Consider the following 55,587-nt stretch of genomic DNA (forward strand, 5'->3'; position numbering starts at 1 on the left):
CAGCTGGTCACCGGACGCCACCGCATGTTGGCCAAACAGGCGCAGCGTCAGGTCTTCTGCGCCCACATGGCCCACCACATTGGTGTCACCGCCCAGCTGTTCAACATGGTGCACATCCACCGCCAGCGGCCCATTGGGATCCAGTACCAGATCTTCGGGGCGGATGCCCACGGTCATATCCTGGCTGCCCGACAGCAGCGGCGCGGGCAGGAAATTCATCGAGGGCGATCCAAGAAACCCTGCCACAAACTGATTGGCCGGGTTGTTATACAGCTCCATCGGGCTGCCCACCTGTTCCACCCGGCCATCGCGCAGCACCACGATCTTGTCGGCCAGCGTCATCGCCTCGGTCTGATCATGGGTCACATAGATCATCGAGGCCGCCAGCTGCGCATGCAGATTGGCAATCTCAATCCGGGTGTTCATCCGCAGCGCCGCATCCAGATTGGACAGCGGCTCGTCAAACAAAAACAGCTTCGGATGACGCACAATCGCCCGGCCAATCGCCACCCGCTGACGCTGCCCGCCCGACAGTTCCGATGGGTAGCGGTCCAGATAATTTTCGAGGTTCAGCATGCGGCTGGCTTCCGCCACACGCTCTTCGATCACTGCTTTGCTCTGCTTTTCCTGCTTCAGCGCCAGCGACATATTCTTGCGCACATTGAGATGCGGATAAAGCGCATAGCTTTGAAACACCATGGCAATGCCACGTTTGGACGGGGGCGCCAGGTTCACATTTTCATCGCCAATGGTGATGTCGCCAGATGTGGCATCCTCCAGCCCGGCAATCACCCGCAAAAGGGTGGATTTGCCACAGCCCGATGGGCCAACAAAGACAACAAACTCGCCGTCTTCCACTTCGATATTGATATCTTTCAGCACATGAACCTTGCCAAAAGACTTGTTCACATTGGTCAGACGCAGGGCGGTCATTTGGGTATCTCCTTTGCGGCTGCTCCTGTGCGGCCAGCCATTCATGGGGCCTGCAGCAAAAGCACATCATTGGGATGCGGCCACGCGCGTGGCCGCGAAGGGGGGTGGCTTATTTCACGGCGCCTGAGGTCAGGCCCCGAATGAGCTGGCGTGAGAAAATCACATACAGAACCAGCACCGGCAGGATCGCCATCGACAGCGCCGACAGAACCGCGTTCCAATCGGTGACAAACTGGCCGATGAACACCTGGCTGCCCAGCGTCAGCGTCTTGGTCTCTTCGGCCGGGGCCAGGATCAGCGGGAACCACAGATCGTTCCAGATCGGGATCATATTGAACACCGCAACCGTGGCCATTGCCGGGCGCACCAGTGGCAACACCAGTTTGAAAAAGATGGTGTATTCCGACAGCCCATCAATACGGCCCGCGTTTTTCAGATCATCCGACACCTGACGCATGAACTCGGTCAGGATGAACACGGCGAGCGGCAGGCCCTGCGCGGTATAGACAAGGATCAGCGCCCAAAGCGTGTTCACCAGCCCGCTCGCCACCATCATATCAAGGATGGCAACCGTGCCGATACGGATCGGGATCATGATCCCCAGCGCCATATAAAGCCCCAGAATGGTATTGCCCTTAAAGCGGTATTCGCTCAGCGCGAAGGCGGCCATAGCGCCAAACAGCAGCACAAAAAACAACGAGGCCACGGTGACAATGAAGGAGTTCTGAAAGTAGAGAAAGAAATCCCCCTGTTTCATCACCGTCTGATAGCCCACCATCGAAAAACTCTCCGCATCCGGCAGCGCCAGAGGTTCGCGAAAGATCGATTTGCGGGTTTTGAAACTGTTGATCAGGATCACAAAAACCGGAAACAGCGCAATCAGCGTATAGAGGATCAGCCCTCCATGCATCGCAGCGGTATTAAACGGGTTGGTACGTGCTTTATTCACGGTCCTGGCTCCTTACAGCTGGTAGCGACGCATGCGGGATTGCACGCCAAAGAGGTAAAGGCAGACGCCCACCAAGATGATGGCAAACATCGCACCGGCAATAGCAGACCCCATATGCGGATCGCCAAGCTGCAGCTGAAAGCCAAAGAAGGTGCGATACATGAAGGTGCCTAAGATATCGGTTGAAAAATCCGGCCCCGCCAGCGCGCCCTGTGCTGCATAAATCAGATCAAACGCGTTGAAATTGCCCACAAATGTCAGGATTGATATAATCCCGATCGACGGCAGGATCAGCGGCAGTTTGATCTTCCAAAAGGCCGACATGCCGGTGATGCCATCGATTTCGCCCGCCTCCAGCACCTCTTCGGGCACCGACAAAAGCGCGGCATAGATCAGCATCATCGGAATGCCGACAAACTGCCAGACCGAAATCAGCGCCAGCGTGGTCAGCGCATATTCTTCTTTGCCCAGCCACGGCGCAAACAGCGATTTCAGACCCACCGCATCCAGCATCGATGGCGCAATGCCCCAGATCGGTGACAGGATCAGCTTCCAGGCAAAGCCCACAATCACAAAGCTCAGGATTGTGGGGATAAAAATCGCCGATCGGTACAGCGCGGCAAACCGCAGCCGGGGATGGCTAAGCAGGGCTGCCAGCGCAATACCAATCGGGTTCTGAACCAACATATGGATCAGGAAAAACCAGAAATTATTTCCCAGTGCATTCCAGAATTGCTCTGACCAGATCGGATCTCCGAACAGGGTTTTGAAATTCTGCAGCCCAACATAGACGCGGGTCTGATCAACCTCGCTGAACAGCGACAGGCGCAACGTATTGACCAGTGGAAAGATCATCACAGCTGTGTAAATCAAGGCCGCAGGGGCAAGAAACACAAGGATGTGCCAGCGGATGCGGGGCTTTTGCATGGGTATTCTCCGGCTCATTCTGGCAGATCGTTACTTCTGCGGCGCATACCAGCTGGCAAGACCATCTTGCAGCTTCTGGCTTACGGCTTCGGGGCTTTCGGTGCCTTTGATGGCAGCAACAGACGCACCCCAGGTGTCGTTTTCAAGGTTCGGCGTACCCCGCGACAGGATCTGATAGGTGGAACGGATGGTGCTTTCACACTCATTGCGCCAGCCCACAAACTCCCGCGCCAGCGGATCTTCCAGCTCAACAGGGGCGTTTGACAACGGGAAAAACCCCGGCAGCGCATTGCCAAAGATCGATGCAAACTCTGCGCTTGCCACCCAGCCAAGGAAGGTCTTTGCCGCCTCGGGATGTGCTGTCTTGGCGTTCATGCCAATGCCAATATCGGTGTGATCCGAGATATAGCAGGTGTCACCTGCGGCCTGCACCGGCGGCTTGAACGCGCCCATCTCAAATTCAGCCAAAGCGTTGAAACCACTGATTTCCCACGACCCCGCCGGATAAATCGCAGCGCGCCCCAGGGTGAACAGGTTCTGGCTGTCCGGATAGGTCTGCGCCTCATAGCCCGCACCCAGATAGGGGGCCCATTTCGCCAACGTCTCATAAGGCGCAACCCATTGCGCATCGGTCAGCTTTTGTTCGCCATTGATCAGCGCCAGACGGCCTTCTTCACCTTTCCAGTAGTTCGGACCAATGTTGTTATAACCCATTGTGGCGGCTTCCCACTGGTCATTGGTGCCCATCGCCATTGGGATATAGCTGCCGTCCTCGTTGATCTTATCCAGCGCGGCAAAGAACTCATCTTCGGTGGTTGGAACCGCAATCCCCAGCTCTTCGAACGCGTCTTTATTGTAGATGAAACCGTGGATTACAGATGCCATCGGCACGCAGAAACTGGTGGCACCATCATCGGTCTGCCAGGCGGATTTCGCCACATCGGAAAAGCTCGACATCGCGTCAAGATCATTCAATGACGCCAGATGCCCAGCCTCATACAGCGCAAGTGACGCATCAAACGGGCGGCAGGTGATCAGATCCCCGGCCGATCCCGCATCCAGTTTGGAATTCAGCACCGCATTATATTCCGGCGGCGAGGACGGGGTGAATTTCACCTTAATACCCGGATGTTCGGCTTCAAACGCCGGAATGATCTTCTCTTGCCACAACGTCAGGTCGTCATTGCGCCAGCTTTCGATTGTCAATGTCACATCTTCCGCATAGGCGGAGGTCGCAACCAGCGCAGAGCTGGCCAGCATCATCAATTTGCGTTTCATTTTTACATCCCTGTGAACTGATGGTTAAAGATCCCGCAGGCGGTCCAGCGCCGGGCGCAGATGCCCTTTGCTTTCTTCCAGCAGGGTATTGGCCGCGGTGATATTTTTTGCACCTGCGGCAATGAGAATGGCGGGTTTGACCTGGCCCTGGGCGGCATCCAGCGCCTGTTTGGCCCGGTCTGCATCCACCGCTGCCACATCCGCCACAATGTTTTGGGCGCGGGCAAGCAGTTTGATATTGTCAGCGGTAAGGTTGACCATCATGCCGTCATGCACATGGCCCAGCTCTACCGCCATCAGGGTCGACAGCATATTCAGCGCAATCTTTTGCGCGGTGCCAGCCCCCATCCGGGTGGAGCCGGATAAAACCTCCGGCGGGGTCTCCAGCGCGATGGCGTGATCGCTCATCTGCAACAGCGCAGAGCTGGCAGTATTGGCAATTCCGATGATGGTTGCGCCAATTTTTCGCGCAATTTCAGCTGCTTCAATCGTAAACGGGGTGCTGCCACTGGCGGAAACTGCAATCACCGTGTCCGCCGCGCTCAGATCCGCAAGGTCGCGTTTGATCTGCCCGGTGTCATCTTCGGTGCCGCCGGGCATTTCGGCGCTTGTGGGCAGGCCGCCGGCCATGTGAATGCGGATCTGGTGAGGTGGGATCGAAAACGTGCCGCCCAGCTCCATCGCATCGGCAGCTGCCATCAACCCGGATGACCCCGCCGCCACATAATGCAGACGCGCCCCCGCCGCGATGCTCTGCGCCATCGCCGATCCGCCGCGCGCAATAACATCATGGGCCGGGGCAGGGGCGGCGGCTGCCGCATGCTGCGCTTCCGCCAGAATCTGCGCAATCTCCGCCAACGGACGCTGTTCCAGCCCCCGTGCAGCAGCATGCAATTGTTCTGTGATGCGTTTTGGCATGCGAATCTCCCCCTGGTGGTGATTAGAATACCTTTTAGATACCATTTGTCCACGACTTTCTGAATTGGTGGGTAATTCCTTTCTGAAAGCCCGTAAATTTTGGATTTGGTTCTATTTCAGGGTTTCAAAACCATTAAAGGTATTATAAAGGTATCTACATGACAGTTGATCCACGCCACAGCACCACAGCTCAATTCATTGCCATCGACGGCGGCGGCACCCGCTGCCGGGTGGCGCTGCGCCATCAGGGGCGCGACATCACCGCCGAAGTGGGCTCTGCCAATGTCACCAGCGACTTTGATGCGGCGTTGCAGCAGATTTCGCTGGGTCTCACGCAGGTGTCTGAACAGGCCGGGCTTGCAGATCTCAGCGCGGTGCCTGCCTATCTGGGGCTCGCAGGTGTGGCCGGTCCCGCGATGGCAGACCGGGTGCGCGCCGCGTTGCCGTTTAAATTCGCCCGCGTCGAAGATGACCGCCGCGCTGCCCTACGGGGGGCGCTCGGGCGGCAGGATGGGGCGATTGCCCATTGCGGGACGGGGTCGTTTTTTGCCACGCAAATCAAAGGGCTATCACGTTTTTCTGGCGGCTGGGGCCCGGTTCTGGGGGATGAGGCTTCGGCGCAATGGGTGGGGCGCCGCGCCCTGACAGTGACCTTGGCCAGCGTCGATGGGCTTGCCCCGGAAACGGGGCTTGCGCGCCATTGCCTTGAAACCTACGGCGGCGCGGCGGGGATTGTGGCCTTTGCTGCAACTGCAAAACAGGTGGAGTTCGGCCATATCGCCCCGGCCGTCACCCAGCACGCCGCACAAGACGATGCGCTTGCGTGCCAGATCCTGCAGGAGGCCGCGGATGTGCTGGCACAGACCCTGCCAGACCTGGGTTGGCGCAGCGATATGACCCTATGTCTGACCGGCGGAATTTCCCGGTTCTATGCGCCGTATCTGCCTGAAAACATGAAACTTATGATCCGTGATCCCGCCGGTGAGCCGCTCTCGGGCGCGCTGAGCTTGGCACAAGATTTCTACCACGAACTTGCCAATGGAGAGGTGCACCCATGAGCGTTGCTGATTTTCTCGACCCTGCAGACTGGCTTGGCCAGCGCTCCGGTCCCCGCTATGTGCAACTGCGCCGCCGTCTGGAAGAGGCCATCGAATGTGGCATCCTGCCGCCCGACAGCTCTTTGCCGCCCGAACGTGAAATCGCCGAACTCACCGACCTGTCGCGCGTTACTGTGCGCAAGGCCATTCAGGAGCTGGTGAAATCGGGAATTGTTGAACAACGTCAAGGCTCTGGCTCCTTTGTGCGTGCGCCGGTTGCGCGGGTGGAGCAGTCGCTGTCGCATCTCACATCCTTTACCGAAGACATGCAGCGGCGCGGCCTTGAAACCACCTCGAAATGGTTGGAGCGCGGTGTGTTCATGCCCGCCCCAGAAGAGGTCGAAGTGCTGGGTCTTGGCGCGGATGATTCAGTTGCGCGCATCTACCGGCTGCGCGAAGCCGGCGGTCAGCCGATGGCGTTGGAATGTGCAGCGCTGCCCATGGATCTGTTGCCCAATCCCATTCAGGTCACCACCTCGCTTTATAAGGTGCTGGCCGAAAGCGGACATCGACCGGTGCGGGCGCTGCAAAAAATCTCCGCAATCAACCTTGAGCCCAAAGACGCCGCACTGCTCGGCGTCGCCGAGGGCACCGCAGGGCTGCGCATCCAGCGTATCTCTTATCTCGACAGCGGGCGCGTGGCTGAACTGACCCGCTCGATCTATCGTGGTGACGCCTATGACTTTGTTGCTGAACTGCGCCTATCTAACTGATTTTTATACAAAAGGGCTGCTGCTATGACCCGTTACACCTCCACGCGTATGCGACGTGAAATCAATGAAATTCCTGCCGCGGTAGAACGGCTGCTCAGCGCCGGACAAGAGGGCGTTTCCGCCGCCGCCGCTGAAATTCGCCAGCAGGATCCACGGTTTTTGCTCTCGGTTGCGCGCGGCTCGTCCGATCATGCGGCCACCTATCTGAAATACGCAAGCGAGCTGCTGCTGGGCCTGCCTATGGCCTCGGTTGGGCCTTCGGTGAAATCGATCTACGGCGTTGATATGTCAGCAAAAGGCGCGCTGTGCATCTCGGTTTCGCAGTCGGGCCAAAGCCCCGATATTGTCAGCCTCAGCCGCTCATTCGCTGAATCTGGCGCCTATACGGTGGCGATTACCAATGACGCATCCTCGCCGCTTGCAAAGGCCAGCAGCGCCACCTTGCCAATCCACGCGGGCCCCGAGCTGAGCGTCGCGGCCACCAAAACATTTGTCACCTCACTTGTTGCAGGTCTGTGGCTGTTGGCTGAAGTCAAAGGCGATGCTGATCTGCTAGCCGCCATCCGCGCGTTGCCTGAACAGCTAAATCGCGCCACCGGCTGTGATTGGTCCGCCGCCGTTGAGGCAGTAGATGGCAGCTCGCTTTTCACGTTGGGGCGCGGGCCAAGCTGGGCGATTTCAAATGAAGCCGCGCTCAAGTTTAAAGAGACCTGCCAGATCCACGCCGAAAGCTATTCCTCTGCCGAAGTGCTGCACGGCCCGGTGTCCATCGTAGAAGCAGGCTTTCCGGTGATTGGTTTTGCCGCTGCTGACGCGGCTGAAGACAGTCTGGCCGAGGTTGCAGATACAATCGCCGATAAGGGCGCGGTGGTCTTTGCCACCTCTGATCGGGTCAAAAAAGCAAAACCGCTGGAGCATGTGCGCACAAACCACTGGATCACCGATCCCATTGCCTCCATCGTGTCGTTTTATGGCATGGTTGAAACCGTGGCGGCCCGGCGCGGCATCAACCCCGATACCCCGCGCCATCTGAAGAAAGTGACACAAACCCTATGAGCCAAGACAGTGTTACCTATTGCGGTGGTTTGATCTTTGACGGCACATCCCTCCACAGCGGCTGGGCGGCGCAGTTTGAGGGTGGCATCTTGCAGGCGCTTGGCCCCAAAGGTGAGATCGATCTTTCCGGTCAAGTCATTGACCTTAATGACGATATTCTATCGCCGGGCTATGTGGATCTGCAGCTTAACGGCGGCGACGGGCTTATGCTCAATGATGATCCTTCTGTTGCGACGCTCAAACGTATGGCCAAAGCCCACCTTGGGTTGGGCTGTCGTCGCATTCTGCCAACCCTGATCACCGACACATATGACAAAACCCGCCGGGCGATTGATGCTAGCGTTGCGGCCCAGGGGGTGCCTGGTATCGCGGGGCTGCATCTGGAAGGGCCGCATCTGGCGGTTGCGCGCAAAGGGGCCCATGATGCGGATCTGATCCGGGTGATGGAGGATCGCGATCTGGAAATGCTGCTGCAGGCGGCAGCTGATCTGCCTGCGCTTATGCTGACATTTGCGCCAGAAAGCGTGACAATTGAACAGGTTAAGCTGCTCGCAGAGGCAGGCGTGGTGCTGTCGCTGGGGCACACGGATGCGGATTTTGACACGGCGCTTTCCTATGTTGAGGCCGGGGTTGGTTGCGCCACGCATCTGTTTAACGCCATGAGCCAGATGGGCAATCGCGCGCCGGGAGTTGTGGGCGCGGTGCTGGCGTCGGGGCAGATCTCGGCGGGGTTGATTGCCGATGGCATTCATGTGCATCCGCAGGTGATGGCGGCGGCGCTTCGGGCAAAAACCGGCCCGGCTGAGATTTTCCTTGTCAGTGATGCGATGGCGGTTGCGGGCACCGAGGATGCGGGGTTTGCGTTGGAAGGCCGCCAGATCCTGCGCCAAAACGGCCGACTGACGCTGGAAGATGGCACATTGGCGGGGGCGGATCTGGATCTGACCCGCGCGCTGCAGGTGTTGGTGGCGGATGTGGGTGTCTTGCCAGAGCGGGTGTTGCGGATGGCGACGACGGTGCCTGCGCGGCTGATTGGGCTGGATATGACGCTTAGGCCGGGCATGGCGCGCGCGGATGTGATCCGTATTTCCAACGGGTTTGGCGCGGCTACTGCCGCGTGATCCACACTTGCTGTGTGCCTTTGTGCTGTTGAATGCCTGTAGGTGAGGCAGATAAAGGTGGCGGCCGCCAATGGGCCGGGGCGGGAGGGTCCCGCAATTGCGCAATGCCACACACGTCTTTCTGCACCTTGGAGGATGCCATCCCTCCGCATCGGTGGTCTGAGAAGCGCGCATGCACCCCGTGGTTTATCTGGCCCGCGTGGGGCCGGTTGTGTCCGAACGGGATGAGTGTCGCGCGCAGCTGTTAACAGGGCCTAAGCGGGGCGCGCGCTGGGGGCGCAACGGGCAGGGGCCGCGCGCGCTGGCACCTGTTGTAAGTGTTTGGTTTTTGAGTATTTATAAAAAGGTGAAGGGGCAGGGCGCGCGCCACAGGGGTGTTGCGTTGTGGGGGCTGGTCGCGCAGTTTTGGCGCTTGCGGACCCCTTTTGCATCAAGGTGAGAGGTTTGCAGGTGTGCGCCTTTGGGACGTGGTGCGTAGCAGCACGGCCCGCGCCTGACCTTCCCGTCATGCCGCAGGCATGCTTTCAGCATGATGAAGGCGCTTCACGCCTCCCCAAGGTCAGGTGCGGGCCTTGTGTTGGGGGGGGGAGCGCCTTGGGCTTCGCCCATGGGAAGGCACGGTCATTGCGGTCTAAATTTATCTATCAGATAAAGTGAAATTTCCGTACTTAGAGCGGTGTTGGCTGTGTGAGGCTATTTACCGATCATGTTCCTTAAGGGCCTCGTCAAAACCTTTTAAGATTCTTTCGCTTGTTTTAAATCGACTTTCTAAAAAAGAGCGAAGGCTAGTGAAGTCAGAGGTTGCCATTGCAGCAGATGCGATTTCAGAACGGTCCATGGAAGCGGGTAATTGCGAAAAATTGAAATTATCGGAGTTTAATTTGAAGTTGTTTTTGGATAAAATTTCGGACCTTTTTGCATCATAGAGACTCTTCTTTTGCCGGAGAAACGCAAATTCGGTAGAGGCATCAAAATTACGATCTCGCCGTAATACTTCTAAGTATGTTGTGCCATTGCTGTTTGTAGCATTTAACGGAATACATACTCTTCGGAGCATGAATGACAAAATATCAAACTTCACCAGATCGAGTGGAAGGAAACGGAGAGGCACCTGCCGGTATCGAGTATCTGTTGAACCGTGTATATTCAGTCTTTGTAGGTAGTTTTCGACGGTTTCGTTTGGCCCGTCTTGCGATACGAGATGAACTTCACGAAATCTCTCTGAAATGATTTCCTCAGGGATGTTGAATGATTCCGGAATTAGATCATGCGTATGTTCTCTAAGGCGTGATACCAGATCTTTTACATCGTGAGTGAATGAAATTTTAGCATTGGAATTTATAAGTAAAGAACACTTGCTGTATTTTTCTATTGTTTGGCAGGCATTCCAAGCAAAGTGACGGAATAGACCAAGTTCTAGCATCGCCCGTGCTGCGAGATAGTCGTCATCGGCAGCACGAACAAAGATCTTTTGAGCTATGGCAGTTTCTTCACTGACCCTCAAACATCCAACTCCTCCACGAACTTCGCGTTTTCCTGAATATACTGGAAGCGCAGCTCGGGTTTTTTGCCCATCAGACGTTCCACCAGATCGCCGGTCTCGCCCGGTTCGTCCTCATCAATGGTGACCCGGATCAATTTGCGGGTGTTGGGATCCATTGTGGTTTCTTTCAGATCCTTGGCGTCCATTTCACCAAGACCCTTGAAGCGGGAGACCTCGATTTTGCCTTTGCCGCCAAGACCTTTTTCCAGCCACATGTCGCGCTCTGCCTCGTCCAGACAATAGACCCGGCGCGCGCCCTGGGTCAGGCGGAACAGCGGCGGGCAGGCCAGATACAGATGGCCCGCATCAATCAACGGCCGCATCTGGGTGAAGAAAAACGTCATCAACAGCGAGGCGATATGCGCCCCGTCCACATCCGCATCGGTCATGATGATGATCTTGTCATAGCGCAGATCATCGAGGTTGAATTTGGTGCCCAAACCCACACCGAGCGCTTCGCAGAGGTCGCGGATTTCGGCGTTGGAGCCCAGTTTCGATGAGGCCGCGCCCAGCACGTTGAGGATCTTACCCTTGAGCGGCAGCAGCGCCTGGGTTTCACGGTTGCGCGCGCCTTTGCCGGAGCCACCCGCAGAGTCACCCTCAACAATAAAGAGTTCGGTGTTGGAGCGGTTTTTGGCGGTACAATCGGTGAGTTTGCCGGGCAGGCGCAGTTTCTTGGTGGCGGATTTGCGCTGGGTCTCTTTTTCCTGACGGCGGCGCAGGCGTTCTTCGGCGCGCAGGATGAGGAAATCGAGAATGGCCCCGGCGGATTTGGTATCGGCGGCCAGCCAGTTGTCAAAATGGTCGCGCACGGATTGTTCGACCATTTTGGCGGCGGATTCTGTGCTGAGCCGGTCTTTGGTCTGGCCCACAAATGCGGGATCCGCGATGAAGCAGGAGACCAGCGCGCAGCCACCCGCCATCAGATCATCGCGGGTGATTTGCGCGGCTTTTTTGTTATGGACCAATTCGCCGTAGGCTTTGATGCCTTTTAAGATCGCGGCCCAGAAGCCGGTGACATGGGTGCCGCCTTCGGGGGTGGGGACGGTGTTACAGTAGCTTTGGGTGAAACCGTCGCGCGAAGGGGTCCAGTTGATCGCCCATTCCACATAGCCGGGTTCGCCGAATTTCTCGCCAAACTCTACCTTGCCGCCAAAGGGCGCGTCGGAATAGGTGGTGGTTTTGCCCAGCACTTCGTTCAGATAATCGCGCAGGCCGCCGGGGAAGTGGAAGGTGGCTTCGGTTGGGGTTTCGCCGTCGTCGATGTGGCTTTTCCAGCGGATTTCAACGCCGGAAAACAGATAGGCCTTGGAGCGCACCAGGGTGAACAGGCGTTTGGGTTTGAACCGATGCGAGCCAAAGATCATCTCATCGGCGTGGAAGGTCACGGTGGTGCCGCGCCGATTGGGGGCGGATCCGATCTTTTCAACGCCGCCCAGGGGCAGGCCGCGGGAAAATTTCTGTTCAAACAGTTCTTTGTTTTTCGCGACTTGCACCACCAGACTGTCGGAAAGCGCGTTCACGACTGACGAGCCAACCCCATGCAGGCCGCCTGAGGTTTGATAGGCCTTGCCAGAGAATTTACCACCGGCGTGCAGCGTACAGAGGATCACCTCAAGCGCGGATTTATCCGGGAATTTGGGGTGCGGATCAATGGGGATACCGCGGCCATTGTCGCGCACGGTGAGCGAGTAGTCGGCATGCAGCTCTACCTCGATCCGATTGGCATGGCCTGCAACCGCTTCGTCCATGGAGTTGTCGAGGATCTCCGCCACCATATGGTGCAGCGCCCGTTCATCGGTGCCGCCGATATACATGCCGGGGCGCTGGCGCACGGGCTCCAGTCCTTCGAGGACTTCGATGGAGGATGCGTCATAGGTCTCGGCCTGGGGCGTGGAAAGAAGATCGTCTGCCATGTGTTGGGGCTGCTCTCAACTGGATGTGATTTGATGTTGTTTGCGCTCCATTATGGCAGCAGATGCGCGCAGGCGAAAGGGGGGCTGCGGGCGCTGTGGATAAGAGGGGGTGGGGGATGTCTTGTGGGTCAGGTGGTGGCGCGCTTGGGGAGTGGCGCAGTTGCCGGTTGGGCCGCATTGCGGACGAAGCTGCCGTTGGCTACATCTCGGCGAGGTCGGCTTTGCTGCTTCGTGGACAGTTGCATGTACTTTCATTGAGACTAATGTGCGGTCTCAATGGCAATTTCAATGTCTAGCTGTAGCCAAGAGGGAACAAGAAAATATGGGAACTTGGGGCTACAAAGTTGGAGAGGATGACGTTTTCCGCGACGTCTACGATTTCTTTTTCGATACTTACAATCAAGGAGCCTCTCCTGAAGAGGCAAGTGAGCGAGTGCTAGAAGAAATGTCGGGGTGTTTTTCTGACGATGATGACCAATATGAAGCTTATCTTGCTCTCGCTTTTGCCCAGTGGGAAACACAGTATAAAGACGTCGGGACTATTGAGGAGGTCGAGAGATTCATCTCGACAGGCGAAAGCCTAAGAAACTGGTCTGGAAGAGGCGGCGATGAGACGTTGTTAAAGAGACGTCGTCGAGCGTTGAACTCATTTTTACGCAAGATCAAAAAACCAAGGCGTTCTAAGAAGAGACGTGTTCATATAGTTCCTGAGTTCCAAGAGGCTATTCTAGTTGACTTGATTGCCCCAGACAATCGCAAGGCTCTAACTATCCAAGAGATCTACATGGATGGGAGGTTTATTCACACGTCGGCGATGGTTATGTGGAGTGAAGGCGGAGGCAGCATATTTCACAGCGACCGTTCGGGTCTAGAAATTTGCGCCGAATGGCTGGGCTCCCAAAATTTGCAGATATGCTTTCTAAACGCAGGTGAAGAAGACTTGAGCTTTGGCATCGGAAATCCAAATGAGGCTTTCTTCTGCGGAGATCGCGTGAAACTTGTCTATAAGTTCTCAGACTGACCACACCTGTTTCTGCAGTCTATTCGATCACCAACTACGTTTCGGTTCGGTCTATCGCCTGAGAGCGTGTAAACGGACATTCATGCATTGCGCATCATCGGCGTTGGGCACAGTCTAGCCACTGGCCGCGATGTTCACGAATGACAGCTTTGGGCTCAAAACAGGCTTTCGCTGAGTTTGGGTGATTTCGACTTTCTGGACCGCACAAACACATAGATTGCCCCCGGCGGACGTGCATGTGGTGCTGCGTTGAAAGTATCCACTGATGGCCCTGTGGTGGAGCTGTTTCGTTTTTTGGGGCAGGGAATACTTTCTCGCCAGCTGGGCAACTGTGGCAATGAATGTACCGGTAGCCGCCTGGGCTTTCTCGGCTGGCGCGATCTTGGTAACCAATTGTGCGCGTTGTTGGACAGCATCGTTTTGAGGCGCGTCCAACCGGTCTCTGGCGGGTGCTCGAATTTAGCGCGACGGGCTGCGATCCGCTGTGTTCCCACGGATGTGTGATTTGAACTTCCAGGGCATCCAATCTAACGACTGACCTATCAAAAACCCGCACTCGGAAAAGCGTTATGCTCGCACCTCAGGCTGCTTTCCTTCGAACGTCATTTCTGTGGCTGGCAACGTTTTTCTTGCTTGTTGTTGGGGCTTTACAAGTGTCGGAAGTGCCGTTGCTGGAGGGTGTTTCCCAAGAGGTTTCAAGCGGTGAGCAAAGTATTGAGCCCGGTGACGCATCGCCTTGCGGGGAGCGGTGTTCGACGGATGGTATTTCGTGCACTGGCAACTATGGCACATTGATACACGCCAGCTGCACTTTCGTTGTTTTTGGTCAACCGCGCGCCGTGGTGCCCCATAACGTTTTGCCGCTTTGGGGGCGGTCTGTGGGGGTTGATCCCGAGCCTCCGAAATGACGGTCGAATAAACCTGGCAGCGCTCGCGCTGCTGATCTTTTATTCCTGTCAAATCGGAGTGTCCCAATGACACAATCAACATTGCCCAACTCGGGCGCACATCAGCTGTGGACTGCAGCGATCTCTTCGGGTGCTGACCGTCTGTCAGCGCAAAACCTTACCTTTATCGCGCTTATTTTGCGGCTTGGCATCGGGGCGGTATTTTTGGTCGGCGGCTGGTGGAAGCTGTCACGTGCAATCGACCCAACCCGCGCCGACGCATTGGTCAGCCGCTATATGGCGCCAAACGGCTATATCAACGAGTTCTTTCAGACCTATCTTTTTTCGGGGGATCTGCTGACGCCCTGGATGTTCATGACCGCACTTTCAGCATTTGAACTGGCGGCCGGGATCGCCCTGATCCTTGGCCTTTTGGTGCGGCCGCTTGCCATTATCTTTGGCTTGCTGATGTGGTCCTTTGTGGCCGCGCTTCCGGTTGTCACCACGCCAGGTCTTGCGCCAACGGATGCAACCTTTCTCACACCAGCGCTGATTGTTCAGATCCGCGATATTGCTCTTTCGGGGTTCTGTTTTGCTTTGGCCGCTGTGGGCTCGGGTGCTGTTAGTCTGGATGCCAAGCTTTTGGGGCGCGGGGAACCAATGGGCATGGTCGGCTGGGCCAATATCGGGCTTTTGATCCGCTTGTCGGTTGCTGTAACCTTTCTTGTTGGCGGCGCGTTTTATGGTTTGGACCACGTTAAATCCTGGATTGCGGTCCCGCTTGTTTCCATCGCAATCGCGGTCATTTTGCTGTCCGGTCACGGTGTGCGCCTGGCGGCGATAGCCGCGCTTGCGGTTTTGCTGTTCTATTGCGGTGGAAAACTGGATAGCGCCAAACCGCTGTGGGACAACCTAAATGCGATTAAACGCGAATTTGCGTTTCTGGCAGCGTCCGGCCTGTTGCTGGTTTTTTCTGGTGGCAAAGCCTTTCAGCTTGGCGCGCTGATCCACGATCCTAAAACTGCGTTGTTTGGGCCAGGGCAACACCAGGCCCAATAACAAACAGCTAAATGTCCCAACGGCTTTATCAAGCTGTTGGGGCAAATTGGGGTTTTGCATGATCTAAGGGCGGGCGCTTGGTGGTGGTCCAGCCCTTTTGTTCTGGCGTGGCTACTGCGCTTCCAGCAGGTCTTTGCGTTTGACCGCGTGGCCCCAGAAGCGGATGAACAGCATGATCGCAACGGCGCTGAGGCCTGAAGCCATGCCGATCCAGACGCCAAAGCCGCCGAAACCCAGCACAAAGCCCAGCACATAGCCCGCAGGGATGCCCACCACCCAATAGCCAAACACCGCAATCACCATCGGTACATTGGTGTCTTGCAGACCGCGCAACAGACCCAGCGCCACCGCCTGCATACCATCGGCCAGCTGAAACAGCGCCGCCACCGCCAGCAGGGCCACTGCGGCGATAAGGATATCTGCGCGGGCGGGATCATCGGGTGACAGGAAGAACCAGATCAGCGTTTCCGGCATCAGCAGGAAGGCCGCAATTGAGGCTATGGCAAAGGTGAATGACATGGTGATCAGCACTTTGGCTCCGCGTTTCATATGCGGCAGATCGCGGCGTCCCAGCGCATTGCCGGCACGGATGGTGGCCACGTTTGACAGGCCCAGATGCACCATGAAGGTAAGGCCAGAGAGGCCAACTGCGATCCCATGCGCCGCCAGTGTGATCGGGCCAAGCCAGCCCATCATCAGCGCTGAGGCGGTGAACAGCGATACTTCGGCCAGGGTGGTGAACCCGATGGGCACGCCAAGGCGCAGCACCTGGCTGAACATCTCCCAGTCGGGGTTGTGCAGGTTTTGAAACAGCGCCTGTTCGGGCAGGGCGCGCTGGCAGTAGATCACCAGAAACAGCAGCGAGGCCAGCTGGGTTGCCAGAGAGGCAATTGCAGCGCCAGCAAGCCCCAGTTCAGGGGCGCCAAAATTGCCAAAGATCAGCACGTAGTTGACCGCGCCATTGACCACAGCCGCGGTGAGCGTCATCGCCAGCACCACCTGGGTGCGTTCGCCCGCGGCAAGGGTGGATTTCAGCACCATCACCCCCAGTGCGGGAAAGATGCCCCAGCCCATAATACGCAGGTATTGCGCCGCATCGCGGGCCACGTCGGGGTCTTGTCCGAGCAGGGCAAAGATCTCTTTGGACCACCAAAACAGCGGCATCGCTAGCGCACCATAGAGCATCGACAGCCACAGCCCCATGCGATTGGCGCGTCGTTCGGTGGTGGTATCACCTGCGCCCTGGGCTTCGGCGACCAGTGGCAGCACTGCAAAGGCAAAGCCTGAGCCAAACAGGAAAATCGCAAAGAAATAAGACCCTGCAAGCGTAATGGCTGCAAGCGCGGGGACGCTGTACCAGCCGAGCATGGCGGTGTCGGTCAGGCCAATTGCAAATTGCGCCACATGGCCGCCGATCAGCGGCAGGCCAAGAACGGCGATGGCGCGGGCGTGGCCCTGGCTGCTCATCTGGGTGGGGGTGGTGTGTTGGGTCATGAATCGTCATTAGGCCCGCGTTTGCGTTGGCGCAAGAGAGATTGTGATTGGTCGTGAATGTGACTTTAGGTTGAACCGTCAGAGCAGGCGCAGGGTGATCTGGCTTGCAAGCAGGAAGATCAGCAGCCCGCCGCAGAGTTCCAGCAGGGCGGTGACGCGGCGCGTGTCTGGCAGGCGCGCCAATGTGCCCTGGCGCAGGGAGACGGCGGCAATGGCCACCGCGACGGTGACAGAGCCGGTGCCAAGCCCCATCGCCAGCGTGCCCAGCACCCCGGCCAGCATCAGATCAAGCCGCCATGTGAGCAGCAGCAAAAACAGCGCGCCGGTGCAGGGACGGATGGCGACCGATGCAATGATCGCCAGCGCATCGCGCAGGGAGTGGGCGGCGGCGACCTCATTCAGGGTGGGGCCGTGTTTGTGGCCACAGTCCGCGCAGATGCCATCATCACGGTGGTGATGATGGTGGTCATGCGTGTGGTGATGCGCGTGGTGATCGTGATGATGGTGATGCGCCTGGGGTTTGGGCGCGCGCAGTTTGCGCAGCCCGCGCCAGACCAGCCAGAGGCCAAGGGCGGCGATCAGCGCGTAAGATAGCGGTGCAAGGATCTCTTCGGTGATGCTGGTCAGCTCGACCCGGCCCCAGTTCAGCAGGGTGAGGCCGCCAACAACCAGCGCAATCGCCGTGAGCGACTGCGCCAGCGACGAGGCAAGCGCCAGGGAGATAAGGCGCATCATTGGCACTTTTTGTCCCATGCCATAGCCGCCGATCACCAGTTTGCCGTGGCCCGGCCCTGCGGCGTGAAAGAAGCCATAGGCAAAACACAGCCCCAAAAGCGACATCAATGCGCCGGGTTGGTTGGTTTTCAGGGCGCGCAGACCACGGGCAAGCGCGTTTTGCACTTGCTGTTGTTCCGCAGCCGCCCAACGGCTGATCTGGTCAGCGCTGCCCATGAGTATCAGCGCCAAAACAACAAGCGCAGCCCCCATCAGCAGGGTTGGAAGGGAAAGGCGTTTCATCAAAGGGCTCGGTCCAAAATGGGCGCAGGCAAATGCTGTTTCTGGCGGTGGTCAGTTTACCGGCTGCGGGCAGCTGATATGGATTTTGTCGGCAAATGAACGGCCGATGCGGGGAAAATTCTCTTCGGCGTCGCGGGCGGACATGGCGTAAAGCGTCTCTTCGACCAATGTGTAGGCCTGATCGAGATTGGGCGGGGTCACATGCGCCTGGCAGGGCGCGGGCGTTGTCACCCGCATGTCGACGGTATAGGCGATGAAATAGCTGGGATCATAGGCCTCGATCAGCAGCCCATCGGCGGGGGCGGGATGCAGCAGCGGGCGAAAGTGGCGCGTCGTGATGCGGCCAAGGCTGACATTGGTTTCCAGATGTTCGGGCGCGCCAAGCGGCAGGGCGATATCATCGTAGCTGACATAGGTGTCGCCTTCGAAATCCTCGCTGAGCTGCAGATCAAAGCCTGCAAGCGTTGCAAGTTCAGGCGCGGTGAGTTCGCCGTCGGCATCATTGTCCAGTTCAAGATCTGTCAGCACCAGAAATGAGTAATAATCATCATAGCTCCAGCTGACTTCGACCCCCAATAGCTGCCCCGCCGCATCAATGCGCAGCGCAATTTCGGTATCCACAAACACATGGGGATGGGCCTGCACCGCAGGGGCGCTGAGGGGGCTGGCAAGGGCTGCAAGGAGAAAGGCTGTGATCCGCATATCCCAGAGGTAGCGATGGGTGCGCCATGGGGCAAGAGGCGGCTGGCATTTCTGCACAATTGGCAATGGATGGCTGAGGCGGCGGGGCGATCGGCACCGGTTCCGCAATAAGAGAGCAGGCCAGGCCGATGTGCTCCTGTTGTGCATTGTTTTGCCAAACTTTTGTCTTATTCCGGGTGTCTTTACGAGGTGATTTCAACCTGTGGATTCATATCAATGAGACTTATTCTTGCTATTGGAGCGGTGCTGGGGCTTGCGGCCTGTGAGGTGCCAGAAACAGCGCGCCCGGCGCATAGCGCCTTTGCCGCGCCACAGTTGGATGGGGTGCAGCTGAAAAATCTAAGGGGCGGCTATACCGTTCCGCTGTCCAGTGGCGCTTTTGTCAGCTACAGCTTTGGGGTGACAGATACGACCAGAGGCAGCTACGGCCGTGCTGGAACGGGGCGCGCCTTGCCGGTGCGTGTTTCGATCTACGGTATTGCTAAGGATACAGGCCAGAAACCGCGTCTGATCGATCCGCTGCCGTCGATTTCATCCCGCGTGGTTGCCAAGACCGCCACCGCATCGGAGGCGGTGCAGTATGCCAAGGCGCTGGCGCAGCGCAGTTTCTGCAATGGGGGTACGGTGTCGGAAAACAATAGCGTGCCGGGGACGATCACAAACCCGGCTCATATCAGACGCATATTGGTGGAGACGAAAGGCGATCTTTTGGATCCCAATTACCGGGTGCCTGCGGACATCAGAGCAGGCAATGCGCCGGTGGCTGAAGAATTGCCGGGTCGTCCAGGCTATTGGCGCGTGCAGCTGCGTTGCTCATTGTGGCGCGAACACTAGGCCCAAAAGCAGAAACGCCCGCCTTGGGGCGCGCGTTTCCTTGGCTTGGTCGGTGGTTTGTTTGACCTGCGGCGGATCAGGCTTTTTTGCGGCGGCGCATCAGGCCCATACCGCCAAGCGCGCCTGCAAGCAGAAAACCTGCTGCGGGCAGGGGAACCGGTGCGGGCAGCTGATCTTCGGTGATGCCTGCATAGCGCACCTGTGACTGGGAATAGTTGTAAAAGCCAAAAGCACCATCGCCAAAGGAGCCTGCGAAGCTCAGCTCTTTTTGGTCATCCACAAAGACTTCGATCAGGTTGGCGGTGAAAGTCAGCTTGAAATTGTAAGACTGATTGTCGTTCCAACCGGTAGAGCCGAGGGTTGTGGCGCGCTGCACCTCATTCACAACGCCGGTGTGTTGCCAGAAATCCAATTCATCCGCCGCACCAACATTGCCGGTAACATGGCTGAGCGACATGCCAGCGAATGAGGTTCCAAGGCCTGGAAAGGATTGATCAGCCTGTTTCCAGTCAATCAGCCAGAAATCGGAGGTAGAGCCATCAAATTCGCCGGTATCATAGCCCAGAACAAATCCGATGAAATCATCATCCGAGGTGGTTTCAACCCGGATCTCACCTTCAAGCGAGGTGCCCCGATCCAATGCGCCGCTGTCGAAAAACACAGATGGGCGAGAGTTTTGCGTCTGGAACACACTGTCATTTCCAGCGCCCTGAACGTTCCAGTTGGAACCGCGCTCGCCGTTGGCTTCTTCGGAAATCCAGCCGCTGAGATCAACAGATGCAGCCTGTGCGGTGATTGGTAGAAATGCGGCCAAAACGGCCAATTTAACAATTTTCATAACTTCCCCCTAGGGACTAATTAACAACGCGGGCAAAATCCAAATCTCTGGGATTTCCTTCAAGGTTCCCATTTTAATAAAAATTACCCTTTACCTGTGGCCATATTCAGAAAATCAAAGGCGGCGACAGGCATGAGGGATTCTACTTATAGAGGAGTTTCTCCCCGGCGCTGGGTTGCTGTCTCATCCACGCCGTCAGAACATCGCAAAACGCTTTTGATTTCCGCTGGCCCCGTCATGAAACCGTCGGAGATCGGGATTAATCTCTGGCTTTGAGGGCGGTAGTGGCGGAATGTGGCCGTACTACTGTTTTGCACAGGAGGATGCGATGAAGCAGGTGCGCAAAGAAACCACCGACGAGGCGCTTATTCAGGAGTTTCTGAACAAGGGGGGCACGGTCAAGAAAGGCAAGACCAAGCCACCCAAACCAGAGCTTGGGCTGAGCAACAATCTTTGGAACAACAAATGGACTAAGGAAGAAAAAGCCGCGCGTGAGGAAAAACCGTCGGAGTGAGCGCTGGGCGCGATTGAGGGCGCTTAGATCGCGGTCGGCCCCATCGTGGCGGTTGCATATCTACCGGATCCTGCGGCTGGCCTAGTCTTTGCTCAGCCGGTCGGCCTTTTTACGCACCAAAACCGTGCGCAGATCATGCATCGCCAAGAGCAGGCGCTCGGTCACATCCTCAAGCTGGGCGTCATCGGCCTTGGATTGGGCCCATTGGGTGGTGAGGTTGAGGTGATCAATGGTGCGGTGAATGTCATCGAGGTCGCGCGCGGCCAGGGTGGCACGGCGTTCGGTTTTCCAGGTTTCGATCGCCTCAAGATCCGCGTCGCTCAGCTGACGCTCCCCCTGGGGGCGGATTTCACCGTTGCGGATATTGACCACGGCGATCTGATCCATCTCGATGCGGCGATGGCGGTTTTCGGTATCCACCCGAAACACGGCCGCCCCGTTTTCCCGGATGCGAAAATAGTAATCAGGCAGGGGCAAGCTCATCTTCGGCCTCGTGGTTTGGTTGCGGCGAGACTAACGGGAAGATGCAGGCACGGCCAGTGGTTTAGCGTGGGTGGGGGGGAATGGAGACAAGTTCAGATACGTCCAAAAACTGCTTGAGCTACGAAAGCGACGAATGAAACCGGTGGTGATGGAAAAAACGAAAAGTTCTTTGAGGGAATTTTTTAATGAATGAAAATAAATATCTATACCGTGTTTTTTGGAGTAAGTGCACACGGATGTTTGTATGTGTGGATCTTAACTGATCGTCTTTATGGATGTTAGTACGGAAGTTGGTTTGAGCGCGTTTGTATAATGTGCTGAGTTTGTTTGGTGTTTTTTATAGTGATGATTTTGTTTTGGCGCTTTGCTCCACTTGAGGAGAACGGAAACAATTGCAGTATTTTTTGCTAATTGTTTCGAGGGATTGATTGTGGGTTGTGGTGGTGTTTGTAGAGGTTGACTTTATATTTATTTCGCAACTAAATAAAAATGTTTTTATTGACGTGTGGTGGTAATAATGAAAGCCAAATTTCTTTCTCTCTCTAGCGTGGTTCTACTGCTGTCCTCGACACTTCCTGGCGTGGCTGCGACTTATAGTTTCGGTGGCGTAGAAGGTTGTGGGACGCCTGATAATGGATCGCACCAAAGAAGCTTCGGTGACCACAGCGGTGAGATTTCGGATGGTGGATTCGAGTATACAGCAACAAATAGCGGCTACGGCTCTTGTACGTCGCAGGTTGCGACGCGAATTGGCGCGGGATATGTTGGTGCCTCTGGAGCGGTATTGGGCTATAGCGGCTTTGTACAATCGACCTCTACAGCCAATTATCAAGTAGATATAGAAAGTGATCCTGGAAGCGGCGATCGTCTGATTCCGGTGGCGCTTACTTTTGATGCTACAGGTTCACTGTATCATCGTGTAACAGTTGATCCTGAGGTGACTGTCTTTAGCCCCAACTTCACATCTCGCTTGGAATTCCGAGTAAATGCCTACTACGCCGATGATGACACAAGGGTAATCGCGAATGCTGGTACGATTGCTAGTATTCGGAGGAATGACAATAGGGTTTACAATCTCACTACTGAGATGGAGAGTGTTGCTGAGCAACTCGAACTACGCATAGATGCTTTTGATACTTCGAGAGACCTATTGCTGGAGTTCATGATCGCCGGACGGACAACTGGTCCATACCAAGCGTCCTACAATAATTTTCCGATCGCGGATTATGTTACCGGAACAGCAAGCTTTGATGCAATGAATACGCTGAGTTTTGCGAAGACTGGCCAAGCCATTTCTCTTCCAGATGGGTTCTCGGCCAATTCTATTGGAGCAGGAGTTGTCAACGGATATTGGTCTGATCCACGTATTGCTATTGCTCCGATACCTGTGCCTGCGGCAGGCTTTTTACTTTTGAGCGCAGTCTGTGGTTTGCGTATAATACGCCGCCGCAAATCGTGAGTTCATATCTTTTATTTAGAACTCAAACAATTCTCAGGTCAGAGGCGCAGCATTTGGGCGCGCCTCTGACAAACACCGTCTTATGTAAGTGACGCGCAGAAGGTCTGGATGCGGGTGCAGGCCTCGCGCAGGGCTTCGTCTGATGTTGCGTATGACACGCGGAAGTTCGGCGACAGGCCAAAGGCTGCGCCAAAGACCACCGCGACGCCGCTGTCTTCGAGCAACTCGCTGGCGAAGATCTCGTCGTTTTCGATCACCACGCCGGAGGGGGTGGTTTTGCCAATGAGGCCCGCAATCGACGGGTAGACGTAGAACGCGCCTTCGGGCGTTGGGCAGGTGATGCCGTCGATCGCGCTCAGCATCTCAACCACCAGATTGCGGCGGCGGGTGAAGATCTCGTTGTTGGTGGCGAGATAGTCCTGCGGGCCATTCAGCGCCTCAAGCGCGGCGTACTGGCTGACCGAGCAGGGGTTGGAGGTGGATTGCGACTGCACCTTGCGCATGGCGGCAATCAGTTTTTCCGGGCCTGCGGCATAGCCGATGCGCCAGCCTGTCATTGCATGGGCCTTGGACACCCCGTTGCAGGTGAGGGTGCGTGCGTAAAGCGCGGGTTCAATTTCCGCCGGGGTTGCGAATTTGAAATCATCATAGGCGAGATGTTCATACATATCGTCGGACATCACCCAGACATGCGGGTGACGCATCAACACATCTGTCAGCGCCTTCAGCTCATCCGCGGTATAGCCCGCGCCGGTCGGGTTGGAGGGTGAGTTGAAAATCAACCATTTGGTTTTGGGGGTGATGGCGGCTTCGAGCTGGTCGGCAGTCAGTTTGAAATTGTTTTCAAGCGTTGCCTCAATCGCGACCGGCGTCCCACCTGCGAGCAGTACCATATCGGGATAAGACACCCAGTAAGGCGCGGGGATGATCACCTCATCGCCTTGGTTCAGCGTTGCCACCAGCGCATTATAGAGCGTGTGTTTGCCGCCGGAGTTCACGGTGACCTGTGCGGGCGTGTAGTCCAGTTTGTTGTCGCGTTTGAATTTGTCGCAGATCGCCTGTTTCAGTTCCGGGATGCCATCCACGGCGGTGTATTTGGTTTTACCTTCCGCAATGGCGCGGGTGGCGGCGTCTTTGATGTTTTGCGGCGTGTCAAAATCGGGCTCACCTGCACCAAGGCCAATGACATCGCGTCCTGCGGCCTTGAGCTCACGCGCTTTGTTCGTCACGGCAATCGTCGGCGAGGGTTTGACGCGGGACAGGGTGGCGGAGAGGAAATCTGCGGGCAGGTCGGACATTATACGCCTCGATTTGAAAGTTGAACGCGTCTGTCATAGGGTGCCCCTTATGGGCGATCAAGCGAGATCGCGTATTGATACAGGAGTGGACGATGGACAACCCAGAACTGAGCGGTGCCAATATGGGCGAGGCAGGGATTGCAGAGGTTGATTGGTACGGGCCGGATATGGCCACTCTGGGTGATCGCATTGCCGCCGCGCGGGAAGCCGCCGGGATGACACAGGCACAGCTGGCGCGCCGTCTTGGGGTGAAGAAAGCTTCGCTGTCGGGCTGGGAACAGGATCTGTCAGAGCCACGCACCAACCGCATGTCGATGATGGCAGGATTGCTGAATGTATCGCTTATGTGGCTGATGACCGGTGAGGGCGAAGGCACAGATGCGCCCGGAGTCGACCATGTTCCTCAAAATATGCGTGACCTTTTAAACGAATTGCGTCAAATGCGCATGGATATGCGCGAGGCCAGTGAACGGGCGGCGCGTCTGGAAAAACGTCTGAAATCCATCATCGAGGAGATGAACGCGTGACTGACCCCCTACGCCAAGCTGGCCTTGAGTTAAAAGAGCTGCGCCCGGCGGATGAAAGCCGCGAAAACCGACTTAAGCGCTTGTATATGCGCTCTATTCGTCGGGGTATCAAAGAAATGGATATCCTGCTCAAAGGGTTTGCTGACGAAAATCTGGCCCAGATGGACGATGAAACCCTGGAGATTTACGAGGCGATTTTGAACGAAAACGACCAGGATCTTTATCAATGGGTGACCGGCCAGGCGGCGGCGCCAGAACCGCTGGCGGGATTGATAAAAACCATATCGCAAACGTATCAAAAATAATGTGATTTCGCCTTAACTCAATTTTCGGGAATTTAGCGCAATCTGTTCTCAGCAAATTCGAGTCGGAGATGCGCATGAGTATGGAAATGCCAATAAGCCAGTCTGATACCAAAGGTTTCATGACTGGCTACCTTGAAGCGCTCGCGCTAGTCGAGCGTCTGCATCGTCTGCTGCTAGACGTGATCAAGGATGAATTTGAACGTGTAGGCGTTCTTGAAATCAATGCGGTTCAGGCTCTTCTGCTGTTCAACATTGGAGACAATGAGGTGACCGCGGGGGAGCTTAAATCCCGCGGCTACTATCAGGGGAGTAACGTCAGTTACAACCTCAAGAAGCTGGTCGAGATGGGCTATATGCACCATCAGCGTTGTGAAATCGACCGGCGCTCCGTTCGCGTCCGCCTGACGGCAAAAGGACGTGAGATTCGCGATATCGTATCCGAGCTGTTTCTGCGTCATGCAGAAGGTTTGGAAAATCGCGATGTGATCAGCGCCGAAGGGATCGCAGATATCACCATGTCGCTAAAGCGCGTGGAGCGGTACTGGTCAGACCAGATCCGCTATATCTACTAAAAGGTAGATACGTAGGAGAAATTCCACGCCTTGTCAGAGCGGCCAGAATGGCCCGGACGACTGGCAAGGGGTACGTTGTAGAATGCAACGGTGAAACAGTAATTCCAGAAACGGCCATCCGCAACGGGTGGCCGTTTTTGGTGTTTTGGGCCAAGGGGGCAGGGGCCCAAATCTGTGCTGACCGGCTGTGTTTTGCTGGCGCTTGTACTGCGTGATAGCGCGCTGACAGGCAACGTGGCGATGGGCAACGGGCGGATGGCAACAGGCCGAGGTACACATTCGGAGAGCGATGAGCGCTGCGAATTGCTGGGTAAGGTAATGCGCGTATGAGCTAGCGCTTTAGCAATCAAGATGCGCGCGGTGCTGTTTGGGCGATTTTGTGCCTGCCTGGGTATGGAGAGCAATTACATTTATGCGGTCGCTCAAGTGTTTTGGCCTAGTGCTGGTTAAAAGGCTGGCGTCTCGTCTCCGCGGACCGCATGTTCCGAGATAAAACTAGTTCTTGCTCAGTCAGCCCAACCTTGGATCGGTCGAAACTTCAGCAAGGCAAAGTGTAATCGGCCCGCCGTTGAATGGTTTAACAGCTACCTATTTGCAGCTCCAGGTAGCTCTGGAGCATCCGTTTCTGGCAAATCCAGAGCCATTGCCAATACGCGGCCCAAGGCACTTAAATCCTGTAAAATAACTTCCGACAGTTGGTGGTCGGGGGTGTCCAACAGTGAGTTCACCCATTCAAAAGACCACTGAAGTTCATGTTTGTTGAGCGCGGTAAGCGGCCTGACGACCCAACCTTCCTTATATTTGGAACTATAGCGCGTTGGCCAAGGTCGGTTGACTGTGGGGATTGGTATCTGTGCTGGATCCAAGGTGAAATCAGAGCAAATTGATCGGAAGAACTTCGCAAAATAGCCGGTGTTTTCCAGATCATCACGGCCATTGGTGATTGCATGAAGCACCAACGGCAACAGCATTCGATAGTGCTGAGGGCTAAGGAATGTCGTCGATTCATTCGCCAGTTCCAGAGTTTCAGGCGTCAGTTCTTCGTACAGGATCGGGATGGAAACGATGCCCTGCTTATAGGGCTCCTCGGCCAGAGGCTCTCCCAAAACCTCCTGACACAATCGGGTCGCAAAGTCAGGTTTCATTGATTTCCCAATCTCTTTTACCAATGGGCTCGACGATAAAGGCGGCTCAAGTATCTACTGCATACGCCGCGCTTTTAGCTGCTTTCGTGTGATCTGTCGGCCCGGTATGGTCGGCACAACAAGTCGCGGCTAATGTGGCTTGGGCGCATGTCTATAGTATCAGTTGTTTTGCAAATATTACATGCATGGGGTGCTGCGGTTTCGTGTGAAAAATATCGGCAGAAATTGGCTACACAATCTCTGGATATTTAGCATGCAACTTTTGTTGCAGCAGTGCGAATTGCGCCGCTCTTTAGGGAACTGGATGCGTTGAAGCGCGCATGCCGTCATCTTTGGCAAATGATAGAGCCGGTCGTTTGCACCGGCGTCTTATGTTTTAAACTTTATATGTGTCAGGATTTGCGCCGGGGTTTGCGTGCTACTGCCGCAAGCCCCGCAAGCAGCAGCAGGCCGGACGCGGGCAGCGGGATCGGCGCCACAGCCACCGCCGGTGAGCCGATCAGCTCAATCTCCCACCAGGCGACCCAGCTTGGTGTCTGGGTGGTTTCGATGCGTACAATCTGCGCGTTGACCGGGGTGTCAAAATCATATGTGAGTTTGGTCCGGTTTGAAGTCCGCTGGTTCCAGCTGAAGCTGAGAACACCATCAAGATAGACATTGTGATTGGTCACGCCGGATGGAGCCTGCAAGGCATGCGCATTGATCGAGGCGAGGCTGATGGTTTCACCCAGGTCAATTTCAATATGTTGGGGCGGGCCATTGCGTAAAACGCCACCCCCGGCATTCCAAAAGGTTCCGAGATCGCCGTCAATTGCAGCAGAGGGCAAGGCACCAGAAACCTGGCGCCCTGATGCCGTTGCTGTGGCACCAAGCGCATAGTTGATTGTTGCGGCCCGCGCTCCTGTTGCGGAGAGAGCTGCGCAAAGCAGAAGGCTTCCAATGGCGGTTTTCATTGCTGTCATGTGCCCGTGCTGATCGGTAATGGTCTTTGAAAGAGGTGTCCCACAAAAGAGTTGGCGCGGCGTTAATTTTTGCCGAATTGATCCGTAACAGCGAAAAAAAGCCCCCGACATTTCGGAGGCTTTGCCAGGGCCGGGCAACCCGTACCAGTGACCGCTTACCAGTGGCCGGTGTTTTCCATGCTGGCCCAGGGCTCTGCTGGTTCCAGGCGGTCGCCGTTTTGCAGCAGTTCCACCGATACATTATCGGGCGAGCGGATAAAGGCCATGTGGCCGTCGCGTGGGGGACGGTTGATGGTGACGCCATTGTCCATCAGATGCTGGCAGACCTCATAGATATTGTCGACGCCGTATGCGAGATGGCCGAAATGGCGGCTGTCATCGGGCAGCGCGTCATCGCCGTCCCAGTTATAGGTGAGTTCAAGCGGGGTGTCTTCCTGGCCCGGTGCGGCCATGAAAATCAGCGAGAAACGGCCTTTTTCGCTGTCCATGCGGCGGGTTTCTTTCAGACCCAGAAGTTCATAAAACGCCATGGATTTTTCCAGATCTTTGACCCGGACCATCGTGTGCAAATATTTAAGCGGCATATTTTTCTCCAGAATGGGAGTTATGTTGGCGCTAAACATCTAGGCTCCGCTCCCCGATAAAGCCAGAGGGGAAGGGATTTTTTAGCGCGCCACCGCTCTGGCCATTTTGCGGCATGCGTGGCACAAAAGGCGCAACAACAGATGTGTCTTTGGGGGCAGCCATGCAGCAGTATCTTGAGGCCTTGCGCCTTGTGCGTGATCAGGGGGTGCGCTCCAGCGATCGCACCGGCACCGGCACGATTTCACATTTTGGCCTGCAGTGCCGTTATCCGCTCTCTGATGGGTTTCCGCTGGTCACCACCAAGAAACTGCATCTGAAATCGATCATCCATGAGCTTTTGTGGTTTCTCGCAGGGGCCACCAATATCGGCTATCTGAAAGAAAACGGTGTCAGCATCTGGGATGAATGGGCCGATGAAAACGGCGATCTCGGCCCGGTTTATGGCCATCAGTGGCGCCGCTTTCCACGTTTGGAACTGGTCGAGGGCACCACAGGGGATGAGCCGTTGTATCGCGCGGGCACGGTGGATCAGATCGCTGATTTGGTGGAGCTCATTCAAAAAAGCCCCGACAGCCGCCGCATGGTGGTTTCGGCCTGGAACCCGGCAGATGTGCCCAATATGGCGCTGCCGCCGTGCCATACCCTGTGGCAGGTGCGCATTGCGGGTGGCAAGATGCATTTGCAGCTGTATCAACGGTCTGCCGATATGTTCCTGGGGGTTCCGTTTAATATCGCGTCTTATGCGCTTTTGCTGAAAATGCTTGCCCATGTCACCGGATATGAGGCGGGGGATTTCATCCATACGATGGGGGATGCGCATATCTACTCCAACCATCTGGAGCAGGTAGAGCTGCAATTGAGCCGTAGTCCCAAACCGCTGCCGCAGATCAATATTGTGCGCGATGTTAAATCAATCTTTGATTTTAAATACGATGACTTTGAGGTGGTGGGCTATGATCCGGACCCAACCATCAAAGCGCCGGTCGCGGTGTAGGAGAGCAGCGAATGATTACATTGATTGTGGCGCGTGATCGCAATGGGGCGATTGGCAAGGACAATACCATTCCATGGCGCGCGCCCGAGGATCTGAAGGCGTTTCAGCGCGAAACGCTGGGCGGAGCCATCATTATGGGGCGTAACACCTGGGATAGCCTGCCGGTGAAACCGCTGAAGAACCGTCTGAATATCGTGGTGTCTTCTGATCCCAATTGCGCCGATCTGGTGGTGCCAAACCTTGAGGCGGCGGTGTTTGAGGCGCGGGCGCAGGGCTATATGCGCATCTACGGCATTGGTGGCGCGCGGATCTATCAGGGCATGATGGAGATGGCTGATCGGTTGCTGATCACCGAGGTTGAGCTTGAGGTTGAGGGCGCAGACACCCATTTCCCCGAGGTGGATGACGCGCGTTGGCAGGTGGCGGCGCATAACCCGCTGCGCCGGGAAAATCCGGCCTGTGTGATGGTGGAATATCTGCGCAAAGCGTGATTGCCAGGCTAAGAACGCCTGAGCAGACACACCACGACAAGGATCCCAGAGCCGCGGCGGGCTTTGGGCAGCGCTCGGTCAAAAAGAGCGAAAAACCAACTACACCCCAAAACACGCGTGGCCTTTTGGGGAAACCAAAATCTGCTGCGCCCCGCGAGGGCGCAGCGGATGGTCTAAATCTTAAAGCGGCTTCAGTTCGCCGGCCATCTGGCGGCCATCGCGTCCTTCGGTCAGCTCATAGTCCACTTTCATATTGTCTTGCAGCCCCGTCAGCCCGGAACGTTCGACCTGGGAGATGTGCACAAACACATCTTTCCCACCTTCTTCCGGTTCGATGAAACCATATCCTTTTGTGGTGTTGAACCACTTCACGGTGCCGGTTGGCATATCCCGTGTCTCCTTCTACCTTTCACATTCACACAAGGCCGCCCTCATGCGTTTGGCCAAAACGCCCCTTGCCTTGATGAGGTATTTCGCGATTAACAAGGCAGGTGATACGCGATGGACCTAGGTAAACTTTTGCATGCGGATTGCAAAAATCAAGCAAAACACATCGTCACTACCATAAATTGTGTTGGCGTTGCCGAACTAGGAAGGAATTTTGATGAGACTTTATGGCCTAAAGACCTGCGACACCTGCCGAAAAGCGTTAAAAGCCCTCAAAAACGCCGAATTGGTGGATGTGCGCGCTGACGGGGTGCCTGAGGCGGTTTTGACGGCAGCATTTGCGCAATTTGAAGGCAAGCTGCTCAACACGCGCTCTACAACCTGGAGGCAACTGGATGAGGCAGAACGCGCCCGTGCGCCGCTGGAGCTGATCAAGGAACATCCAACCTTGATGAAACGTCCGCTGATCGAGGTGGATGGCGCATTGTATCTGGGTTGGGATAAATCGGTGCAGGCGGCATTGATTGAATAAAAAAACGCTCTGCCGCGGAAAGCCGGGGCAGAGCGTTCGATTTTAAGCGGGCGGAAGATCAGTAGGGATCGTTACCCGCAAGTTTTTTACGCAACAGCGCATCCAGCGACAGCGCGCCGCCGCCTTTGATCACGAGCACCAGCAGCACGAACACCCAGAACAGGCGCTGATCCAGGATCACCGCATCGGGGAAGCGGTCAAACACCATGCCAAGGGTTTTCATGTCGGTGGCATTGTGGCCAAAGACATCGGTGAGCGACTGCACCACCACAAAGCCGATCATGCCAAGCGCGGCCACGCGGGTGAGCAGGCCCAGCACGATCAGTGCAGGTAGGATGAATTCCGCCACGGTGCCCGCGATGACCACGGTGTTTTCAAAGGCACCAAATTGCGACACGTCATAGCCTGCCGCTTCGAGCTTTTTGGGGAAGATCTGGCTGTAGGCACCGATCGAGGGGGAGAACAGGCCAAAGAGCCCTTCGCCCAGTTTGGTCATGCCGGATTTCCAGAAATAGAGCACCAGCGTCGAGGCAAAAATAAGACGGGCTAGAATGGGAGAAATCAGATCGCCGATTTTTTCAACGCGCGCAGTGATCCCATCGTGGAGTGTGAGGAGCGTGTTCATGTTAATTATTCCGATCCAGGTCAGTGAGAGCGCCGCCCTGAAGCAACAGCGCAAGAGTGGAGCTGAGGTCAAATTCTTCTGTGTCCTGGCAGGCGACCTCATAGGCCTCACCAAGTGTCTTGCCCGCCATCACGGCGGTGATCCAGGCCGCGCCCCCCTGTGGAAGGAGCGCAAGTTCGGGATCAAATTCCGGGCGCAGGATCAAAACGTCCTGGGCGCTGGCAGTTGGAGCGGGGGTGCCCTCAACCATGTTAAACCGCCAGATGTCATAGATCGGCCAGGGCGAGCGGATCAGTTTGATCGCAGGCGCAAGCGTCAGGCGCGCCTGCATCAGCTGATCAGGTTGCAGCGTCCCGAGTAGATTGGCATCCATCGCCACCGCATCTGCGGCGTGGTAGCTTTCGCGCATTGCCTGTTCGAGCCGGGCCACATCGGGCAGGTAGCCGAGGTGAGAGAGCTGATCGAGCCCTGCGATAAAGCGCGGAAATTCATCGCCGTAGTGCATCATCAGCGGCGATTTCGGCGGGTGTGCGCGCAGAAAGATCCCCGAAAGCCCTTTCATATTGTCCTCACCCAGCAGTTTGGTGATGACTGGAAAGGCCTGCATCATCGCTTCGGTCAAAGAGACCGCCACATTGTTACGATAGACGTTGAAACGACGCCCGGCAGGACGGTTCAGACTGTCGCGCAGACCAAAGGGAATATCGCGGCGCGCATCCATCATCGCATGGGTGAACTCTGCCTGAGAAACGGCAGCGGCGGGGCTGGGATCACGGCTCATATCAGGAGACCTCGTCTGTGACCTTGGCCGCGACTTTGGCAAGGGCTTGGGCGGCGCGCTGCGCCTCGGCCTCAAGCGTGGGCCAATTGGGCACGTCGGTGTCCCATTCGATCAGCGTGGGGGCAGGGCCCATCTGGGCCAATGTGTAATCCAGCAGCGCCCAGACCGGATCAACCACCTCGCGCCCGTGGCTGTCGATCAAGAGCGGCTTGCCGTGGTCGTCTTCGTCCTCATCGTGGCCGCCAAGATGGATTTCCCCAACCAGTTCGGTGGGGTAGGCGTCGATATAGCCCTGGGGGCTGAAATCGAGATTGGTGGCTGAGACAAAGACGTTGTTTACATCCAAAAGCAGGCCACAGCCGCTGCGGCACGCCACTTCTTTCAGGAACTCGGGTTCTGACCAGGTGCTTTCCGAGAAGGCGAGGTAGCTGGAGGGGTTTTCCAACAGCATCTTGCGTCCAAGCGTGGATTGCACGTGATCAATGTGATCGCAGACCCGCTGCAGCGTCGCGTCGGTGTAGGGCAATGGCAGCAGATCATTGTAAAAGCCGCTGTCATGGGTCGACCAGGCGAGATGTTCGGAGAAAGACGCAGGTTGCAGCCACGCCACCAGATGTTTCAGCCGGGTCAGATGATCGGGGTCAAGCGCGCCTTCGCCGCCAATAGACAGGCCAACACCGTGAACGGAAATCGGGAAATCTTCGGCGAGATGGCGCAGCTGCGCCAGCGGGCGGCCGCCATCACCCATGTAGTTTTCGGCGTGAATTTCCAGCCAGCCGACAGAACCGGCGTTTGCGACAATATCGTGGAAATGTTGTGGCTTGTAGCCAACACCCGGCGTGTGGGGCAGATGGGTGAATGTGGGTTTGTCCAGCATTGTATCCTACTTTCTGCGCGGTTCCGGGAGCCTTTCTTGAGGGGAAGGGGGCAAAGGCAAGCTCTGCCCCCTAATTGATATATTATTCAAATATATCAGAGATCTGTGACAGCTTATGCTGGCAGGTCACGATCCTGTGCTTTCAGCGAGCCTTTGCGCTCGGTGCCGTCTGCCATTGCAGGCAGTTCGATGGAGGCGCAGGAGCCTGCGTCAACCAAGGTCCATGCGTTGCCTTGGTAGTCAACGGTGGAGGTGCCGGCGCAGGTGGTGCCTGGGCCTGCGGCGCAGTCGTTTTCGCCCGCCAGGGAAATGCCGTAGCACTTCTCTTTGGATTGAGCGGATGCTGCACCGGTCAGAACGGTGGTCATAGCTGCGGCTACGGCGCCAGCAACGGCAAAGGTTTTTGCGGTGTTCGACATCTCATTATTCCTTTCGGTTACACATGCGGTGTCGTCGTGATGACATGAAAACACTAACCCGGAGTATAGGGCGGGTGAAGTCACGAGGCCGTTAGTAACAGTCGCGTCAGCCCGTGTTACGAATTTGTGCCAGGTATCCGGGAAAATCCAGCTTTGGGGTAGCGCAAACAGAAAAAACGGCCCGCGAGGGGCCGTTTTCACAACAGTTTTTGTAACAAATTACAGCAGGTCGGGCGGGGTTGCGGCGCGCTTCAGCTCATTTGTAACATTTTCAAGGCTTTCGACCGAGGTGCGTTTCTCACCCAGGCGGCGAACCGAGACGCTGCGCTCTTCCACTTCGCGGTGACCTACCGCAAGAATGACGGGCACTTTGCTCAGGGAATGTTCGCGGACCTTGTAGTTGATCTTTTCATTGCGAATGTCGGCCTCGGCCTGAACACCAGCGGCGCGCAGGGTCTGAACCACTTCATTTACATAGTCATCGGCATCGGATGTGATCGAGGCCACAACCACCTGACGTGGCGCCAGCCAGAACGGCAGTTTGCCTTCCCAGTTCTCAATCAGGATGCCGGTGAAGCGTTCGAGCGAGCCAAAGAGCGCGCGGTGCAGCATGACCGGAGCCTGCTTTTCGCCCGACTGGGTCACATAGGTGGAGCCAAAGCGTTCCGGCAGGTTGTAATCCACCTGCAGGGTGCCGCACTGCCAGTCCCGGCCAATGGCGTCACGCAGAACGTACTCGAGCTTGGGACCGTAAAACGCGCCTTCACCTTCAAAGATGGTGTATTCCATGCCCGCCCGTTCCAGCGCGGTTTTCAACGCGCCTTCCGACAGATCCCAGCTTTCGTCGCTACCGATGCGGTTTTCAGGCCGGGTCGAGAGTTTGACGTGGACGTTTTCAAAGCCGAAGTCTTTGTAGATCGACAGGATCAGATCGTTGACCTTAAGGCATTCATCGGTCAGCTGCTCAGGGGTGCAATAGATATGCGCATCATCCTGGGTAAAGCTGCGTACCCGCATCAGCCCGTGCAGCGCCCCGGATGGTTCATAACGGTGCACCTTGCCAAATTCCGCGACCTTGATCGGCAGCTCACGATAGCTGCGCAGGGTATGATTGTAGATCATCATATGGCCCGGGCAGTTCATCGGCTTCAGCGCGTAGTCGCGATCATCATGGGTTTTGGCCAGGAACATGTTTTCCATGTAGTTGAACCAGTGGCCCGAGGTTTCCCACAGGGCGCGATCCATGATGTCGGGGGTGTTGACCTCTTCATAGCCCGCGGCCTCTTGGCGACGGCGCATATAGGCGATGAGGTTTTGGAACACGCGCCAGCCCGCCGGGTGCCAGAACACTGAGCCCGGAGCGTGCTCTTCGAAGTGGAACAGATCCATTTCGCGGCCCAGTTTGCGGTGGTCGCGCTTGGCGGCCTCTTCGAGCATGGTGAGATGCGCTTTAAGCTTTTCTTTGCCGGTGAAGGCGACGCCATAGATCCGTTGCAGCATCTGACGGTTGGAATCACCGCGCCAATAGGCACCGGCCACCGACATCAGTTTGAACGCGTCACCTGGCAGCTGGCCGGTGTGTTGCAGGTGCGGGCCACGGCAGAGATCCTGCCAATCGCCATGCCAATACATGCGCAGCGGCTCATCGCCGGGGATGCTTTCGATCAGCTCGACCTTATAGGGTTCGTTATTGTCGGTGTAGTGCTGGATCGCGCGGTCGCGTTCCCACACTTCGGTGCGGACTTCATCACGCTTGTTGATGATTTCCTTCATCTTCTTTTCGATCGCACCCAGATCTTCGGGGGTGAAGGGCTCTGCGCGGTCAAAGTCGTAATACCAGCCATTGTCGATGACAGGGCCGATGGTGACTTTGGTGTCGGGCCAGATTTCCTGCACCGCGCGCGCCATCACATGGGCGAGGTCGTGGCGGATCAGCTCATTGGCCTGCGCCTCATCCTTCATGGTGTGGATGGCGATCGCGGCGTCCTGTTCAATCGGCCACTGAAGATCCCAGTGTTCGCCGTTGACGGTTGCGGAGATGGCTTTTTTGCCAAGGGAAGTGGAAATGCTCGAGGCGACCTGCGCGGCGGTTACGCCAGCGTCAAATTCACGTGCATTGCCATCGGGAAAAGTAAGGGAGACTTGGGCCATTGTTCTGGCACTCCTCGTCGGTTTGGCGCCCACTGAACGCCCGGTTGCGGGTTATGGTGTGCGGCCTTCCTGCCCAATGGCGCGGGGGAGGTCAAGGCTTTGATCCAAAAGCGGGCTTGTTGTGGGGCTGATGTCACAAACCGAGGTCACAGCACAGGTCAACAGTTGCAGAGACGTTACGGGTGTTCTGGCGGTGCACTATCGCATAGGGAGAATTTAGTTCGACCTAGGATTGAATTTTTGTTACACAGTTGTGCAGGAGTTGCGGGGATTGAATTTGATTAGAACTGGGGGAGCCAGATGACAGAAGAGCCACTGTGGACGTTTGAAGATGGTGAGACGTTTCAGGCCGCCAGTAATTTTCATGCGATGTCAAAGGATGTGCTTACCGGGCCCTGCGCCCACCGTGGAGACGGTGGTGATGCGGCGCATGAAAGCATTGTTGATATTCACCGGATGGCGCGGGTGGAATATGCCAAAAACATCCATAAGGTTGGCCGCAATGTCTATCCGTTGATCATTGCGCGCGACAACGCGCCTGAGGGCGACCGCGCTGATCAGGGGCGGCAAGGGCTGGGCGGGGTGTTCACGCTCTATTTGAAGGGCGGTGAAACCCGTACGATCCAGCCGACACCCGCAGGTTATGAGCGGCTGAAATGTCTGAGCCATATTCCTTTGGGCCTGTTTAATATTCTCAGCCCGCATTTTCTGGATCCCGGCGCGCGGGCATGGATGGGTAAGACCCGTGAAATGGGCGCAAAGATCAGCGAGGCTGTGCGCCGTTTGGACGACGCAGCCTTTGATGCGCGCGAGACCAAGGCGGCCGCGACCATTTTGCGCCGCAGCGAAGGCTATGTGAACCGCATTCTTGAGGATCAGAAAGTGACGGCCGAGGGGTTTGAGGTTTATGCGGCCTCGATCCGGGCGAGCATTCGCGATGCGATGGATTACGCGGCGGAGTTGCAGATGGACGCCTGTATGGCGGCGCTGCGCACATGGCGCGATGAGCTGGGAGCGGATGAGTGGCGCAAGCTGCATGTGGTGGTGACAACCATCTGGCCAGTATCCGAGCACAGCCCGCGCTGGCAGCTGTTTCGCACCCTGATGGATCCTGAGACGGTAGACACCCATCTGATTGTTGGTGAGGGCGTCAAGACCACGGAGGAAGCGCGCGATCTGTTGGGGCGCATTGTGGCGGATCGGCTGGCGTCACGCCTTATTGTGGGCATTGATGATGAACGTGGCCGCCGCATGACCCAATGTCTGAGCTCGCGCACGGATGTGGTGGCAGACAGTGCCTACCGCGCCTTGCAGCGGCAATGTCCGATGGCTGGCGGGGTGGAACAATCTGACGACAAGCCGGCCAAGGTGGGCTGATGTGGCTGCGTGATCCAATGGGGCGCTGCGCGCACAGGGTAAGCTGGCGCGCAATGCGCCAGCCGGGCGAGGCGCTGCCTCGCGCTCCGGAGTATTTTTAAAAAGGTGAAGGGCAGTTGGAGCAGCCGGTAAGGCGGTCAGATCCTGTGCCTGCACATCTGACCTTGGCGGTTTTGAGGATCTGGCGGGCAGTGTCGGAATTTGTGCGCGATCGGGCGATGGTGACGCCGAAAAGGAGAGAGGCGGCGCATCATAATGCGCCGCCAAAGCGCGCTAGGCGCCAAGGTTCAAAAGCAACACCACTGCAATCGCCACGGTGCAGCCATAGCTTGCCGAAAAGAGGAGAGGGCGGATTGGAAACACCGCCAGACCACTGATCATCCCCACCGCATGAATGAGCCGGATCCAGAAAAACGCAACCGTTGCCGCCGCGGTCAGCGCGGTTGAGACTTGGCTGACATGGGCAATCAGCACCACCGCCGCAAAAGGCACGGTGGTTTCCAGCGCGTTTTGATGGGCGCGAAAGGCGCGCTGCACCCAGGGGCGCAGCAGGGAGCGATCGGGGGGCAGGCTGAAATCGGTGTAATCTGCCTGTTCCGTCGCCAGCCCGATCACATAGGGCAGCCAAAGCGAGCCAGTCAGCAGCACGCTGAGGGTGAGATAGGTGAGTTCTGTGGTCATCATCAGGTTCCTGTGTCAGCCGTCTTCTTTGATCGGGGTGCCGGTTTCCAGCCAGGATTTCAGTGAAGCCGCAAAGCGCATCCAGCCGTCGCGAATACCCTGATGGGCCGGGGGCACCGCGTAATGTTCACAGGTGAGTTTGCAGATATCGCCTTCGACATCAATCAGGAAGGCAATATGGCTGGGGGTATTGTCGCCTTCGCAGAAATTGGGCTCAAAGGTCATATCGATGCGCGATTTTGGCGTCAGTGAAATCACCCGCTGGGTCAGCATGGAGGAGCCATCCTTGCGGATCATGGTCAGCGCTGCATCGGGGGCGGTGGCATCGCCTGTGGCGCGGTCGCAGGCAAAATGGTGCAGCGCCACCTGATCTGCCAAAGTCAGCGCATCCCACAGCGCATCCTGGCTGCAGCGGATCATGGTTTGATGGATGAAATCGGGTTTGGCCGCGGAGGTCGATTCTGTTGTGGCGGTATCAGGGCTGAAGACTGTGGCAGACATAGGTGTTTCCTTTTCCAGGTGGGTTTTCAGATCGAGCAATCCACGGGCCACGGGGCCTGCGAGCAGCGGCTCAATCCAGCGGTCGATGACTTCCTGCAGGGGTACGGCATTGAGATAGTGGTATTTGAACCGTCCCTGTTTTTTGGACAGCACCAGCCCCGCGTCTTCGAGCAGGGCCAGATGTTTCATCACCCCAAACCGCGTCATGTCGAACTGGGGTTCCAGCTCGCTGAGGCTTTGACCGTCTTTCTGGCGCAGACTGTCCAGAATGGCGCGCCGCGCCGGGTCGTTGAGGGCTTTGAAGATCTTGTCCATATCATCCTTATATGTGATTCTTTGGTCACGTGTCAATTTGGTCACCTAATGCTGGTCACCTAATGGGAAGTGCGGCCAGGGCTATGGGGCGTTTGCGAATCTGCGCAAACATGGCAAGGCTTTCGCATACAATGTGAAGGAGAGCGCCCATGTCTGATCAGCCCAGCACAGCCGCAAAAGAGCCGCAGTATCTTGTAACCGAGACCGGGCGGCGTATCGCCTATCACAAGAGCGAGGGCGCAGGGCCGGTGGTGGTGTTTCTGGGCGGATTGAAATCTGACATGGAGGGCACAAAGGCGCTGGCGCTTGAGGACTGGGCCAAGGCGCGGGGGCAGGCGTTTTTGCGCTTTGACTATTCCGGCCACGGGCAGAGTTCGGAAAAATATGAAGACACCTGTATCGGGGACTGGCACCAAGACACGCTGGCGGTGATCGATCAGCTGACCGAGGGTGAGATCGTGCCGGTGGGGTCCTCGATGGGGGGCTGGCAGGCCTTGTTGCTGGCAAAGGCGCGTGCGGATCGGATCAAAGGCATGGTGACGATTGCCGCCGCCCCGGATTTCACCGAAGATGGCTGGTGGCAGAGCTTTGATGCGGCACAAAAAGATGAGTTGATGGAGAAGGGCGTGGTCTATCTGCCCTCTGATTACATGGAGCCCTATGTGGTCACCAAACGGATGGTGGAAGATGGGCGCGCGCATCTGGTGTTGCGCGATGCGTTGGGGCTGCCCTTCCCGGTGCGCTGTTTGCAGGGCACCGCCGACACCGCTGTCAGCACCGAGACCGCGCTGCGCCTGCTGGACCATGCGCGTTGCGATGACATGCGGCTGACGCTGGTGAAGGAGGCGGATCACCGGTTCTCGGATGAGGCCTGCCTGAAGTTGATCGAACAGGCCGTGGAAGAGGTGCTGTAATGCGCAGGTTGATTTTCATCACTCATGGGGAGGTGGAAATCGACCCCGATGTGGCGGTTGAACAATGGGGGCTGAATGCCATTGGCCGCGCCCGTCATCAGGCGTTTTGCGCCAATGACGTGGTGCAGGATGTGGCGGTGGTTTATTCCAGTGCTGAGAAAAAGGCGCTGGACGGGGCAGAGATACTGGCGCGGGGCCTGCGCCATGAGGTCCTGCACGATCTGCATGAAAACGATCGTACCGCCACCGGCTATTTGCCCAAGAAAGAATTCGAACACACGGCCGATCTGTTTTTTGCCCACCCAACCGAAAGCATTCGTGGCTGGGAGCGTGCGGTGGATGCGCAGGCGCGGGTTGTGGCGGCGCTGCAGGAGATCGCAGCGCGTGAAAGCACGGGCGATATTGCTGTTGTGGCCCATGGTGGCGTTGGCGCTTTGGCGCTGTGCCATTTTAGTGGTGCCGCCATTGATCGCAGCTGGGATCAACCGGGCGGCGGCGGCGGCAATTACTTTGTGCTGAACCTGAAGGACTGGCAAGTGGCGCAGGGCTGGACGCCGATCGATTAACACGATTGTGCAGGTGCAGAAAAAGCGTGCAAGCATCTGCGCAACCTGCGATAGTATGCGCACTTTGCAATGGACGCGACGGTAAATGCCTGCGCCGGCCAGCCGTGTTTTGGTGATATGTGAGCAAAAGGGGTGCGAGATGGAACAACGGGTCAGTCTGATTACCTTGGGGGTGCGTGACATAGAGCGTTCCACCACCTTTTACCGCGCGCTGGGCTGGCACGAAGAAGACAGCCCCGATGGGGTGGTGGCCTTTGATCTGTTGTCGCAGACGCTGGGGCTCTATCCGCTTGATAAGCTGGCCGAAGACATTGGCATTGATCCTGAAACACTGGGGCAGGGGGCGATGACGTTGGGTTACAATGCGCGCACCCGTGCAGAAGTGGACGCGGTTGTTGCGGCCGCGGGCAAGGGTGGCGGCGAGATCCTGAAACAACCAGATGAGGTGTTTTGGGGTGGCTATCACGGCTATTTTCGCGACCTCGACGGCCACATCTGGGAGGTGGCTTTCAACCCCTTTGCGCCGCTGCGCAAGGATGGCGCGTTTCGCTGGAGCGGGTATTGAAGTCACGGTGGCTGTAAATCCGTTTGTGCCATCTTGTGATTTCCCTCTAAAAACCGCAGTTTACCAATAAATGACCTGGGTCAGCACGGCTGGCCTGCAAAAGATCAATCTGCGTGAGGGTTTTGAGCATGGACGCACCTGCGCCGGAACTGGAACCATTGGTGATGATCCCCGGCATGATGTCGGATGCGCGGGTGTTTGCACCGCAGCTTGCAGCGTTTTCCGGTTTTATGCCTGTGATGGTTGCGCCGCCCGTTGGCGGTGACACAGTGGAAGAAATCGCGGCACAGATGGCACCACAATTGCCGATGCGCTTTGCGCTGGTGGGGCTTGGTCTTGGGGGGCTGGTGGCGATGGAGCTGCTGCGCCGTCATTCAGATCGCATCACCCGCCTGTGCCTGATGTCGGCATCGGCCCAGCCGGAAACACCTGCCGATTCATCCGAGCGTGAGCCCCATATTATCGGCGCGCGCACCGGGCGGCTTGAGGAGGCGGTGCGTTCCATTGTGGAGCCGGATCTGATGGCCCCGGTGAGCGCACGCCTTGAGCTGGCACAAAGCCTGATTGATATGGGAATGGACATGGGCGGTGAGCTGTTTGTGGCGCAATCGCGGGCCATGCAACGCAGCGCTGACATGCAAAGCGCGCTGCGTCGTTGCCACGGGCCAGCGCTGGTGCTCAGGGGGGAATATGACCGCCGCGTACCGGCAAAGCACCAGTCCTTTGTGGCGGCGCTGTTGCCCAAGGGTGAGCTGGTAGAGGTGCCGCGGGCTTCGCATTATCCGGGGCTGGAAAATGCGCAGCTGGTCAATCAGGTGCTGGCAGAGTGGCTGTCGCAGCCGATCTAGCGTTTGTACAGCGCGGCGCGGGTGTCTTTGTCGAGGATCTCGGGCGGCTGAACCGGTTCGCCTGTGGTGGTGTCAAAAAACGGATTGTCGCGCCAGCGCCCGGACAACAGCGCGCTGCCCATGCGCCGGAAAATCCCCATCACCATGGTCAAAGCGCCCTTGGTGCGGGCCGGTTTTCCCGGCACGGGCATGAAGGCTTTGACCTTGGTTTTTCCAAACATATCAGGATCTTGGAAAAGGTCGCGTTTCATTCCAACAAAGGGCAGTTTGGGCCGCGCCAGCGTATTGGCCACAGGCTGGCCACAGCAATCCGCATACCAACGCAAAATGCCCTTGGAACTGAGCCGCAACACCTGCAGATGTTCAGCCCCCTGGGTAAAGGTGATCGCTTCAGGCGAGGTTTGCACCAATGCCACCCCATCCGGATCTGGCTGGCTGTGATAAAGCTCATTGGCGCGGCAGTCGGGGCAGTAACACACCAGCGGCGTGGCGGCTTTGACGGCCTCGGCCGCGATACGACCCTGCAGTTTGCCGCAGGTACAGCTGAAGCTGAGTGAATCGGTTTTTGTATCCGGTGCCATTGGGGCCTCGCTGATCGTTTCCACGCGACCTGAAGACGCAAAAAAGAAAAGGCGGCGCAGAGATCCTGAGCCGCCTGATCGTTTATTGGGCCGCGGATTGCGCCTTTGATTTCTTTGGCGCGTGTTTGGTATTGGCGTTCATGAAATCAATCACCAGCGGGCGGATATTGTTGCGCCAGCTGCGGCCAGCAAAGATACCGTAGTGGCCTGCGTCCGGCTCCACGTGGCTGGCTTTCTTGCTGTCGTCGAGCCCGGTGCACAGATCCAGCGCAGCGATACATTGGCCTGGTGCGGAGATGTCATCATTGGCACCTTCGACCGTTTTCACTGCCACATCGGTAATCTTGCCAATGTCGACTTTGTGGCCGTTCACCACAAATTCGTTCTTGGCGATTTCACGATTTTTGAAAATACGCTCGACGGTGGAGAGGTAGAATTCCGCAGTCATATCCATCACCGCGAGATATTCATCGTAAAACCGGTTGTGCGCATCATGATCTGAGGCTTCACCCTGGGCGACACGGCTGATCTGGTCCATGAAGGCCTTGGAGTGGCGGTCCATATTCATCGACATGAACGAGCTGAGCTGCAACAGGCCCGGATAAACCTTGCGGCCCACGCCGGGGTATTTGAAACCCACACGCTGGATCATGGTTTCTTCTAGCTGGCCCATGGTGACGCGGCGGCCAAAATCGGTCACATCCGTGGGGGTGGCATCCGGGTCTACCGGCCCACCGATCAGCGTCAGCGAGTTGGGCTGCGCGTCAGGGTCTTGTTCGGCGAGATAGGCGGTGGCCGCAAGGGTCAGCGGCACCGGTTGACAGACCGCAACGACATGAATGTCGGGGCCCAAAGCACGCATGAAATCAGCAAGATAGAGCGTGTAATCTTCGACGTCGAACTTACCCTCGGAGACCGGAATATCACGGGCATTGTGCCAGTCGGTGATATAGACTTCGCAGTTCTCGATCAGGCTTTTGACGGTAGAGCGCAACAGGGTTGCATAGTGGCCCGACATCGGTGCCACCAGCAGCACGCGGCGGGGCTGTTCAGCGCGGCCGGATACGCGGAAGTGGATGAGGTCGCCAAAGGCGCGCTCCACCACCGTGTCGATTTCCACCACATGGTCCTTGCCATCCGCACAGGTCACTGTGTGAATACCCCAGTCGGGTTTGGCAATCATGCGCTGAAAACTGCGCTCAGTTACCTCCCCCCAGGCCGACATCCAGCTGAGCATAGGGTTGGGTATGCTTGCAAACATCGGGTAAGACGCGACCGAAAGCGCCGAAGCACCCAGCCACTGGTTGGTGTTTCGCATCGTCTCCATCAGGTCGTATGCCATCATGTATCGCATTTGTGTCTCCTTAAAGGGGCACAACCCAAGGTATTTTGACATAGCTCATTTTTCATCTTCTCATCAACGATAAGCTGTGTCGTAAGATACCAAGGGTAAGAATTCTGCACAGCAGAAAGACTAGGGGGGAATCCTTAAGATGACAACCAAAGACGATGTTTCCGCAGACACTTCTCCAGAAGCGCTTGAACGGCTTAAGGAAAATATGTCTCGGGTTGAGGGGATATCGAAGCGACTGGTGCAGGTTATGTCGTCAAAACCGCGACATAGCGGGAGTCTCGACAAGCCGAATCAAGCTTTGTTTGCACGTGCAGCAAATGCCTATTGGTCAGAGATGATGCTCAACCCTGCGCGGTTGATGGAGCAGCAGGTCGAATATTGGGGCAAAACAGTTTTGAATTTTGCAGAAGCCCAAAAAATGATGCTGAACCGCGATATTGAGGAAGACAGCAGCAAGGATCGCCGCTTTAAAAATCCCCTGTGGGAGAGCAACCCTTATTTCCACTATGTAAAGCAGCAGTATCTGACCAATGCCCAGGCGGTGAGCCAGGCGGTGGATGAGATCGAAGACCTTGGCTCATTGGACAAGCAGCGGCTGACCTATTTTGCGGATCAGATCGTGCAGATGATGGCGCCAACCAATTTTCTGGCTACAAACCCGGATGCGCTGGAAAAGGCGATTTCCACCGAAGGGCAGTCTTTGATTGATGGGCTGGAAAACCTGGTGGCTGATCTTGAAGCCAACAATGGTGAACTGGTGGTGCGCCTGGCCGATGAGGGCGCGTTTGAAGTGGGCAAAAACATTGCCACCACCCCGGGCGAGGTTGTGTTTCGCAATCGCATGCTGGAGCTGATCCAATATGCGCCAACAACAGAAACCGTGCATGAAACCCCCATCGTGCTGTTCCCGCCCTGGATCAACAAATTCTATGTGATGGATCTGAAAGAGCAGAATAGCCTGGTGAAATGGATCACCGATCAGGGCTTTACCCTGTTTGTGGTGTCTTGGGTCAATCCCGATGCAACCTATGCCGATGTGGGCATGGAGACCTATGTTGAGGAAGGCTATCTGACCGCAATCGACACGGTTAAAAAGATCTGTGGTGTAAAACAGGTCAATGCGGTGGGTTATTGCATTGCGGGCACCACGCTGAGCCTTACGCTGGCGCTGTTGAAAAAGCGCGGCGACACCTCGGTGAAATCAGCAACGTTTTTCACCACGCTGACGGATTTTTCCGATCAGGGTGAATTTACCCCGTTTTTGCAAAATGATTTTGTCAACGGGATCGAGGAACAGGTGGGTGAGGATGGTATCCTCAAATCCTGGATCATGGCGCGAACCTTTTCGTTCCTGCGCTCCAACGATCTGATCTACGGGCCTGCGATCCGCAGCTATATGATGGGGGAGGCCCCGCCAGCCTTTGATCTTTTGTATTGGAACGGCGACGGCACCAATCTTCCGGGCAAGATGGCGGTCGAATATCTGCGTGGTCTGTGTCAGGAAAACCGATTTGCAACCGAAGGGTTTGAGCTGTGCGGAGAGCGTCTGCATGTGAGCGATGTGACCGTGCCGTTGATGGCGATCACCTGCGAAAACGACCATATCGCGCGCTGGAAGGATTGTTATCACGGGGTGCAGCAGATGGGGTCACGTTCGAAATCCTTTGTGGTGTCGCAGTCGGGCCATATCGCGGGGATCATCAACCCGCCAACCCGTAACAAATACGGCCATTATCTGAACAAGGATCTGAAGGCGGATGCGGATAACTGGCTGGAAGAGGCGAGCTTCCATGAGGGGTCCTGGTGGCCCATGTGGGGGGACTGGCTGAAAAAACGCGCAGGCAAGCAGGTGGACGCACGCACGCCCGGCAATGCGGGATTTGCCCCGCTTGAGCCGGCACCGGGCCACTATGTCACCGCCAAATCGAATGGCTCTGCTGAAGTGGCGGAAGCGGCAGAGGGGTGATTCCCTTATAGGTTGCTTATTTTGGGGGCAGGCACAGTGTTTGCCCCCGAAAAACCAGCGGTAGAGCAGTGCGCGCTGCATGCGCATAAAAAATCACCGCGTCCTATCTCGTTGAAAATTTGATATTTTATGGAACTTTTCTGCATTGCGGCATGATTTTTCTTGAAATGCTGCGATGCAGCACGCATATTCAGTCTTGTAACACACAGCGGTTCGCAAAGCGCCCGATACATCAAAGGATGACGACAATGGCTAAGACCCAAGATTTCACCGCGTTCATGAAAGACATGATGGGCGCATTCCCTGTAGACACCGCAGCGCTGGAAGATGTGTTCAAAAACACTGCTTCCCTGAACGAAAAGCTGGCATCCGTTGCACTGGACGCAGCTGAAAAATCCACCGAGATCTCTAACGCTTGGACCAAAGACGCCCTGTCCAAACTGGGTGACATGGCCAAAGCAAAAGCAGAGCCAGCTGACTACGCAAAAGCGGCAACCGATTACGCATCTGCTTCTGCAGAAGTTGCAGCTGAAAACCTGGCTGCTTTTGCTGAAATCGCCAAAAAAGTTCAGATGGACACCGTTGAACTGATGATGGCAGCTGGCAAAGACATGAGCGAAGAAGCAACTGCTGCTGTGAAAAAAGCCACCGAAGAGGTGACCACAGCCGCTAAAAAAGCGACTGCTGCACGCTAAGTAAACGTCCGCAACGCAGGATCAGCTCTCCTCCCAACGGTTCTGTGTTGTGAAGAAAGGGCAGGCTCCACCGCCTGCCCTTTTTCTATTGGGGCATATGCCTGCTGGGCGTGATCCCGACGGGGAGCCAATCGCGCGTCTCTGTCGACGGTGCTGCGCGGTCTGAACTCCGCCGCTATATAAGCCTGTGCTTGCTGCTGCGCGGCACCAAAAAATGCTGCGCAGCGAAAAGCATTTTCTGCATCTGCACGAGAGGCTTTCTTTTTTGCAATCTCTCGCATAGTCTTTTTGGACCATGCGCGGGGAGAACGATATGGCAGAAGAGCAAAAACCGTTGCTGATCAAGCGGTACGCAAGCCGCAGGCTCTATAATACCGAGACCAGCGACTATGTGACTTTGGAGGACATCGCAGGGTTTATTCGCGAAGGGCGCGAAGTGCAGATTGTTGACCTGAAGACAGGCGACGACCTGACACGACAATATTTGCTGCAGATCATCGCAGAGCATGAAAGCCGCGGTGAAAATGTATTGCCGGTGGGTGTGCTCAACGATCTGGTGCGCAGTTATATGGTGCCCGGCGGTGGGGTGATGCCGCAGTTTTTGCAATCGTCTTTTGATATGCTGCGCAACAGCCAGGAAAAGATGATGGAGAACATGTCGGCGATGAACCCGATGGCGCAGATGCCAGGGTTTGAGGCGATGAAAGCGCAGCAGGAAGCCTTTTTGAAGGCGATGACTGGCGGGTTTTCTGGCGGCTGGACCGGGGGCGAAAGCGAAACAGAAGGCGGTGGCGACGATCTCGACACCATCAAAAAACAGCTTGCTGAGCTACAGGAGAAGCTCTCCAAGTTGAAATAGGTCTTGGCATGTATTGTGTCGTGAAGGAGCGTCCTGGCGCTCCTTTTTTGTTGCGACCTGCTGGGGGCAACTGCACATTGGGCGGTACCATCCACAAAGAGGCGCAAAAGCTCCCGCCTGTTTCAAACCGATCAGAGATCGGCCTGAAACAGTTGGGCGTGGCTCAGGCTGCCGCCTGAGCCTGGGTTTCGGCCATTGCAGCGGTCAGCACCGCAATGATGGCATCGATCTCATCGCGCGTCAGGCGCACCGGCAGGCGCACATCACAGGCGTTCATCAGCATTGCACGGGTTTGCGGCAGCTCTGGCACATCGCCCATGAACTGCCAGTTCCAGAAGGCGCGCGCATTGTCGTCTGAACGGCCAAAGATCTGCACTTTTACCCCACGGGCGGCGCTGGCCTTGGAGAAGCATTCGATCTGCGCATCATTCAAGCCCACCAGATTGAACTGAATGGAATCGGGTGCACGCTGTTCAGGAGCAAGCGGTGCAGGCACATGGAAATGGGTTTCCGCGTTGAGTTTTTCAGCCATGTAATCATGGTTGGCAAGCCCATCACGCACCCGGCGGGCAAGCTCGGGGATCTGGGGGCGGATCACCACGGCCGAGAGGTTTGACATGCGCAGATTATACAGCGGCAGCTTGTTTTGCCATTTGCCAAATGCCTCTGCCAATTCGGGATCGTTCTGGCCTTCGGGGCCTTTGTGTTTTTTCCAGTTGTGCTCATAGGCGCCGGACATGATCACGGCCTGGGCGACGAGATCCGCATCATCGGTGATCAGAATGCCACCTTCGCCTGCGTTGATCATCTTGTAGCTTTGGAATGAGAAACAGCCGATCTGGCCGATGGTGCCGATGTTTTTGCCATGCCAGGTGGTGCCCAGCGAATGTGCAGCGTCTTCGATCACCGGAATGCCACGTGCGGTGCACAGCGCCATGATGGCATCCATATCAGAGGTATGGCCGCGCATGTGGCTGATGATCACTGCCTGAATGTTTTCATCCAGCTTGGCTTCGAAATCGGCCATATCGATGCGGTAGTTGTCGGCGACTTCACACAGCACCGGCACGCAGTCCGCGTGGATGACCGACGAAGGCACCGCAGCAAAGGTGAAACCCGGGATCAGAACCCGAGCATCACGAGGCAGGCCAAGCGCCTTTAGCGACAAAAACAGCGCAGCAGAACAGGACGACACCGCCAGCGCGTATTTGGTGCCGAGCAGTTTGGCAAACTCTTGCTCGAGCAGGGTGACAGGCGCGTTTTCCGGCGCGGTGTAGCGGAACAGATCGCCAGATTGCAGCAGCGCGTCGATTTCTGCGCGTGCAGCTTCGGGGATAGGCTCGGCTTCATGAACGTTGGGGATCTGCTGCATATTTCAAAATCCTGAATTTAGTATTTGATAAATGTAAAACAAAACGATTAACAAGCCAAGTGTAGCCGGGCGAAACCCTTCAAAACGGGCGATTTTTTGCGACTCTGTTGCGAAAACACCCGCTGCGGCTGGGCAGCGGGTGCAGATGTGACAGCACTGTGACGGGATTAGGCGTTCAACAGCAGATGTTCGCGCTCCCAGGGGGAAATCACTTGTAGGAACTCTTCATATTCCGCGCGTTTCACCGTGGCGTAGACGCGGGCAAATTCCTCACCCAGAACGTCGCGCAGCTCATGGGCCTCATCAAACAGATCAAGGGCCTGCCCCATCACCTGTGGGATGTCACCATCGCCATCATAAGCGTTGCCTTTGAACTGGCGGCGCGGGCGCTCTTCGCGAGTGAGGCCGAGATAGCCACAGGCGAGCGATACCGCGATGCCGAGGTAGGGATTACAGTCCATCCCGGCAATTCGATTTTCCACCCGGCGCGCTGCAGGGGACGACAGCGGGATGCGAATGCCGGTTGTGCGATTGTCGCGCGCCCATTCCAGATTGATCGGCGCGGCCTGTTCTTTCACATAGCGGCGATAGGAGTTCACATAGGGTGCCATCACCGCAAGCCCGGCGGGCAGATGGGTCTGCAGCCCGGCGATAAAGTGATAAAACGCATCCGTCTCGCCACCCTGCGGCCCAGAGAAAATGTTTTCGCCGGTCTCAATATCAATCACCGAGTGGTGGATATGCATGGCTGAGCCCGGCTCATCTGCGATGGGTTTCGCCATAAAGGTGGCAAAACAATCGTGGCGCATTGCGGCTTCGCGGATCAGACGTTTGAAGTAAAACACTTCATCAGCCAGTTTGATCGGATCGCCATGCAGCAGGTTGATTTCAAGCTGACCTGCGCCGCCTTCCTGGGTGATGCCGTCGATTTCAAACCCCTGTGCTTCGGCGAAATCATAGATGTCGTCGATCACCGGTCCAAATTCATCAACGGCGGTCATCGAATAGGCCTGACGCGCAGCAGCCGGGCGGCCGGAACGACCCATCATCGGACGGATTTCCCGACGCGGATCGGTGTTGCGATCCACCAGATAGAACTCCATTTCCGGAGCAACCACCGGCTCCCAGCCTTTGGCACGATAGAGATCGACCACCCGTCTGAGCACGTTACGCGGTGAATAGGGGATAGGTGAGCCGTCGCGGTCATAGGCGTCGTGGATCACTTGCAGCGTCCAGTCACCGGTCCAGGGCGCAGCAGAGGCGGTGGACAGATCCGGCTTCAACGTCATGTCTTTTTCAATCCAGCCATCTTCGTCGGCGGCATCGGCCCAGTCACCGGTGATGGTCTGGTAAAAGATACTGTCGGGCAGGTGGAAAAAGTCCTGACGGTCGAATTTCTTGGCGGGCACCGCCTTGCCGCGGGCAATGCCGGGCAGATCCGAGATTACGCATTCCACCTCATCGAGGCGCTTGCCATCGAGATATTCAACAGCGGCCTGCGGGATGTTTTTGAACCAATTGGCCATCATGCGCGCTCCTCTTTGAAAAACGCAGCGATCTGATTGGCGATCTCTGCGTTGTGTGTGGGCGCATCAAGCTGGCTGCTTGCGTCATCAAGCTGCTGATCGGGCACAACGCCACGGCCACGGTGTTTGATCAGCCCATCGATAAAGGCTGCGTCAAATTCCGGATGGGGCTGGATGGTCCAGATGGTGTTGCCATAGGCCAGCACCGCGTTTTTGCAAAATGCATTGCCGCCAAGAACCCGCGCGCCTTCGGGCAGGTCGACGACCTGATCCTGATGCCAGGCATTGAGTGCAAGCGCCTTGCCGTCGATATCATATTCGGTGCGCCCAATGGCCCAGCCGCCGGCAAATTTCTCAACCTTGCCGCCCAGAGCCTGCGCGATGATCTGATGGCCAAAACACACGCCCACCATTGGCAGGCCGCGCGCATGGATCTGGCGGATCAGATCTTCAAGCGGGGGGATCCAGCCGTGCTCTTCGTAGACGCCGAATTTGGAGCCGGTGATCAACCAGCCCTCGGCCTGATCGGCGCTGTCTGGAAAAATTCCATCCAGCACCGGGAAGTTTTCAAAGCTGAAGCCCTGGCCTTCGAGAAGTTTATAAAACATCTCATCATAGTTGCCGTGGCTGTGTTTCATCTCTTGCGGCGAGTGGCCGGTTTGCAAGATGCCGATCTTCATGGGTCACCAAATTTGATCAAGGTTTGAGCGCGGCCACGCAGGCAGCCGCGCTCAGTTGTGTGGTCATACCGCTTCGAGCAGGACCTGCCAATGTTTCTCTGATGGCAGCGCGTCAAAGCGGGTGAGTTCCTGGCGTTTTGTCATCACCAGATTGCGAATGAGCGCGGCGGGCAGGATACGCGCGATCAGCGGGTCCTGTTCAAACCAGTTGATGGCGGTTTCCCAATCGGGCGCAAGCGCAGGCGCGTCTTTGATCTGATAGGCGTCGCCTGTGATCGGGGCAGGGGGCTGCATCGCGTCTTCTATCCCAACAAGGGCTGCACCCAGAACCGTGGCAAGCATGATATACGGGTTGATGTCGCCGCCCGCGGTGCGGTGTTCAATACGGCGGGCCTTGTGTGATCCACCGGGGATACGCAGCGCGGCCGTGCGGTTTTCATAGCCCCAAAGCGCCGCGGTTGGCGCATGTGCGCCGGGCACCAGACGTTCGTAGGAGTTCACATTTGGCGCAAAGGCCAGCGTGCTGGCGGGCATCGCAGCCAGGCAGCCAGCAACCGCGTGCTGCAACAGCGCATTGCCAGTGTCGCTGCCATCGTCGAACACATTGTTGCCGTCCTGATCCACCACCGAGAAATGCACATGCAGCCCATTTCCGGCCTCATCGCCATAGGGTTTTGCCATATAGGTGGCGGCAAAGCCGTGTTTGCGGGCAATGCCACGGGTCAGCTGTTTGAACAAAATCGCATCATCGGCGGCGCGCAACGCATCCTGATGGTTGAGATTGATTTCGAACTGGCCAAGCCCGCCTTCGGAAATCGCGGCCTGTGCCGGAATGCCCATGGCCTCGCAGCCATCATAGAGGTCGGTGAAAAACGCGTCAAAGGCATCAAGCTCTGCCAGCGACAGCACTTCCTGCTGTGCCAGCCTGCGCCCGGTGAGCGGGTTGGCAGGCGGCTGGAGCGCGTCAGCGCTGTCATCAATGAGGCAAAACTCCATCTCGGTGCCCGCAATCACCTGCCAGCCGCGCGCTTTGAAACGTTCAAGCACGGCCACCAGCGCCTGACGCGGATCGCCCATGAAGGGGGTGCCATCGTCGTGATACAGCATCATCGGCACCAGCGCCGAGGCGCGTTCAAGCCAGGGCATCGCCACCGCACCGCGATTGGTGGGCAGCAAAATACCATCGGCATCACCGCTTTCAAACACCAGCGGGCTGTCTTCGATGTCTGCGCCAAAAATGTCTACATTCAGCGCCGACAGCGGCAAACGCACGCCGCCCTGATCCAATTTACCCGCATGTTGCGTGGCCAGCCGTTTGCCGCGCCAGATGCCATTGACGTCCGCGACGGCGAGACGAAGGGTGGAAAGGCTGCTGAGATCGCTGCTGTTGTCCATGGGAAGTCCTTGTTCTTTGCTGGATCCTAACGGAGATCCTAGCTGTGGGACAAGGAATTTGATCAAAAAAAATGTGCTTTGATTTGAAGTGCATAGCGCGTGTGCTGTGAAAACATGAAAAAAGGCCCCCGAAGTGGGGGCCTGTTTCGTGGATGTTTCCAGATCAGCGGATCAGGTTGAAACGCAGCTTTAGCGGCTTGCGTATTTCTTGTGGTAGGTGCCGGTTGAGCCTGCGGTTGACCATGCCAAAAAGCGAGATCACCACAAGCGTTAGGATGATGAAATAGAACGCCAGGATCGGATAGGGCACAAAGGGGTTGAAGGTCTTATCCGCAAAATAATTGGCGTAATAAAGCGCATCGCCTTTCTGTTTCACCGCCGGAAAGCCGGAGAAGAACACCAGCGTGGTGGCGTGGAACAGGAAGATTGCCTCATTGGTATATGATGGCCAGGCCAGACGCATTGTGGTGGGCCAGATGATCCGGCGATAGCGCGACCAGCCGCTGAGCCCATAGGCATCCGCCGCCTCAATATCTGCCTTGGGGACGGAACGCAGCGCGCCATAAAAGATCTCAGCCGAATAGGCGGCGGTGTTGAGAAAGAGCACGATCAACGCACCAAAGGCAGCTGCGCTTAGCGGATCAAACACATCAGATACCGATTTCAGTTTGAGAAACAGGAAATAGGCAAAGAAGAACTGAATGAACAGCGGTGAGCCCCGGAACACAAAGATGAACACCTCTGCTGGGCGGCGTAGTGTGGCGTTACGCGAATTCTTGGCCAGTGCCAGCGCATTGGCAAAGATAAAGCCGGTCACAACCGCCAGAACGCCAAAATACACGTTCCAGATCATGCCAGAGCCGATCAGCACAAACTGATCACATAGCGTGATGTCGCTGCGTGGGATCAGTCGTTCGCCATAGCCCAGCGAGCGCAGGCCGTAGTCTTGAAGAGTTTGCCAACAGCTCATGCCGCTTGTTTCCTTTGTTCTTCACCGGCCATGGTGGCCTGCCCGTGCGACAGTTTTCTGGTGATCCGCTCCAGCACCCGCTCGGATACTTTGGTGAAGGCGAGATAGAACACCAGCAGTGCGAGGAAGTACCACATGCGCCAATCCCCATGGGGGTAGTCGGTGAACCGCGGTGCCTTGCTGCCACCCAGTTCGCGCGCCCAGTAGACGATGTCTTCAACACCCAGCAGGAACAGCAGCGGTGTTGCCTTGATCAGCACCATCCAGAGGTTTGACAGGCCAGGCAGCGCAAAAATCCACATCTGTGGCACCAGAATGCGCCAGAACGCCTGATTGGGACGCATGCCATAGGCCGCGGCGGTTTCCATCTGCGCCTTGGGTACGGCCTTCATCGCGCCATACAGCACGTTGGCGGCAAAGGCACCAAACACCAGCGCAAAGGTAAAGACGGCGGTCCAGAAACCGTAGATTTCATGCACCCATTGCGGCGCGCTTGAGAGCGGCATTTTTGCGGCCGTACACACCACAAAGTCATTGCCTTGGCGAATGGGTTCAGACCAGTCGGGGCATTTCGCCTGATGGCGCAGCCATTCAATCGCCTGGTCGATGGCAATCACGAAAAACAGGAAGAACGCAATATCAGGCACACCGCGCACAACCGCGATATAGCCACGTCCCAGCCAGCTCAGCGGCAGGATACGGCTGCGGGCGGCCATAGCTCCGCCAAAGCCAAAGGCGAGCGCCGCCGGGGCGGTGACAGCCAGCAGCAACAGCACCGTGCCAAAGGCTGCGTAAAAGGACAGATGTTTGCCGGTGGTCAGATAGCAGGATAGCCAGCTGAATCCTTCCAGGGCAGATGGATCAGAGCAATAGGAAAAAATGGCGGGCCTCGTCGGTTGCGACAGAGTGTGAGTGAAAAGGGGAGCACGCGGCCCCCCTTAACACCGTGAAAAAGGAGGAAAGCTTAGAACTTGCCCTCGATTTCCCATTTGTCGAGCAGCGCGTTCAGGCTGCCGTCTTCTTTCATGGTGGCGATTGCCGCGTCGAACTTACCGCGCAGCTCATCGTCGGACTGGCGGAAGGCCATGCCGATACCTTCGCCCAGCAGCACATCATCACCAACAAACACCAGCTCAGTGCTGTCAACCAGCGGCAGCAGGAAGTCTTTGTCAGCCAGAACCGCGTCCACTTCGCCAGACATGACCGCAGCAACGTTTTCATCGGGGTTGGGGAATTCAACCAGGGTGGCATTGGTGGTGACCACGTGGTTGGCCTGGATGGTGCCGGTTTGAGCTGCAACAACACCGTTCTCACGGTCTGCATCTTCTGCCAGCGCCGCATAAGCAGAGGGCGACGGACGGGTGTAGCCCTGGGTAAAGGCAACAACTTCGCGGCGCTCAGCAGTGATCGACATGCCTGCGATGATCGCATCGTAGTTGCCCGAGGTCAGGTTCGGGATGATCGAGGCCCAGTCATTGGTAACCCACTCGCAGGTCAGTTCAGCGCGTTTGCACAGCTCATCGCCCAGCTCACGCTCAAAACCATCAACTTCACCCGCATCATTGAGGAAGTTGTACGGAGGGTAGGCGCCCTCGGTGCCCAGACGTACGGTGGTTTCAGCAAAGGCCAGTGTCGCGGAAACGGCCGCAATGGCGGTGCCCAGGATCAGTGATTTCATGGTGAATACTCCCAAAGGTTTGTTGTCGTTGATTGTTGTCGTTATCCGTGGCGGGTGGACTTCAGGAAAGTCCGAAGCCGCTCAGATTGGGTATTGGCAAAGACCTGATCAGGTGTGCCTTCTTCTTCGATGAGGCCCTGATGCAGGAATACGATATGATCCGACACATCCGCCGCCAGATCCATATCGTGGGTCACGATGATCATGGTGCGGCCTTCTTCGGCCAGATCTTTCATCACTTTGATCACTTCTTGCTCTAGCTCGGGATCCAGCGCAGAGGTGGGTTCGTCAAACAAAAGCGCCTCAGGCTCCATGCACAGGCCACGCGCAATTGCGGCGCGCTGCTGCTGACCACCCGAAAGCTGCGCCGGGTAGACATCGCATTTATCGCCAATGCCGACTTTGTTCAGATAGTGGCGGGCTTTTTCTTCGACTTCAGCCTTGTCGCGACCCAGCACCTGAACCGGCGCTTCCATCACGTTTTCCAAAATGCTCAGATGACCCCAGAGGTTAAACTGCTGAAACACCATCGACAGGTTGGTGCGAATGCGCAGGATCTGTTTGGCATCTGCCGGGCGACGCTCAAGGCCCGCACCTTTCCATTTGATCGGCTCACCCTTGAACAGGATCTCGCCGTCCTGGCTGTCTTCCAGCAGGTTGCAGCAGCGCAGCAGGGTGGATTTACCAGAACCCGACGATCCGATCAGCGAAATCACATTGCCTTTTTCGGCGCGGATATCGACGCCTTTGATCACTTCCAATTCGCCATAGGATTTGTGAAGCCCGCGAATTTCCAGCACAGGAGGCGTTGCAGTCGTCGTATCGGTCAAGGTGATGATGCCCGTTTTTGTGAGTATTTGATTTATTGGACCGAAATTTTTACTAAGCGCAACTGGCAAACCGTCAGTTAGACTTGAGTTCGCAACAAATTGGCCAAGTAAACTTCCGGAATGTCGGAAATCTGATCAAAAGGGGCCTAAGCTTGCGATTTTTGCATGGCCGCTATGACCCGTTGGCGCGCGGCCGCATTTTGCACGTCATTGATTCCGAGAAGGTTCGACGCGAGCCTGAGCAGCGCATCTTCTCCGGGATCACGGGTGCCATCGGCCAAAGCAACCTGCCACATCGATTCAATCACGGCGATACGATCTTCAAAGGCCACCGCCTCTTTGATTGCGCGGGTGAAACGCACCGTATCGGGGGCTTCGGCCTCCAATGCTTCGGCCTGTTCGCGCAAAATGATTGCCTCTCCCAGATCGAGACCATAACGCGCTGACAAAATGCGATCGATGCGATCCATTTCAACATCAGCATAGTTGTGATCCGAACGGGCG

58 protein-coding genes (2 of these 58 cut by a window edge) are annotated in these 55,587 nt (G+C 56.6%); 23 read left to right on the forward strand and 35 right to left on the reverse strand.

Annotation, left to right across the window (positions count from 1 at the left end; translation table 11 throughout):
- The 5 genes from GG681_RS09390 to GG681_RS09410 all read right to left on the reverse strand — a co-directional run.
- Window positions 1-933 carry the 5' portion of an ABC transporter ATP-binding protein gene (locus GG681_RS09390; protein WP_153547441.1) on the reverse strand. It extends 63 nt beyond the left edge of the window, so 933 of the gene's 996 nt are visible here — the first part of the coding sequence; its start codon is at window positions 931-933; its stop codon lies off the left edge, out of view.
- Between the two features lie 109 nt (window positions 934-1,042).
- Window positions 1,043-1,843 (reverse strand): carbohydrate ABC transporter permease, encoded by an 801-nt coding sequence (locus tag GG681_RS09395; RefSeq protein ID WP_153547784.1) that lies wholly within the window; start codon window positions 1,841-1,843, stop codon window positions 1,043-1,045.
- A 51-nt stretch (window positions 1,844-1,894) separates the two neighbouring features.
- Complete coding sequence (locus GG681_RS09400; RefSeq protein ID WP_153547443.1) at window positions 1,895-2,809, reverse strand: carbohydrate ABC transporter permease; 915 nt, start codon at window positions 2,807-2,809, stop codon at window positions 1,895-1,897.
- 30 nt (window positions 2,810-2,839) lie between these two features.
- A complete protein-coding gene (locus GG681_RS09405; protein ID WP_153547445.1) occupies window positions 2,840-4,087 on the reverse strand; it encodes an ABC transporter substrate-binding protein in 1,248 nt (415 codons plus the stop codon).
- 24 nt (window positions 4,088-4,111) lie between these two features.
- Window positions 4,112-5,005, reverse strand: coding sequence for an N-acetylmuramic acid 6-phosphate etherase (locus GG681_RS09410; protein ID WP_153547447.1), 894 nt, complete (start codon window positions 5,003-5,005; stop codon window positions 4,112-4,114).
- Window positions 5,006-5,163: 158 nt separating this feature from the next.
- Here GG681_RS09410 and GG681_RS09415 point away from each other — a divergent pair, with 158 nt between their 5' ends.
- Genes GG681_RS09415 through nagA form a run of 4 tightly spaced genes read left to right on the forward strand, consistent with a single transcriptional unit; the run spans window position 5,164 to window position 8,992 of the window.
- Window positions 5,164-6,063 carry a BadF/BadG/BcrA/BcrD ATPase family protein gene (locus GG681_RS09415; RefSeq protein ID WP_153547449.1) on the forward strand — a complete coding sequence of 300 codons (900 nt, stop codon included), beginning with the start codon at window positions 5,164-5,166 and terminating at the stop codon, window positions 6,061-6,063.
- On the forward strand, window positions 6,060-6,815 hold the full coding sequence (locus GG681_RS09420) for a GntR family transcriptional regulator (RefSeq protein WP_153547451.1): 756 nt from the start codon (window positions 6,060-6,062) through the stop codon (window positions 6,813-6,815). The genes GG681_RS09415 and GG681_RS09420 overlap by 4 nt, the downstream gene beginning before the upstream one ends.
- A gap of 24 nt (window positions 6,816-6,839) precedes the next feature.
- Window positions 6,840-7,871 (forward strand): SIS domain-containing protein, encoded by a 1,032-nt coding sequence (locus GG681_RS09425; RefSeq protein ID WP_153547452.1) that lies wholly within the window; start codon window positions 6,840-6,842, stop codon window positions 7,869-7,871.
- Complete coding sequence (gene nagA, locus GG681_RS09430; RefSeq protein WP_153547454.1) at window positions 7,868-8,992, forward strand: N-acetylglucosamine-6-phosphate deacetylase; 1,125 nt, start codon at window positions 7,868-7,870, stop codon at window positions 8,990-8,992. The genes GG681_RS09425 and nagA overlap by 4 nt, the downstream gene beginning before the upstream one ends.
- Window positions 8,993-9,689: 697 nt before the next feature.
- Here nagA and GG681_RS09435 read toward each other — a convergent pair.
- Together GG681_RS09435 and parE are read right to left on the reverse strand one after the other, a co-directional pair.
- On the reverse strand, window positions 9,690-10,496 hold the full coding sequence (locus tag GG681_RS09435) for a HEPN domain-containing protein (RefSeq protein WP_153547457.1): 807 nt from the start codon (window positions 10,494-10,496) through the stop codon (window positions 9,690-9,692).
- Window positions 10,493-12,451, reverse strand: a complete 1,959-nt coding sequence (gene parE, locus GG681_RS09440; protein ID WP_153547459.1) for a DNA topoisomerase IV subunit B — start codon at window positions 12,449-12,451, stop codon at window positions 10,493-10,495. The genes GG681_RS09435 and parE overlap by 4 nt, the downstream gene beginning before the upstream one ends.
- Before the next feature lie 322 nt (window positions 12,452-12,773).
- Between parE and GG681_RS09445 the strand changes: the two genes are divergently transcribed.
- Together GG681_RS09445 and GG681_RS09450 are read left to right on the forward strand one after the other, a co-directional pair.
- Window positions 12,774-13,472 carry a hypothetical protein gene (locus tag GG681_RS09445; RefSeq protein WP_153547461.1) on the forward strand — a complete coding sequence of 233 codons (699 nt, stop codon included), beginning with the start codon at window positions 12,774-12,776 and terminating at the stop codon, window positions 13,470-13,472.
- Window positions 13,473-14,446: 974 nt separating this feature from the next.
- Window positions 14,447-15,418, forward strand: a complete 972-nt coding sequence (locus GG681_RS09450; RefSeq protein ID WP_153547463.1) for a DoxX family protein — start codon at window positions 14,447-14,449, stop codon at window positions 15,416-15,418.
- Between the two features lie 111 nt (window positions 15,419-15,529).
- On the opposite strand, the gene GG681_RS09455 is transcribed toward GG681_RS09450, so the two are convergent.
- From GG681_RS09455 to GG681_RS09465, 3 genes are all read right to left on the reverse strand, one after another.
- The gene (locus GG681_RS09455) at window positions 15,530-16,912 is read right to left on the reverse strand and encodes an MATE family efflux transporter (protein WP_235899835.1); all 1,383 of its coding nucleotides are present in this window, start codon (window positions 16,910-16,912) and stop codon (window positions 15,530-15,532) included.
- A gap of 78 nt (window positions 16,913-16,990) precedes the next feature.
- Window positions 16,991-17,929: a nickel/cobalt transporter gene (locus tag GG681_RS09460; RefSeq protein WP_153547465.1), complete on the reverse strand. Its 939-nt coding sequence runs from the start codon at window positions 17,927-17,929 to the stop codon at window positions 16,991-16,993.
- A gap of 51 nt (window positions 17,930-17,980) precedes the next feature.
- Window positions 17,981-18,631, reverse strand: coding sequence for a DUF1007 family protein (locus tag GG681_RS09465; protein WP_153547467.1), 651 nt, complete (start codon window positions 18,629-18,631; stop codon window positions 17,981-17,983).
- Between the two features lie 216 nt (window positions 18,632-18,847).
- On the opposite strand from GG681_RS09465, the gene GG681_RS09470 reads away from it, so the two are divergent.
- A complete protein-coding gene (locus GG681_RS09470) occupies window positions 18,848-19,465 on the forward strand; it encodes a hypothetical protein (RefSeq protein WP_153547469.1) in 618 nt (205 codons plus the stop codon).
- A 76-nt stretch (window positions 19,466-19,541) separates the two neighbouring features.
- On the opposite strand, the gene GG681_RS17880 is transcribed toward GG681_RS09470, so the two are convergent.
- A complete protein-coding gene (locus tag GG681_RS17880) occupies window positions 19,542-20,303 on the reverse strand; it encodes a VPLPA-CTERM sorting domain-containing protein (RefSeq protein WP_153547471.1) in 762 nt (253 codons plus the stop codon).
- A gap of 328 nt (window positions 20,304-20,631) precedes the next feature.
- On the opposite strand from GG681_RS17880, the gene GG681_RS09480 reads away from it, so the two are divergent.
- Window positions 20,632-20,817 (forward strand): hypothetical protein, encoded by a 186-nt coding sequence (locus GG681_RS09480; protein WP_153547473.1) that lies wholly within the window; start codon window positions 20,632-20,634, stop codon window positions 20,815-20,817.
- Between the two features lie 81 nt (window positions 20,818-20,898).
- Here GG681_RS09480 and GG681_RS09485 read toward each other — a convergent pair whose 3' ends face one another.
- Window positions 20,899-21,300: a hypothetical protein gene (locus GG681_RS09485; protein WP_153547475.1), complete on the reverse strand. Its 402-nt coding sequence runs from the start codon at window positions 21,298-21,300 to the stop codon at window positions 20,899-20,901.
- A 517-nt stretch (window positions 21,301-21,817) separates the two neighbouring features.
- Between GG681_RS09485 and GG681_RS09490 the strand changes: the two genes are divergently transcribed.
- A complete protein-coding gene (locus tag GG681_RS09490; RefSeq protein WP_153547477.1) occupies window positions 21,818-22,759 on the forward strand; it encodes a VPLPA-CTERM sorting domain-containing protein in 942 nt (313 codons plus the stop codon).
- An 80-nt stretch (window positions 22,760-22,839) separates the two neighbouring features.
- Here the strand turns inward: GG681_RS09490 and GG681_RS09495 are convergent, their stop codons facing one another.
- Complete coding sequence (locus GG681_RS09495) at window positions 22,840-24,057, reverse strand: pyridoxal phosphate-dependent aminotransferase (protein ID WP_153547479.1); 1,218 nt, start codon at window positions 24,055-24,057, stop codon at window positions 22,840-22,842.
- Between the two features lie 92 nt (window positions 24,058-24,149).
- Here GG681_RS09495 and GG681_RS09500 point away from each other — a divergent pair, with 92 nt between their 5' ends.
- From GG681_RS09500 to GG681_RS09510, 3 genes are all read left to right on the forward strand, one after another.
- Entirely contained in the window at window positions 24,150-24,584 is a 435-nt protein-coding gene (locus GG681_RS09500) for a helix-turn-helix domain-containing protein (RefSeq protein ID WP_235899837.1), read from the forward strand.
- An 86-nt stretch (window positions 24,585-24,670) separates the two neighbouring features.
- A complete protein-coding gene (locus tag GG681_RS09505; protein ID WP_153547789.1) occupies window positions 24,671-24,889 on the forward strand; it encodes a succinate dehydrogenase assembly factor 2 in 219 nt (72 codons plus the stop codon).
- Window positions 24,890-24,963: 74 nt separating this feature from the next.
- Window positions 24,964-25,461, forward strand: coding sequence for a MarR family winged helix-turn-helix transcriptional regulator (locus GG681_RS09510; protein WP_408057661.1), 498 nt, complete (start codon window positions 24,964-24,966; stop codon window positions 25,459-25,461).
- A 584-nt stretch (window positions 25,462-26,045) separates the two neighbouring features.
- Here GG681_RS09510 and GG681_RS09515 read toward each other — a convergent pair.
- The 3 genes from GG681_RS09515 to GG681_RS09525 form a co-directional block, all read right to left on the reverse strand.
- Window positions 26,046-26,606 carry a hypothetical protein gene (locus GG681_RS09515; protein WP_153547481.1) on the reverse strand — a complete coding sequence of 187 codons (561 nt, stop codon included), beginning with the start codon at window positions 26,604-26,606 and terminating at the stop codon, window positions 26,046-26,048.
- A 392-nt stretch (window positions 26,607-26,998) separates the two neighbouring features.
- Window positions 26,999-27,568 (reverse strand): discoidin domain-containing protein, encoded by a 570-nt coding sequence (locus tag GG681_RS09520; RefSeq protein ID WP_194287170.1) that lies wholly within the window; start codon window positions 27,566-27,568, stop codon window positions 26,999-27,001.
- Between the two features lie 155 nt (window positions 27,569-27,723).
- Window positions 27,724-28,152, reverse strand: a complete 429-nt coding sequence (locus GG681_RS09525) for a VOC family protein (protein WP_153547485.1) — start codon at window positions 28,150-28,152, stop codon at window positions 27,724-27,726.
- Between the two features lie 161 nt (window positions 28,153-28,313).
- Between GG681_RS09525 and GG681_RS09530 the strand changes: the two genes are divergently transcribed.
- Together GG681_RS09530 and GG681_RS09535 are read left to right on the forward strand one after the other, a co-directional pair.
- Window positions 28,314-29,147, forward strand: a complete 834-nt coding sequence (locus GG681_RS09530) for a thymidylate synthase (RefSeq protein WP_153547794.1) — start codon at window positions 28,314-28,316, stop codon at window positions 29,145-29,147.
- 11 nt (window positions 29,148-29,158) lie between these two features.
- Window positions 29,159-29,638, forward strand: coding sequence for a dihydrofolate reductase (locus tag GG681_RS09535; protein ID WP_153547487.1), 480 nt, complete (start codon window positions 29,159-29,161; stop codon window positions 29,636-29,638).
- Between the two features lie 180 nt (window positions 29,639-29,818).
- Here GG681_RS09535 and GG681_RS09540 read toward each other — a convergent pair whose 3' ends face one another.
- A complete protein-coding gene (locus GG681_RS09540; protein WP_153547489.1) occupies window positions 29,819-30,025 on the reverse strand; it encodes a cold-shock protein in 207 nt (68 codons plus the stop codon).
- Between the two features lie 217 nt (window positions 30,026-30,242).
- Here GG681_RS09540 and GG681_RS09545 point away from each other — a divergent pair, with 217 nt between their 5' ends.
- Entirely contained in the window at window positions 30,243-30,557 is a 315-nt protein-coding gene (locus GG681_RS09545) for an ArsC/Spx/MgsR family protein (protein WP_153547491.1), read from the forward strand.
- 58 nt (window positions 30,558-30,615) lie between these two features.
- Here the strand turns inward: GG681_RS09545 and GG681_RS09550 are convergent, their stop codons facing one another.
- The 5 genes from GG681_RS09550 to thrS all read right to left on the reverse strand — a co-directional run bounded on the left by GG681_RS09550 (window position 30,616) and on the right by thrS (window position 35,410).
- A complete protein-coding gene (locus GG681_RS09550; RefSeq protein WP_153547492.1) occupies window positions 30,616-31,182 on the reverse strand; it encodes a DoxX family protein in 567 nt (188 codons plus the stop codon).
- A gap of 1 nt (window position 31,183) precedes the next feature.
- Entirely contained in the window at window positions 31,184-31,963 is a 780-nt protein-coding gene (locus GG681_RS09555) for an HvfC/BufC N-terminal domain-containing protein (RefSeq protein ID WP_153547493.1), read from the reverse strand.
- 1 nt (window position 31,964) lies between these two features.
- Complete coding sequence (gene bufB / locus GG681_RS09560) at window positions 31,965-32,840, reverse strand: MNIO family bufferin maturase (protein ID WP_153547494.1); 876 nt, start codon at window positions 32,838-32,840, stop codon at window positions 31,965-31,967.
- Between the two features lie 113 nt (window positions 32,841-32,953).
- Window positions 32,954-33,259, reverse strand: coding sequence for a BufA1 family periplasmic bufferin-type metallophore (locus GG681_RS09565; protein WP_153547495.1), 306 nt, complete (start codon window positions 33,257-33,259; stop codon window positions 32,954-32,956).
- A 219-nt stretch (window positions 33,260-33,478) separates the two neighbouring features.
- On the reverse strand, window positions 33,479-35,410 hold the full coding sequence (gene thrS, locus GG681_RS09570) for a threonine--tRNA ligase (RefSeq protein WP_153547496.1): 1,932 nt from the start codon (window positions 35,408-35,410) through the stop codon (window positions 33,479-33,481).
- Between the two features lie 300 nt (window positions 35,411-35,710).
- Here thrS and GG681_RS09575 point away from each other — a divergent pair, with 300 nt between their 5' ends.
- The gene (locus tag GG681_RS09575) at window positions 35,711-36,787 is read left to right on the forward strand and encodes a hypothetical protein (RefSeq protein ID WP_153547498.1); all 1,077 of its coding nucleotides are present in this window, start codon (window positions 35,711-35,713) and stop codon (window positions 36,785-36,787) included.
- Between the two features lie 273 nt (window positions 36,788-37,060).
- Here GG681_RS09575 and GG681_RS09580 read toward each other — a convergent pair whose 3' ends face one another.
- Together GG681_RS09580 and GG681_RS09585 are read right to left on the reverse strand one after the other, a co-directional pair.
- Window positions 37,061-37,468, reverse strand: coding sequence for an MAPEG family protein (locus GG681_RS09580; protein WP_235899838.1), 408 nt, complete (start codon window positions 37,466-37,468; stop codon window positions 37,061-37,063).
- Between the two features lie 15 nt (window positions 37,469-37,483).
- Window positions 37,484-38,284 carry an ArsR/SmtB family transcription factor gene (locus tag GG681_RS09585; protein WP_153547502.1) on the reverse strand — a complete coding sequence of 267 codons (801 nt, stop codon included), beginning with the start codon at window positions 38,282-38,284 and terminating at the stop codon, window positions 37,484-37,486.
- A gap of 149 nt (window positions 38,285-38,433) precedes the next feature.
- Here GG681_RS09585 and GG681_RS09590 point away from each other — a divergent pair, with 149 nt between their 5' ends.
- The 4 genes from GG681_RS09590 to GG681_RS09605 all read left to right on the forward strand — a co-directional run bounded on the left by GG681_RS09590 (window position 38,434) and on the right by GG681_RS09605 (window position 41,177).
- The gene (locus tag GG681_RS09590) at window positions 38,434-39,198 is read left to right on the forward strand and encodes an alpha/beta hydrolase (protein ID WP_153547504.1); all 765 of its coding nucleotides are present in this window, start codon (window positions 38,434-38,436) and stop codon (window positions 39,196-39,198) included.
- A complete protein-coding gene (locus GG681_RS09595) occupies window positions 39,198-39,764 on the forward strand; it encodes a histidine phosphatase family protein (protein WP_153547506.1) in 567 nt (188 codons plus the stop codon). The genes GG681_RS09590 and GG681_RS09595 overlap by 1 nt, the downstream gene beginning before the upstream one ends.
- A 139-nt stretch (window positions 39,765-39,903) precedes the next feature.
- On the forward strand, window positions 39,904-40,329 hold the full coding sequence (locus tag GG681_RS09600) for a VOC family protein (protein ID WP_153547508.1): 426 nt from the start codon (window positions 39,904-39,906) through the stop codon (window positions 40,327-40,329).
- 128 nt (window positions 40,330-40,457) lie between these two features.
- Entirely contained in the window at window positions 40,458-41,177 is a 720-nt protein-coding gene (locus GG681_RS09605) for an alpha/beta fold hydrolase (protein WP_153547510.1), read from the forward strand.
- Here GG681_RS09605 and GG681_RS09610 read toward each other — a convergent pair.
- Together GG681_RS09610 and phaZ are read right to left on the reverse strand one after the other, a co-directional pair.
- Complete coding sequence (locus tag GG681_RS09610; protein WP_153547512.1) at window positions 41,174-41,758, reverse strand: DUF6151 family protein; 585 nt, start codon at window positions 41,756-41,758, stop codon at window positions 41,174-41,176. The genes GG681_RS09605 and GG681_RS09610 overlap by 4 nt on opposite strands.
- A gap of 82 nt (window positions 41,759-41,840) precedes the next feature.
- Window positions 41,841-43,112 (reverse strand): polyhydroxyalkanoate depolymerase, encoded by a 1,272-nt coding sequence (gene phaZ, locus GG681_RS09615; RefSeq protein WP_153547514.1) that lies wholly within the window; start codon window positions 43,110-43,112, stop codon window positions 41,841-41,843.
- A gap of 139 nt (window positions 43,113-43,251) precedes the next feature.
- On the opposite strand from phaZ, the gene phaC reads away from it, so the two are divergent.
- The 3 genes from phaC (at window position 43,252) to phaR (ending at window position 46,632) form a co-directional block, all read left to right on the forward strand.
- Window positions 43,252-45,078, forward strand: a complete 1,827-nt coding sequence (phaC, locus tag GG681_RS09620; protein WP_153547516.1) for a class I poly(R)-hydroxyalkanoic acid synthase — start codon at window positions 43,252-43,254, stop codon at window positions 45,076-45,078.
- A gap of 248 nt (window positions 45,079-45,326) precedes the next feature.
- The gene (locus GG681_RS09625) at window positions 45,327-45,773 is read left to right on the forward strand and encodes a phasin family protein (RefSeq protein ID WP_153547518.1); all 447 of its coding nucleotides are present in this window, start codon (window positions 45,327-45,329) and stop codon (window positions 45,771-45,773) included.
- A 313-nt stretch (window positions 45,774-46,086) separates the two neighbouring features.
- Window positions 46,087-46,632 carry a polyhydroxyalkanoate synthesis repressor PhaR gene (gene phaR, locus GG681_RS09630; RefSeq protein WP_153547520.1) on the forward strand — a complete coding sequence of 182 codons (546 nt, stop codon included), beginning with the start codon at window positions 46,087-46,089 and terminating at the stop codon, window positions 46,630-46,632.
- A gap of 163 nt (window positions 46,633-46,795) precedes the next feature.
- Here phaR and GG681_RS09635 read toward each other — a convergent pair whose 3' ends face one another.
- The 9 genes from GG681_RS09635 to GG681_RS09675 all read right to left on the reverse strand — a co-directional run.
- On the reverse strand, window positions 46,796-48,004 hold the full coding sequence (locus GG681_RS09635; RefSeq protein WP_153547522.1) for a DegT/DnrJ/EryC1/StrS family aminotransferase: 1,209 nt from the start codon (window positions 48,002-48,004) through the stop codon (window positions 46,796-46,798).
- 167 nt (window positions 48,005-48,171) lie between these two features.
- The gene (locus GG681_RS09640) at window positions 48,172-49,530 is read right to left on the reverse strand and encodes a glutamine synthetase family protein (RefSeq protein WP_153547796.1); all 1,359 of its coding nucleotides are present in this window, start codon (window positions 49,528-49,530) and stop codon (window positions 48,172-48,174) included.
- Window positions 49,530-50,210: a type 1 glutamine amidotransferase gene (locus GG681_RS09645; protein WP_153547524.1), complete on the reverse strand. Its 681-nt coding sequence runs from the start codon at window positions 50,208-50,210 to the stop codon at window positions 49,530-49,532. Before GG681_RS09645 ends, GG681_RS09640 begins: the two co-directional genes overlap by 1 nt.
- 63 nt (window positions 50,211-50,273) lie before the next feature.
- Window positions 50,274-51,605 carry a glutamine synthetase family protein gene (locus GG681_RS09650; protein ID WP_153547526.1) on the reverse strand — a complete coding sequence of 444 codons (1,332 nt, stop codon included), beginning with the start codon at window positions 51,603-51,605 and terminating at the stop codon, window positions 50,274-50,276.
- A 163-nt stretch (window positions 51,606-51,768) separates the two neighbouring features.
- The gene (locus tag GG681_RS09655) at window positions 51,769-52,575 is read right to left on the reverse strand and encodes an ABC transporter permease (protein ID WP_153547528.1); all 807 of its coding nucleotides are present in this window, start codon (window positions 52,573-52,575) and stop codon (window positions 51,769-51,771) included.
- Complete coding sequence (locus tag GG681_RS09660) at window positions 52,572-53,456, reverse strand: ABC transporter permease (RefSeq protein WP_328593340.1); 885 nt, start codon at window positions 53,454-53,456, stop codon at window positions 52,572-52,574. Before GG681_RS09660 ends, GG681_RS09655 begins: the two co-directional genes overlap by 4 nt.
- Window positions 53,457-53,539: 83 nt before the next feature.
- On the reverse strand, window positions 53,540-54,253 hold the full coding sequence (locus GG681_RS09665) for a transporter substrate-binding domain-containing protein (RefSeq protein ID WP_153547531.1): 714 nt from the start codon (window positions 54,251-54,253) through the stop codon (window positions 53,540-53,542).
- A 41-nt stretch (window positions 54,254-54,294) separates the two neighbouring features.
- A complete protein-coding gene (locus tag GG681_RS09670; protein WP_153547533.1) occupies window positions 54,295-55,083 on the reverse strand; it encodes an ABC transporter ATP-binding protein in 789 nt (262 codons plus the stop codon).
- Window positions 55,084-55,229: 146 nt separating this feature from the next.
- Window positions 55,230-55,587, reverse strand: the 3' portion of a protein-coding gene (locus GG681_RS09675; RefSeq protein ID WP_153547535.1) for a tellurite resistance TerB family protein. It continues 101 nt past the right edge of the window; only the last 358 of its 459 coding nucleotides appear in the window; its start codon lies off the right edge, out of view; the stop codon is at window positions 55,230-55,232.

The organism is Tritonibacter aquimaris (assembly GCF_009617595.1).
GTDB lineage: Bacteria > Pseudomonadota > Alphaproteobacteria > Rhodobacterales > Rhodobacteraceae > Epibacterium > Epibacterium aquimaris.

Coding starts and splice junctions, on each gene's coding strand:
- GG681_RS09485 (WP_153547475.1), bottom strand. CDS start 21,300: ATGAGCTTGCCCCTGCCTGATTACTATTTTCGCATCCGGGAAAACGGG.
- thrS (WP_153547496.1), bottom strand. CDS start 35,410: ATGGCCCAAGTCTCCCTTACTTTTCCCGATGGCAATGCACGTGAATTT.
- GG681_RS09495 (WP_153547479.1), bottom strand. CDS start 24,057: ATGTCCGACCTGCCCGCAGATTTCCTCTCCGCCACCCTGTCCCGCGTC.
- GG681_RS09545 (WP_153547491.1), top strand. CDS start 30,243: ATGAGACTTTATGGCCTAAAGACCTGCGACACCTGCCGAAAAGCGTTA.
- GG681_RS09395 (WP_153547784.1), bottom strand. CDS start 1,843: ATGCATGGAGGGCTGATCCTCTATACGCTGATTGCGCTGTTTCCGGTT.
- GG681_RS09540 (WP_153547489.1), bottom strand. CDS start 30,025: ATGCCAACCGGCACCGTGAAGTGGTTCAACACCACAAAAGGATATGGT.
- GG681_RS09515 (WP_153547481.1), bottom strand. CDS start 26,606: ATGAAACCTGACTTTGCGACCCGATTGTGTCAGGAGGTTTTGGGAGAG.
- GG681_RS09445 (WP_153547461.1), top strand. CDS start 12,774: ATGGGAACTTGGGGCTACAAAGTTGGAGAGGATGACGTTTTCCGCGAC.
- GG681_RS09575 (WP_153547498.1), top strand. CDS start 35,711: ATGACAGAAGAGCCACTGTGGACGTTTGAAGATGGTGAGACGTTTCAG.
- phaZ (WP_153547514.1), bottom strand. CDS start 43,112: ATGCGATACATGATGGCATACGACCTGATGGAGACGATGCGAAACACC.
- GG681_RS09650 (WP_153547526.1), bottom strand. CDS start 51,605: ATGGACAACAGCAGCGATCTCAGCAGCCTTTCCACCCTTCGTCTCGCC.
- parE (WP_153547459.1), bottom strand. CDS start 12,451: ATGGCAGACGATCTTCTTTCCACGCCCCAGGCCGAGACCTATGACGCA.
- GG681_RS09500 (WP_235899837.1), top strand. CDS start 24,150: ATGGACAACCCAGAACTGAGCGGTGCCAATATGGGCGAGGCAGGGATT.
- GG681_RS09535 (WP_153547487.1), top strand. CDS start 29,159: ATGATTACATTGATTGTGGCGCGTGATCGCAATGGGGCGATTGGCAAG.
- GG681_RS09530 (WP_153547794.1), top strand. CDS start 28,314: ATGCAGCAGTATCTTGAGGCCTTGCGCCTTGTGCGTGATCAGGGGGTG.
- GG681_RS09625 (WP_153547518.1), top strand. CDS start 45,327: ATGGCTAAGACCCAAGATTTCACCGCGTTCATGAAAGACATGATGGGC.
- GG681_RS09465 (WP_153547467.1), bottom strand. CDS start 18,631: ATGCGGATCACAGCCTTTCTCCTTGCAGCCCTTGCCAGCCCCCTCAGC.
- nagA (WP_153547454.1), top strand. CDS start 7,868: ATGAGCCAAGACAGTGTTACCTATTGCGGTGGTTTGATCTTTGACGGC.
- GG681_RS09410 (WP_153547447.1), bottom strand. CDS start 5,005: ATGCCAAAACGCATCACAGAACAATTGCATGCTGCTGCACGGGGGCTG.
- GG681_RS09635 (WP_153547522.1), bottom strand. CDS start 48,004: ATGCAGCAGATCCCCAACGTTCATGAAGCCGAGCCTATCCCCGAAGCT.
- phaC (WP_153547516.1), top strand. CDS start 43,252: ATGACAACCAAAGACGATGTTTCCGCAGACACTTCTCCAGAAGCGCTT.
- GG681_RS09600 (WP_153547508.1), top strand. CDS start 39,904: ATGGAACAACGGGTCAGTCTGATTACCTTGGGGGTGCGTGACATAGAG.
- GG681_RS09505 (WP_153547789.1), top strand. CDS start 24,671: ATGCGCTCTATTCGTCGGGGTATCAAAGAAATGGATATCCTGCTCAAA.
- GG681_RS09550 (WP_153547492.1), bottom strand. CDS start 31,182: ATGAACACGCTCCTCACACTCCACGATGGGATCACTGCGCGCGTTGAA.
- GG681_RS09480 (WP_153547473.1), top strand. CDS start 20,632: ATGAAGCAGGTGCGCAAAGAAACCACCGACGAGGCGCTTATTCAGGAG.
- GG681_RS09425 (WP_153547452.1), top strand. CDS start 6,840: ATGACCCGTTACACCTCCACGCGTATGCGACGTGAAATCAATGAAATT.
- GG681_RS09655 (WP_153547528.1), bottom strand. CDS start 52,575: ATGAGCTGTTGGCAAACTCTTCAAGACTACGGCCTGCGCTCGCTGGGC.
- GG681_RS09610 (WP_153547512.1), bottom strand. CDS start 41,758: ATGGCACCGGATACAAAAACCGATTCACTCAGCTTCAGCTGTACCTGC.
- GG681_RS09510 (WP_408057661.1), top strand. CDS start 24,964: ATGAGTATGGAAATGCCAATAAGCCAGTCTGATACCAAAGGTTTCATG.
- GG681_RS09595 (WP_153547506.1), top strand. CDS start 39,198: ATGCGCAGGTTGATTTTCATCACTCATGGGGAGGTGGAAATCGACCCC.
- GG681_RS09525 (WP_153547485.1), bottom strand. CDS start 28,152: ATGCCGCTTAAATATTTGCACACGATGGTCCGGGTCAAAGATCTGGAA.
- GG681_RS09605 (WP_153547510.1), top strand. CDS start 40,458: ATGGACGCACCTGCGCCGGAACTGGAACCATTGGTGATGATCCCCGGC.
- GG681_RS09400 (WP_153547443.1), bottom strand. CDS start 2,809: ATGCAAAAGCCCCGCATCCGCTGGCACATCCTTGTGTTTCTTGCCCCT.
- GG681_RS09405 (WP_153547445.1), bottom strand. CDS start 4,087: ATGAAACGCAAATTGATGATGCTGGCCAGCTCTGCGCTGGTTGCGACC.
- GG681_RS09665 (WP_153547531.1), bottom strand. CDS start 54,253: ATGAAATCACTGATCCTGGGCACCGCCATTGCGGCCGTTTCCGCGACA.
- GG681_RS09455 (WP_235899835.1), bottom strand. CDS start 16,912: ATGACCCAACACACCACCCCCACCCAGATGAGCAGCCAGGGCCACGCC.
- GG681_RS09490 (WP_153547477.1), top strand. CDS start 21,818: ATGAAAGCCAAATTTCTTTCTCTCTCTAGCGTGGTTCTACTGCTGTCC.
- GG681_RS09450 (WP_153547463.1), top strand. CDS start 14,447: ATGACACAATCAACATTGCCCAACTCGGGCGCACATCAGCTGTGGACT.
- GG681_RS09520 (WP_194287170.1), bottom strand. CDS start 27,568: ATGACAGCAATGAAAACCGCCATTGGAAGCCTTCTGCTTTGCGCAGCT.
- GG681_RS09420 (WP_153547451.1), top strand. CDS start 6,060: ATGAGCGTTGCTGATTTTCTCGACCCTGCAGACTGGCTTGGCCAGCGC.
- GG681_RS09415 (WP_153547449.1), top strand. CDS start 5,164: ATGACAGTTGATCCACGCCACAGCACCACAGCTCAATTCATTGCCATC.
- GG681_RS09585 (WP_153547502.1), bottom strand. CDS start 38,284: ATGGACAAGATCTTCAAAGCCCTCAACGACCCGGCGCGGCGCGCCATT.
- GG681_RS09470 (WP_153547469.1), top strand. CDS start 18,848: ATGAGACTTATTCTTGCTATTGGAGCGGTGCTGGGGCTTGCGGCCTGT.
- GG681_RS09645 (WP_153547524.1), bottom strand. CDS start 50,210: ATGAAGATCGGCATCTTGCAAACCGGCCACTCGCCGCAAGAGATGAAA.
- GG681_RS09555 (WP_153547493.1), bottom strand. CDS start 31,963: ATGAGCCGTGATCCCAGCCCCGCCGCTGCCGTTTCTCAGGCAGAGTTC.
- bufB (WP_153547494.1), bottom strand. CDS start 32,840: ATGCTGGACAAACCCACATTCACCCATCTGCCCCACACGCCGGGTGTT.
- GG681_RS09580 (WP_235899838.1), bottom strand. CDS start 37,468: ATGACCACAGAACTCACCTATCTCACCCTCAGCGTGCTGCTGACTGGC.
- GG681_RS17880 (WP_153547471.1), bottom strand. CDS start 20,303: ATGAAAATTGTTAAATTGGCCGTTTTGGCCGCATTTCTACCAATCACC.
- GG681_RS09640 (WP_153547796.1), bottom strand. CDS start 49,530: ATGGCCAATTGGTTCAAAAACATCCCGCAGGCCGCTGTTGAATATCTC.
- GG681_RS09590 (WP_153547504.1), top strand. CDS start 38,434: ATGTCTGATCAGCCCAGCACAGCCGCAAAAGAGCCGCAGTATCTTGTA.
- phaR (WP_153547520.1), top strand. CDS start 46,087: ATGGCAGAAGAGCAAAAACCGTTGCTGATCAAGCGGTACGCAAGCCGC.
- GG681_RS09460 (WP_153547465.1), bottom strand. CDS start 17,929: ATGAAACGCCTTTCCCTTCCAACCCTGCTGATGGGGGCTGCGCTTGTT.
- GG681_RS09565 (WP_153547495.1), bottom strand. CDS start 33,259: ATGTCGAACACCGCAAAAACCTTTGCCGTTGCTGGCGCCGTAGCCGCA.